This is a genomic window from Pseudomonas sp. Marseille-Q8238 (assembly GCF_965111915.1).
The window spans coordinates 3,071,448-3,128,816 of the sequence record NZ_CBCOPI010000001.1 but is presented as its reverse complement, the minus strand read 5'-3'; the positions used below and the strand labels follow the sequence as shown (position 1 = coordinate 3,128,816).

The following is a 57,369-nucleotide window of genomic DNA, read 5'->3' as shown; positions in this document are numbered from 1 at the left end:
GTCGAGGCGCGGCGGCTGAGCGTGCCGGTGATGCGTTACGACGACAGCCTGCCGATTGCCGCCAAGCGCGACGAGATCAAGGCGGCGTTGGAGAAGCATCAGGTGCTGGTGATCGCCGGCGAGACCGGTTCAGGCAAGACCACCCAGTTGCCGAAAATCTGCCTGGAAATCGGCCGGGGCCAGCACGGCCTGATCGGCCATACCCAGCCACGCCGTCTGGCCGCGCGCAGCGTTGCCACCCGTGTTGCTGAGGAGATCGGCACGCCGCTGGGTGAGTTGGTTGGCTATCAGGTGCGCTTCGAAGACCAGAGCAAGGACAGCACGCTGATCAAGCTGATGACCGACGGCATCCTGCTCGCCGAGACCCAGCACGACCGCTACCTGGAAAAGTACGACACGATCATCGTCGACGAGGCGCACGAACGCAGCCTCAATATCGACTTCCTGCTTGGCTACCTGAAGACCCTGCTGCCGCGCCGCCCAGACCTCAAGGTGATCATCACCTCGGCGACCATCGATCTGGAGCGCTTCAGCAAGCACTTCGGCGGGGCCGGGCTTCCTGATGCGCCTATCGTCGAGGTGTCCGGGCGTACCTACCCGGTGGACACCTGGTATCGCCCGCTGGCCGCAGAAGTCGACGAGGAGGGCGAGAGCCTGCTCGACGACCTCACTGTCGACCAGGCCATTCTCGCCACGCTGGACGAGATCGCCGCCCATGAAAAAGCGGAAGGCAAGCGCCCCGGCGATGTGCTGATCTTCCTGCCGGGCGAGCGTGAGATTCGCGATGCTGCCGAGGTATTGCGCAAGGCCAACCTGCGTTTCACCGAGGTGCTACCGCTGTATGCGCGGCTGACTCCGGCCGAGCAGCAGAAGATCTTCGCGTCCATGGCCGGGCGCAAGATCGTGCTGGCCACCAACGTTGCGGAAACCTCGTTGACCGTGCCGGGCATCCGCTATGTGATCGACAGCGGCACCGCGCGCATCAGCCGCTACAGCTACCGCGCCAAGGTCCAGCGCTTGCCCATCGAGGCGATTTCCCAGGCCAGCGCCAACCAGCGCAAGGGCCGTTGCGGGCGGGTCGAGCCGGGCATCTGCGTGCGCCTGTACAGCGAGGACGATTTCCTCGGCCGGCCGGCGTTCACCGATCCGGAAATCCTGCGTACCAACCTGGCGGCGGTGATCCTGCAGATGCTCCATCTGCGCCTGGGCAGTATCGAGGCTTTCCCCTTTATCGAGCCGCCGGATGGCAAGGCCATCAGCGACGGTTTCACCCTGCTGCAGGAACTCTCGGCGGTCAACCGCGAGGGCCAGCTCACGCCGCTCGGCCGCCAACTGGCGCGCCTGCCCATCGACCCGCGCCTGGGGCGCATGGTGCTGGAAGCGGCCAAGCTCGGCAGCCTGGACGAGATCCTCATTGTTGCCTCGGCGTTGTCCGTACAGGACCCGCGCGAGCGGCCGATGGACCGCCAGCAGGCCGCCGACCAGGCGCACGCGCAATGGAAGGACGTCGACTCCGACTTCGCCGCGCTGATCAACCTGTGGCGCGGCTTCGAGGAGAAACGTCAGGAGCTGGGCAGCAACCCGCTGCGCAACTGGTGCAAGAAGAACTTCCTCAACTACCTGCGTCTGCGCGAATGGCGCGACTCGCACCGCCAGTTGGTGCTGATTGCCCGTGAACTGCAACTGTCGGCGAGCAAGACCGATGGCAGCCGCGAGCGTCCAGGGCCAGCGGCGCAGAGGGCCAGGCCGACCACCGACACCAAGGTCAACGTCATCGCCCGCGAGCAGGCCGAGGCCAGCGAAGCGGCGCAGCGGGCCAAGGGCTACGCCGCCGTGCACAAGGCAATTCTCAGCGGTCTGCTCAGCCAGATCGGCCAGAAGACCGAGGACGGCGACTACCTGGGTGCGCGCCAGCGGCGTTTCTGGATTCATCCGTCATCGGTGATCGGCCGCAAGAAACCGACCTGGGTGATGACGGCCGAACTGGTGGAAACCACCAAATTGTTTGCCCGCCAGGTGGCCAAGATCGAGCCGGACTGGATCGAGCCGCTGGCCGGCCATCTGATCAAGAAGAACCACTTCGAGCCGCACTGGGAGAAGAAGCGCGGCCAGGTGGTGGCCTTCGAGCAGGTCACCCTGTACGGGCTGATCGTGGTGGGCCGCCGCCCGGTGCATTACGGCCCGGTCGACCCGGTGGCTTCGCGCGAGCTGTTCATCCGCGAAGGCCTGGTGCGCGGCGAGATCAACAGCCGCGCCAAGTGCCTCAACGCCAACCGCCTGCTGCTGGAAAAGCTCGACGAGTTGGAAGCCAAGGCGCGGCGTCGCGACATTCTCGCCGACGAGGAAACCCTGTTCGCCTACTACGAGGCGCGCATCCCGGCCGAGATCAACCAGGCCGCCACCTTCGAGCACTGGTACAAGAGCGAAAGCGCGAAGAACCCGCAACTGCTGATCATGCGCGAGGAAGACGTGCTGGCGCGCGACGCCAAGGAAGTTACCGCCGCGCAGTACCCGGACATCCTGCGCATCGGCGAGCTGCAACTGCCGCTGACCTACCACTTCGAGCCCAACCACCCGCGTGACGGCGTGACCCTGCGCGTGCCGGCGCCGTTGTTGCCGCAACTGCCGTCCGAACGCCTGGACTGGCTGGTACCGGGCCTGCTGGAAGCCAAGGCCATCGCCCTGGTGCGCAACCTGCCCAAGGCGCTGCGCAAAAACTTCGTGCCGGTGCCGGACTTCGTCGGCGCTGCCTTGAGCAAGCTCACCTTCGGCCAGGGCAGCCTGCCGGACAACCTCGGCCGCGAATTGACGCGCATGACTGGGGCGCGAGTCTCCGAGGAAGCCTGGGCCGAGGCTGCCGCGCAGCTCGACAGCCACCTGAAGATGAACCTGGAAGTGGTCGACGCCAAGGGCAAGTTCCTCGGCGAAGGCCGCGACCTGGCCGAGCTGACCGCACGCTTCGCCGAAGCCAGCCAGGCCGCGCTGGCCATCCCGCAGACGGACAAGGCGCAGAAACCGGTGGAGGCCAAGGTCTTCGCCGAAGTCGCCGAGAAGACCCAGCAGAAGATCGCCGGGCTCTCCATGACTGTGTTCCCGGCGCTGGTGGAAGAGGGCGGTGTGGTCAAGGAGGGGCGCTTCCCGACCCAGGCCGAAGCCGAGTACCAGCACCGTCGCGCGTTGCAGAAACTGCTGCTGCAACAGCTCAACGAGCCGGCCAAGTTCCTGCGCAGCAAACTGCCGGGGCTGACCGATCTGGGCCTGCTCTATCGCGACATGGGCCGCGTCGATGGGCTGGTCGAGGATATCCTCCTGGCCAGCCTCGACAGTTGCATTCTCGATGGCGAGGCGACCCTGCCGCGCGATGGCGCCGCCCTGGCGGCCCTGGCCGAGAAGAAGCGCGGCGCCTGGGCCGAGCACGCCGAACGCCTGGCCAAACTGACCCTGGACATCCTCAAGCTGTGGCACGACCTGCAGAAGCGCTTCAAGGGCAAGATCGACCTGGCCCAGGCCGTCGCACTCAACGACATCAAGGCGCAATTGGCCAATCTGGTCTACCCCGGCTTCGTGCGTGAAACCCCGGCGGAATGGCTCAAGGAGCTGCCGCGCTACCTGAAGGCCATCGAGCAGCGCTTCGACAAGATCGGCGCGCAATTGCAGCGTGACCGGGTCTGGAGCGGCGAGCTGGCCGGTTACTGGGAACAGTACCGGGCGCGCCTGGCCAAGCACGGCCAGGAAGGCAAGCGTGATCCGCAGTTGCAGCTCTACCGCTGGATGCTGGAGGAATACCGCGTATCGTTGTTCGCCCAGCAGTTGGGAACGAAACAGGCCGTATCCGACAAGCGTCTGTCCAAGCTGTGGAGCGCTGTAGAAGGGTAATGACAGGTGTGCGTTGTCCAGGGTGATGGTGTTCCCATTGCGGAAAATGTGGCTTGAACGGCGTTCGGGTCGACCAATACCCTGACAGCTTTATTTTTTCGGTTGGCCGGCGTGCCGACTGCTTCATCCATTGACGAGGTAAACGCGTTGATCATTCACCCCAAAGTCCGTGGCTTCATCTGCACTACTACTCATCCGCTGGGCTGCGAGCGCAACGTGCTCGAGCAGATCGAGGCGACTCGCAAGCTGGGTGTCCGTAACGATGGGCCGAAGAAGGTGCTGGTGATCGGCGCTTCCAGCGGTTATGGCCTGGCCGCGCGCATCACGGCGGCCTTCGGCTTTGGCGCCGATACCCTGGGCGTGTTCTTCGAGAAGCCCGGCACCGAGACCAAGCCCGGCACCGCCGGCTGGTACAACTCGGCGGCGTTCGACAAGTTCGCCAAGGCCGACGGCCTGTACAGCAAGTCGATCAACGGCGATGCCTTTTCCCATGAAGCACGCGCCAAGGTCATCGAGCTGATCAAGAACGAAATGGGTGGCAAGGTCGACCTGGTGATCTACTCCCTGGCCTCGCCGGTACGCAAGCTGCCGGACACCGGTGAACTGGTGCGCTCGGCGCTCAAGCCGATCGGCCAGCCGTACAAGTCGACGGCCATCGATACCAACAAGGACGTGATCATCGAGGCCAGCATCGAGCCGGCCACCGAGCAGGAAATCGCCGACACCGTCACCGTGATGGGTGGCCAGGACTGGCAACTGTGGATCGACGCTCTCAGCCAGGCCGACGTGCTGGCCGAGAGCGCGCGCACCGTGGCCTTCAGCTACATCGGCACCGAGATCACCTGGCCGATCTACTGGCACGGCGCCCTGGGCCAGGCCAAGCAGGACCTGGACGAAACCGCACTGCGCCTGGACCAGCAACTGGCTGGCAAGGTCAAGGGCGGCGCCAACGTGGCGGTGCTCAAGTCGGTGGTCACCCAGGCCAGCTCGGCCATCCCGGTGATGCCGCTGTACCTGTCCATGGTGTTCAAGATCATGCAGGAGAAGGGCGTTCACGAAGGCACCCAGGACCAACTCGACCGTCTGTTCCGCGACCGTCTGTACCGTGCCGATGGCGCGCCAGCCGCGTTGGACGAGAAGGGCCGCCTGCGCCTGGACGATTGGGAACTGCGTGACGACGTACAGGACGCCTGCAAGGCGCTGTGGCCGCAGGTGACCACCGAGAACCTGTTCCAGCTGACCGACTACGCCGGCTACAAGCACGAGTTCCTCTCGCTGTTCGGCTTCGAGCGCAGCGATGTCGACTACGATGCCGATGTGTCGCCGTACGTCGAGTTCGACTGCATCACCCTGTAAGTGGTGCTTCCCGCGCCTGATCGGGCGCGGGAAACCTCGCGGTGCTGAGCCTGATCAGCACCCGCCTGGCCCTGATGAGTGATAATGCGCGCCTTGCGCCCTATTCACCTCTGGAGCCGACAGCCGCCATGTTCGAAATCAAACCCATCAATCCCGAAACCTACCGTCAGCAGACGCGGCGCATCACGTTTGCCATCGCTGGGTGCTTTATCGTGCTGGCTTTGCTGCTGTCCGCATTGTCCGTGCAGGTGTTCGGTACGCCAGGTGGCGACAACTTTCGCTGGAATCTTGTCGGCGTGGTAGCCGGGCTGCTGCTGACCGTCGCTGTCGTGCGCCTGCAGCTCTGGTCGCGCCCGTGGATGGCGCCGGCGGTCTACGGCTGGCAGCTCAAGCGCAGCCTGATGCGCGTGACCAACGTCATGCACCACGTCAAAAGCGGCGTGGCGACAGGCGATCCCACGGCCATGAAGCTGCTGCGTTTCTACCACCTGGGCGTGACCCAGATGCACCAGCTGGACGGTAACTCCAGCGACCTCAGCCAGATGGTGCGCGAGATCGACGCGCACCGTGAGGCCATGGAAGCGCAGGGGCTGGATACCGAGCAGAGCCGGCTGGAAGCGGAGTGGCTGGACACGGTGAAACGCTTCGCCACTAGCCAGAAGTAAGCACGCTGGCGTGCAGGGTGCGCCGCGCGTACTGGAAGCCCGTGCGCGTTGCAGCGAATGCCTCGCTTTTCCTGGGCAGGTTTGAATGGATTTGAAAAGGGCGCTTACAAGCGCCCTTTTTCATGGATCACAGATCCTGCAGCGGATGTTCACCTTCCCAGGTGGCGCTGAAGTGCGCGTCGATCACCGCCGCTGGAATGGCGGCGACATCGGGCCAGTGCCAATGCGGGGCATGGTCCTTGTCGATCAGGCGCGAACGCACGCCTTCGGGAAATTCCGGGTGACGGCAGCAGTTCAGGCTCATGGCGTATTCCATGCGGAAGACCTCGGCCAGGGACAGGTGCCGGGCACGCTGGATCTGTTCCCACACCAGGTGCGCGCTGAGCGGGCAGCCGTTGGCCAGGGTCTTGGCGGCGCGGGCGAGCAGGGCATCGTCGTCGCCTTGCAAGGCCGTGAGTGCCTGCCAGGCGCTGGGCAGGTCGGCAACATCGAGCAGGCTGTCGATACGCGCACGTCGCGGTAGCCATTGCGCATCGGGCAGGGCGTCGCGCGAGTCCTGTTCCAGTGCACGCAGCAGGCTGTTCAGCTGTCGCTGCGGTTGTTCCTGCCAGTTGAGCTGTTCCAGACCTTGCAGGAGCGCTTCCTGCTGGTCGTCGTGGAGGAAACGGTCTGCCAGGTCGAGGTCCAGCGCATCATGGGCGTTGATCTGCGCGGCGGTAAGGCCGAGAAACATACCGAGCTTGCCCGGCAGGCGGGCGAGGAACCAACTGCCACCGACATCCGGGTACAGACCGATGTTGATCTCCGGCATGCCCAGGCGGCTGGACGGGGTGACGATACGCACGTTGGCGCCTTGCAGCAGGCCCATGCCGCCGCCTAGCACATGGCCGTGCCCCCAGCACAGCAGGGGCTTGGGGAAGCCGTGGATGCGGTGGTCGAGGCGGTATTCATCGGCGAAGAAGCGGCGCGCCAGGGGCGGTACTTCACCGGGGTGTTCACGGCATTGCTGCACCAGTTGTACGACATCGCCGCCGGCGCAGAAGGCCTTGCTGCCGCTGCCGCGCAAGAGCACGCAGGCGATGCTCGGGTCGTCGGCCCAGGCACTCAGCCTGGCATCCAGCGCTTCGATCATCGGCAGGCTGAGGGCGTTGAGGCTCTTCTCGGCATCCAGGGTGGCGATGCCGATGCGGTAGCCCTGCTGGGCGGGGCGTTCTTCGAATTGCACGTTCATGGTCGATCCCATCCGGCGGTCATTTGTTGCGCCAGTGCGCGTCGCGTTTTTCCAGGAAGGCGTTGACGCCTTCGCGGGTGTCGTCGGCGTCGAACAGGTCGACGAAACGCTCGCGCTCTTCGCTCAGCCAGGTATTGGGCGCGCGTTCACGGGCACCCTGGAGCAACGGCTTGATAGTGCGCACCGCCACCGGACTCTGCCGGGCGACCTTGGCGGCCAGGAGCAGGGCATGGCCACGCGCCTCGCCGCTGTCGACCACTTGCTCGACCAGGCCGATGCGCAGGGCGGTCTCGGCGTCGATGCGTTCGCCGCAGAGGATCATGCGTTTGGCCCAGCCCTCACCGATCAGCCAGGGCAGGGCCTGGGTGCCGCCGGCACAGGGCAGCAAGCCGACGGTGGCTTCGGGCAGGGCCATCTGTGCCTGACGCTCGGCGATGCGGATGTCGCAAGCCAGTGCGCACTCCAGGCCGCCGCCCATGGCATAGCCATTGATCGCGGCGATGGATACCCCACGGAAATCGCGCAGGGCTTCGAAGGCTTCGCCAAAGCGGCGGGCCATTTCGCGGGCGCGGGCCTTGTCACCGTCGGCGAACAGGTTGAGGTCGGCACCGGCGCTGAAGAACTTGCCGCCCTGGCCGGTCACCACCAGGGCGTAGATGTTGTCGTCGCGGTTGAGGTGTTCGATCAGTTGCTTGAGGCCGATCAGCGAGTCGCGGTCCCAGGTGTTGGCCGGGGGATGGTTGATGGTGATCAGCGCGGTGTGACCGTGCTTTTCCACGGTCAGCTTGTGGGTCAGGTCGAACAGGCCGGGATGGTAGGCCTCGATGGCATTGCTCATGGCGGTCCTCGTTTCTGCTGAGTGTGGCCCCAGTGTGCCGCAATCGGAGAGAAAGGTGGGAGCGTGGCGAAAGGTTGGCCAGCGCCTGGGCAAGGTGGCCGCCTGCCCACCTTGCCTGCGCGGGGGTTACTGCAAGGCGGCTGGCTGCTTGGCGGCGCTGCGTTCGGCCTGCCATTCGGCAAGGCTGGGAGCGCCTTGTTCGCCGTCGAGCTGATGCACGATCTCGAAATAATCCTGTTTTAGCGGGTCTTTCATCACCTCGGCACGTGGCCTGACCTTGACCGCATAAACGGTCTGCACGTTCTGGTGATCGAATGCGCGCCATTCCTGCGGGCCTTTGAGCAGGCTGTAGCGATGGCCTTCCAGGGCCTTGATCAGCGCTTCGCTGTCCAGGCTCTTGCTGCGCGTGGCTGCATCGGCCCATTGATAGACGATGCTGTAGGCCGATGCTGCGGAGCTGGACGGGTAGACGCCGTAACGCGCGCTGAAGTCGGCGACGAAGGCCTCACCCCGTGCCGAGCCTTCGCGTTTGGGCACCTGCCAGGTCCAGGGCTCGGTACCGAGCACACCGGTCATCAGGCTAGGCCCGGCCTGCTCGACGATGCTCTGGGTCAGGTTGGGGGCGACGATCTGCATGCGTTTGCTGAGACCCAGGGTTTCGCTGATGCGCATCGCGCGGACCAGGTCTTCGCCGAACAGCACCAGAACCAGGACGTCGGCCTTGCTCGCGGCGGCCTGGGTGAGTGCGTTCTGGTAGTCGGACAGGTGCGCGCCGGGGAAGGGCACCTTGAGGCCCGGGTTCTGGCCTGGGTCCTGGGTGCTGGTGGTTTCGCGCAGCGAGCTTTCCGTGGTGTTGCCCCAGGTGTAGTCGGCGGTGACGTAGAAGTAGCGTTTGCCGGGCAGGGTCTTGGCCAGGTACTGGCCGAGTACCCGGGCGCTCATCCAGGCGCTGTTGCACTCGCGGAACAGGTAGCGGTGGCCGTCCTTGCCAGTGGTGTCGTTGGAGTAGGTGAGGGTGCCGAAGTACAGCAGCCCGCGTTCACGCGCGCGTTTTCCCGCCGCGATGGCCACCGCGCTGGAGGCACCGCCGAACAGCATGGCGGCGCCTTCGTCGGCCAGTTTGTCGACATTGCGCACGGCCTTTTCCGGGCGCGATGCGGTGTCGTAGCTGGACAGGCGCAAGGGCCGGCCCAGTACGCCGCCTTTGGCGTTCAGCTCATCGATGGCCAGCAGGGCACCGCGCATCTGCGCCAGCCCTTCCTCCTTGTAGCTGCCGGTGCGCGGGTAGTTGAGGCCGAGGGTGATGGGATCGGCGGCCTGGGCGCAGGCAATCAGCCCGAGCCACAGGGCCATGGCAGTGGTCAATATCTTCACGGGAGTCCTCCTTGTTGTTTTTATGCCAAGGCAGACTGTGGGGCCAAGGCGAGCAGGGAGGCATTGTCTATTGGTCGTAGAGGGTTCCCGTGAGCTGCATCAATGTTTCGTGCTTGTGCCCTGGAAATGCATGGGGCAGGCACTATACCGGGACGATGGTGGCCAGCCCCGTGGCGACCAGTTTTTCCTGGCCATCCTTGACGGCGAACACGTCGGCGCGGCAAACGGCCTGGCGCTGGCCAGCCTTGAGCACCTCGCTGCGGCAGATCAGGCGTTCGCCGAGCGCCGGGGCGAGCAGGTTGAGCTTGTATTCGCTGGTGACCACGTCGCCGATCAGCGACGCGGCAGCCCAGGCACACCCGCTGTCGACCATGAAGCCCACCACCGCCCCATGCAGAAAACCATGGTGCTGGCAGAGGTCCGGACGAGTCTGGATCTGCAGGCTGACCTTGCCGGGCTCGAACTCGAGCAGCTCGGCGCCCAGTAGCTGTGAAAACGCGGATTGTTCCAGGGCCTGTTCCAGGCGCTCACGGCTGATGCCGGCAGGGGATGTCATGTGCTGCGCTCCGATGCGTTCGAACGGGCAGTCTTGGCTGGTGGGCGAGGGTGTCGCAATCAGCATCCGTGGCCGTGATGGCGTTGCATCATCTGCGCGGCGCTGCTAACGGGCGATCAGGTCGTCGACCTTGACTTGCTCAGGTGGCTTCCTTAGCGTGCCGGTTCCGTTTTTGCGCAGGGCAGGTACAGATATGAGCGGCGATGATCGCATCAAACTCGAAGCGGGTTGGAAGCAGGCCCTTCGCGAGGAATTCGACAAGCCATACATGACTGCCCTGAGCGAGTTCCTGCGCGCGGAGAAGGCCGCGGGCAAGGTGATCTTCCCACCGGGGCCGATGATTTTCAGCGCGCTGAATTCGACACCACTGGATGACGTGAAGGTGGTGATCATCGGCCAGGACCCATACCACGGTCCGGGTCAGGCCCATGGTCTGTGCTTTTCGGTGCAGCCGGGCGTACCGGCACCGCCGTCGTTGCAAAACATCTTCAAGGAATTGAAGCGCGACCTGAATATCGACATTCCGGCCCATGGCTATCTGCAGAGCTGGGCCGAGCAGGGCGTGTTGCTGCTCAACACATCGCTGACGGTAGAGCAGGCCAACGCCGGTTCGCACGCCAACAAGGGGTGGCAGCCGTTTACCGACAAGGTGATCGAGGTGGTCAGCGCACGCCCGGGTAACCTGGTGTTCCTGTTATGGGGCGCTCATGCGCAAAGCAAGCAGCGCCTGATCGACGCCAGTCGCCATCTGGTGCTCAAGTCGGTGCATCCGTCGCCGCTGTCGGCCTATCGCGGCTTTCTTGGTAACGGCCATTTCAGCCGAACCAACAAGTACCTGGAACAATGCGGCCTTACGCCGATCGACTGGCGCCTGCCGGCACTCTGATCAGGTTGTTGTGGGGCAGGTCAGGCCTTCGAGGTTCTTGCGCAGGTCGGCCAGGCGGCTTTGCAGGCGTTCGCGTTGGGCTGCGTCCGCGCTGTTGAACAGGTCGGCGAACAGCTCGGCCAGCGCTGTCTGGCTGTGCTCGAATTGCTGTCGGTAGGCCGGTGTCCACAGGTCGTGACGTTGTTGCAGCAGGTGGGAGAAGCGCGCAGCGAATTGCTCATCGTGGCGCTGGCGCAAGGTGTCCATAAGCAGCGCCTGCCAGTGCGCACGGTTGTCCAGCCAGGCCTGATTCTGTTCGCCGAGGTCGGCTGACCACTGCTCAATGCGTTGTTTCTGTCCGGCCGAAAGGCGCCCGAACCACGGCCGCAGGCGTTCTTCCATGCGCTTCACGCGTTCGGCGACCTGTTTCTCCAGGGGCTGCTCTTGGGATTCTTGGCGCAACTTGCTCTGTTGCGCGTCGAGCTTGGATTGCAGGTCGGCGACTTGTTTGTCACTGAGGCTCTGCAGCAGCTCGATGGTGTCCGGAGTGATCTGTGTGGCGATGGCATCGATGGCGTGGCGGAACTCATCGAACTGCCCTTCGAATTCTGCCGGGCGTACCTGGGGCTGGCCGGCCAGTTCCTGGCTGCGTTGTAGCCAGGCGGAATAGGCCGGCAACTGGGTGCTGCAATGCCAGCTCAGGGTTTCCTGCAGGCGTGGTTTGAGCCACTTTTTCTGCTCGCGGCTGAGCTTGATGTAGTCGCTGAGGGACCAGGGAATCAGCCAGTCCAGGTTGCGGTAGCTAAAGTCCAGGCGACTGCATGCGCCCAACAGCAGGGTGAGGCAGAGCAGCGGAATGGCGAAATGGCGTACAGACATGACGTGCTCGCACGGTTTGCGGGTCTATCCCTGGCCGTCACACCGGGTGTGTGGCACTGAGAGCCTGTTCAAAGGCATGTATCTAAGGGTAAGACAGCAAAACGAACGAATGTTCGACCTGACATATTTGCTCAAACATGCTCACGAGTAGCCGAGGTCGTCATGGGACTTCGGCGTACGCGTGAGCACACTGAGCTGACGCCGCTCTAGCTTGTGCTTTTGGCCCAGAGGGTGCGGCCAAAGAAGGTCAGGGTACGGTCCCAGGCCTGCTGTGCCCAGATCGGGTCGTATTGGGTGAAGGCGAGGCGCCCCGGTCCGGTCGCTGTTTCGTTGGCAAAGGCATGCTGGGCGAGGTAGCGGTGGAAGGTGAAATCCACCTTGGCTTCATCCAGCTTCGTTTCCAGTGCGTCGATGGTTTCGATCGGGAACGCGGTGTCCTGCGTGGCCCAGTGCCCGAGCAGCGGTGCGCGAATCTTCGTCGCGTCGATGTATTCCAACGGTGGGCAGCCGTACCAGACCACGCCAGCAGACACTTCCGGAATGTTCGAGAGCGCCAGCAGCGTTAGCGCACCGCCCATGCAGTAACCGGTTACGCCGACGTTTGCGCCTCGTTGCTTCAGGTAAAGCACCGCGCCACGAATGTCCTGGCTGGTGGCATCGCCGAAGTCGAGGTTGTCCATCAGGTGATGGGCTTCTTCCTGTTCGAGTGCAGATTTACCTCGGTAGAGGTCAGGCACGAGGGCCAGGTAGCCGGCGCTTGCCAGCCGATCTGCCACGCCGCGAATCTGGTCGTTCAATCCCCACCATTCCTGGATCACGACTATGGCTGGCGCTCCTTCGCTTTTCTCCGGGGTTGCCAGATAGCCCTGAACGGTCTGGCCGTCAGGGCGCGAGAAGGTAATCATGGAATGGGTCGTGTGTGGCATCGCTTCTTCCTCCGAACACGCTGGACGTCATGAGAACGCACGGCCGTACGTTCTCCCGTTGGCCTTTGACCACTGGTTACAGCAGATCTTGCAGGCCGATGGCGTATTACATTTCACGACGTGTGCGGTTGGCTAGGGCATCGATCCTGCGTGAGCGCTCACGCCAGCCCTCCGTTGGCACGCAACACCTGGCCATTGACCCATGCGCCATCTGGGCCTGCGAGGAAGGCCACTACGCCGGCGATGTCCTCCGGTTGTCCCAGGCGCTCCAGGGGCGGCATTTTTGCGAATGTCTGGATCTGCTCTTCGCTCTTGCCGTTGAGGAACAACTCGGTGGCTACCGGGCCAGGGGCTACGCAGTTGACGGTGATGCGCCGGCCACGCAGCTCTTTGACCAGTACCCGCGAGAACGCTTCGACAGCCGCCTTGGTGGCGTTGTAAATCGCATAGCCCGGCAGGTTCAGCGCCAGTGTGGTGCTCGACAGGTTGATGATCCGACCGCCGTCGTTCAGGCGTGTGCTGGCTTCGCGCAAGGTGTTGAACACGCCGTTAACGTTGATATTGAAGGACTGGGCGAACACCTCATCACTGGTCTGGGCCAGTGGCATGGTCTTCAGGATGCCGGCATTGTTGACCAACACATCGATACTGCCGAGTTTCTGCTCGACTTCGTCGAACAGGCGCTGCACGTGGTCGGCCTTGGCTACATCCGCCTGTACGGCAATCGCCTTGCCACCAGCTTGAACCAGCTCGGCCACCAGTTTCTCGGCTTCTCCAGGGTTGGACATGTAGTTCACCGCGACGGCAAAGCCGTCTTTGGCCAGGCGACGGGCGATGGTGGCACCGATACCGCGCGAGGCCCCGGTCACCAGGGCGATTGGGTTTTGCTTGTCAGTCGACATGACGCACTTCCTCGATTGGGTTGACGATGGGTACAGATTATTGGGATTAAATAAGAAAATAATTACCCTTAATTGAGTATTAGAATTTCATATGCATTAATAATTTACTGAGGCGTACCTGTGGATCGGTTTCAAGAAATGCAGGCATTCGTACGGATTGCCGAGCGCGGCAGCTTTTCCCTGGCCGCGGATGACCTCGGTATCCCTCGTCCGACGGTTACCAATCTCATCAAGCGCCTGGAAAAGCGCCTAGGCGCACGCCTGCTTGAGCGCACCACGCGTCAGGTGCGTTTGACCCACGACGGCGAGGCTTATTACACGCGTTGTGTGCGCTTGTTGGCTGATCTGGAGGAGGCCGACGGCGCGTTTCGCAACGCCACGCCCAAGGGGCTGTTGTCGGTGAACATGCAGGGCACGTTGGCGCGGCACTTCGTGATGCCTCTGCTCCCGGAGTTTCTCGCGCGTTACCCGGAACTGCGTTTGCACGTCAGCGAGGCGGATCGTTTGGTGGATCTGGTGCGTGAGGGTGTGGATTGTGTGCTGCGTGCCGGTGTGCTGCGCGATTCATCGCTGATTGGTCGGCAGATCGCTCTGATGGAGCAGGTCACCGTTGCCAGTGCAGGGTACGTGGCGACTCATGGTGAACCAGGCAGCATGGCGGACCTGGAACAGCACTACGCGGTCGACTACATCTCCAGTGCCACGGGCAAGGCGATGCCGATGGAATTCGAGGTGGGCGGAAGCACTACGGAGCTGTTAATGCGCTCGGTGATGTCGGTGACCGGAACCGAACTCTACACCGGGGCTGCGGTGGCTGGGGCGGGGCTGATTCAGGTGCCGCGCTACCGTATTGTCGATGAGCTGGCCGATGGACGATTGCAGGTGGTGCTGCCCGATTTTCCACCCCCACCGATGCCGGTGTCGGTGCTCTATTCACACAGCCGACAGTTATCGCCGCGGGTGCGTTTGTTCGCCCAGTGGCTGACCGAGCTGTTCAGCGACGTGCCGTTTCAGGTAAAGGAACGCGGGCGGGGCTTGGTGGAATAGAAACAGGGCAATGATGATGAGCGGAGATGCGATGGTGCGCCTCTGACTGATGGGACAAGGCATCAGTCAGAGGGTGTTTGCCGTTACTGCAGCATGCTGGTGGCGGCTTCCATGGCGCTGGAGAGGTCTTCATCGGCTTGCATGTCGACATTCGGGTCGAGGCCAAGCTTGGCGAAGGCGGGAATCTGGCTCCAGTCCAGCTGGGTGTACGGATGATCGCTGCCGAGGTAGCTCTGCAGAGTGGCGACCTGAACGATATCGACGTAATCGACGGTGGGCGAATTACGGGTGAAGTCCAGGTGCTGGCCTGGTACGACGGCGATAGCCTCGTGGAAGTCCCATGTGCGCAGAATCTTTTCGCCTACGATGGGGTGAATCTTCTCGATCACATGATTGAGGCTGATAGCGTCGGCCAACAGCTCATTGTGTTCTTCGGCGTAGGTGAGGATCGGCAGGATACCGATCTGGTGCACCAGGCCGGCGAGGGTCGCCTGGTCGGGCTGCAGGCGGCTGTAGTGCTTGCACAGCACATGGCAGATACCGGCGATTTCGGTGCTCTTTTTCCAGACTTCGCGCATCTTGCGGTCGACCACGTCGGTGGTGGCCTGGAACATCTGCTCCATGGCCAGGCCGGTGGCCAGGTTGCAGGTGTAGTTGACGCCAAGACGGCCGACTGCTGTCTGCAGATCGGTAATTTCCTTGCTGGTGCGCAACAGGGGGCTGTTTACGACCTTGATGATGCGGGCGCTAAGGGCTGCATCGTTACCGATCACCTTGCTCAGCTCCGGGATACCGATGTTGGGATCTTCCGCTGCTTCACGAACGCGTAGTGCCACCTCAGGGAGGGTCGGCAGTACCAGGTCATCGTTTTCGATGGCTTGTATCAGGTCCTGTTGGACTTTTTCGGCAAGCTTGCTCATCTCGGCTCTCGGTGTGCTCATGTGCATCACTCGCTGGTGATGCACGCGTTGGTCGGTGATGTGCTGGGTTGTACCTTGTTTGCCCCGAAGTGCGCATCTGTTTTATAGCTCAATACTGAATCTCACGATCAGCATCCAATTGGTAAGGCAGGTCGAGCAACTGCAGGGCGGGGCCTTCATTGCCAAGGCTGATGCGGCCATCTTTGACGGCATCTTCCTGCAGCACGGCCAGCAGTTCGACGTGTGCCTGTGCCTGTGCCTGTGCCGCCAGCACCACTTCGCCCACGCTGGAGCCATGCACCGGGGAAAACAGTTCACTGCCAGCCGCCGGTACGTCATTGCCGTCCAGGCGCAAGCGATACAGTCGGCGCTTGAGCTTGCCCAGGTATTGCATGCGGGCGACGATTTCCTGGCCGGTGTAGCAGCCCTTCTTGAAACTGACGCCACCCACGGCTTGCAGGTTGATCATCTGCGGAATGAACTGCTCACGTGTTGCCCCGACTACCTGGCCGATGCCAGCGCGTATCTGTGCCAGCAGCCAGTCGTTCAGCGGAGCCTGAGGCAATTGGGAGCAGAGGCGTGCTTCTAGGGTGTCGGCCTCACTGGCGGGAGCCCAGAGTTCTGCACGGCCATCGCTCAGGCGCAGGGCGATCAGTCCATGGCCGTGGACAACGCTATTGGCGTCCTGGGGCAGGTCCAGGCCGAGGGTAACCAGCACCCCATCACCGCCGCTCAGGCCAAAGCGAACCCATTCACGGGTTTCGTCACTGAGTGTGGATTTGGAGAACACGGCGTACTTCTTCAGCTCGGTGAGTTGCGCCTCGAGCAGTTCGCTGGCCATGGCCAGCAGGTAGCCATCGCTGACCGGCAGGATGCGGAAGCTCGAGAGCATGCGGCCTTTCGGTGTGCAACGGGCACCCAGGCTGCTGCTCTGTTGGCTGAGGTAATTGAGGTTGCAGGTGACCTGGCCCTGAAGGAATTTGGCAGCGTCGGTGCCACGTACGGCGAGGAGGCCTTCATGGGTCAGGGTGCAGAAAAAAGCGGAGTCAGCCATGGGTTATCGCAGGTTCACAGTTCCGGGCTGCCATCATAGAGCTGCCCGCCCGGCTTGTCAGCGGGTGCCGAGTGTGGCGCTGCCCGCTATACTGCGCGCCTTATTAAAGGAGCCGCTGTATGGCCGATGATATCGAACTGAACCGTCTTTACTGGCACAGCCGCCGTGGCATGCTGGAACTGGACGTACTGCTGGTGCCTTTTGTCCGCGAAGTCTATGCGACGCTGGACGCCGAGGATCAGGCGCGTTACCGCAAGCTGCTGGAATGCGAAGACCAGGACATGTTTGGCTGGTTCATGCAGCGCGATGAGTCTGACGATCCCGATCTGCAGCGTATGGTTCGCATGATCCTGGACCGTGTCCAACCCAAGTAATCATTTCGAATGTCACTGGCAGGCGTCGCGTCTGCTGGTGATTCTCTATGCGCTGGCGCAGCTTCTGGCCATGCTGGCGTTGCTGCTGGCCGATCTCCCTGTGTGGGCTGCATGTCTGGGCCTATCAGGTTGCCTGTTGCATGCCTGGTGGGTGTTGCCGCGTCAGGTGCTGCTGACGCACCCGCAGGCATTCATGGGGTTGCGCCGTAGCGACGACAGCGGCTGGCAGTTGTACAGTGCCGCAGAAGGCTGGCAGCCGGTGCAGCTGCGCCCTGACAGCCTGGCGTTGCCGATGATGATCGTGTTGCGCTTCCGTGTACCAGGTCGCTGGGGCACGCAGTCGCTGTGCATCCCCCGTGACGCCCTGGCGCGTGATGCGCACCGCCGGCTACGCGTGCGCCTGAAGTTCAGTCGGCGTAGGTGGGCGGCTGTAGAATAGTGTCCTTGGCTTCGGGCAGCAGGTCGGGATAGTCGAGGGTGTAGTGCAGTCCGCGACTTTCACGGCGCTGCATGGCCGAATTGATCATCAGCTCGGCAACCTGCGCCAGGTTGCGCAGCTCGATCAAATCGCGGCTGACCTTGTAGTTGCTGTAGAACTCATCGATCTCATCCAGCAGCAGGCGTACCCGGTGCTGGGCGCGTTGCAGGCGCTTGTTGGTGCGCACGATGCCCACGTAGTCCCACATGAAACGCCGCAGCTCGTCCCAGTTGTGCGCGATGATCACGTCTTCGTCGGAGTCCGTGACCTGGCTGGCATCCCAGGTCGGCAGGTCGTCGGGCATGGCGACATCATCCAGTTGGGCGACGATATCCGCAGCCGCCGACTGGGCATAAACGAAGCACTCCAACAGCGAGTTGCTGGCCATGCGGTTGGCGCCGTGCAGGCCGGTGAAGCTGGTTTCGCCAATGGCATACAGGCCGGGCACATCCGTACAGCCACGCTGGTCCACCACGACGCCGCCACAGGTGTAGTGCGCCGCGGGGACAACGGGCATGGGTTCCTTGGTAATGTCGATGCCAAAGCTCAGGCAGCGCTCGTATACGGTGGGGAAGTGGCTTTTGACGAATTCGGCAGGCTTGTGGCTGATGTCGAGGTAGACGCAGTCCACGCCGAGGCGTTTCATCTCGTGGTCGATGGCGCGGGCCACGATATCACGGGGAGCCAGCTCGGCCCGTGAGTCGAAGCGCGGCATGAAGCGTTCACCGTTGGGCAACTTGAGAGTGGCGCCTTCGCCACGCAGGGCTTCGGTGACCAGGAAGCTTTTCGCCTGAGGGTGGTACAGGCAGGTCGGGTGGAACTGGTTGAACTCCAGGTTGCCAACCCGACAACCCGCACGCCAGGCCATGGCGATGCCATCACCGCAGGCGCCATCCGGATTACTGGTGTAGAGATAGACCTTGGCGGCGCCACCGGTGGCGAGAATGACGAAGCGCGCCTGGAAGGTGTCGACCTCGCCTGTGGCACGGTTCAGGACATACGCGCCTAAGCAGCGCTGGCCAGGTCGTCCCAGTTTGCGTTCGGTGATCAGGTCGACCGCCACGCGCTGCTCCAGCAACTCGACATTCGGACGACGGCGGGTCTGTTCTAGCAGGGTATTGAAAATGGCCGCTCCGGTCGCATCGGCGGCATGGATGATGCGCCGGTGGCTGTGGCCGCCCTCGCGAGTGAGGTGGAATTCGAAGCCACCGTCTTCCCGGTCATGTTCATCATCGCGGGTGAAGGGGACGCCTTGCTCGATCAGCCACTGAATGGCTTCGCGGCTGTGCTCGACGGTGAAGCGTACGGCGTCTTCGCGGCATAGGCCGCCACCCGCATCGAGTGTGTCGGCGACATGCGACTCTACGGTGTCGGTATCATCCAGGACGGCAGCAACGCCGCCTTGCGCCCAGTAGGTCGAGCCATTGGCCAGGTCGCCTTTGCTCAGCACGGCGACGCTCAGAGACGGAGGAAGAGTCAGAGCCAGTGTCAGTCCGGCAGCACCGCTGCCGATGATCAGAACATCGTGTTGGACGTGTTGGCTCATGAACTACATATTCCGCAGGAAGGCGGCGCCTAGTATATAGAGGGGCAACGCGCCACAATAGCGTGCGTGTCAGTCTTAAATGACTGTGAACTTTCTTGGAGGCGGGTGCTCAATAGCCAGTCAACGTTTTCAGGAAACTGCCGATTGAATATTCAGTTCGACAGGTGTCCGGTTAGTCAATAAAGATATCGAGCAGCAGGGCTGTCAGCCCTGTTGCGTTGTTTCGTGCGGGCCTGTTATGTGCTGCAGGAAGCTTGTTCGGAGGGGAGAACTTTTGCGAAACGCCCGGGTCTATCTTGGCAGACGGATTCACTGGCCTACGCAGAATAGCTCCGAACCTAAAGAGGAGTATTCATGCTAACCCAGGAAGACGATCAGGCGCTGGTCGAGCGGGTCCAGCGCGGCGACAAGCGGGCTTTTGATCTTTTGGTGCTCAAGTATCAGCACAAGATTCTCGGGTTGATCGTGCGTTTCGTGCACGACAACCATGAGGCCCAGGATGTCGCTCAGGAGGCGTTTATCAAAGCCTACCGTGCGCTTGGAAATTTTCGCGGAGACAGTGCCTTTTATACATGGCTGTACCGTATCGCCATCAATACGGCGAAGAATTATTTGGTCTCGCGTGGCCGTCGCCCGCCAGACAGTGATGTAAGCGCCGAAGATGCAGAATTCTACGATGGCGATCATGCCCTAAAGGATATCGAATCACCGGAGCGTGCCATGTTGCGGGATGAGATCGAGGCCACCGTGCATCGGACCATTCAGCATCTACCGGAAGACCTGCGCTCGGCATTGACCTTGCGCGAGTTCGACGGGTTGAGTTACGAGGACATTGCGAGCGTCATGCAGTGTCCGGTTGGTACCGTTCGGTCCCGGATCTTCCGGGCGCGCGAGGCCATCGATAAAGCCCTGCACCCTTTGTTGCAGGAATCCTGAGTGAGACAGCGGCCATAGCCAAGAGAGGAACCACCATGACTAGTGAAACCCTGCAGGAATCGCTGTCCGCGGTGATGGATAACGAAGCGGACGAACTGGAACTGCGCCGGGTGCTGGCAAGCAGCGAGAGCCCGGAGTTGCGTGCCAAGTGGTCGCGCTATCAGCTCGCTCGTGCAGTGATGCACAAAGAGCTGATCGTCGAGCCCCGTCTCGATATCGCTTCGGCTGTCTCGGCTGCTCTGGCCGAGGAGGCTACACCGGTGCCAGCCAAGGCCGCTTCGCGTAGCTGGCGCGGGCTGGGTCGCTTGGCGGTTGCGGCCTCGGTGACGGTTGCCGTTCTCGCTGGCGTGCGCTTCTACAATCAGGATGAACTGGCTGCGGGTGCGCAGTTGGCCCAGGCTACTCAGCCGAGCATGCCAGCGCCTCAGGTCCAGGGGCCGGCTATTCTGGCAGGCTATACCCCGGGCAATGACATCGGTTCGCAGGTGCCGCAGTTGGATGCAAGTGCCAGCGCCCAGCAGCCGGCTTCGATCTGGCATGAGCAGCGCTTACCTATCTACCTGCGTCAGCATGCCCAGCAGGCTGCTGCCAGTGGCACCGATGCAGTTCTACCTTATGCACGTGCAGCCAGCCTGGAAAACCGCTGAGGAGGATCATGCGCGTCTTTTCACTGATGATCTTGCTGGGTGGTGGACTGGTTTCCACTGCCCATGCTGACGAAGCCAGGGATTGGTTGAATCGTTCGGCTAAAGCAGAAGCGCAAAGCTTTCAAGGTACTTTCGTCTACGAGCGCAATGGTAATTTCTCCACCCATGGCATCTGGCATCAGGCTGATGCCGATGGCAGCGTACGTGAGCGGTTGCTGCAACTTGATGGGCCTGCGCAAGAGGTCCTGAGAGTCAATGGCCAGCCGCAGTGTGTGAGTAGCGGCCTGGTTGATCAGATGGGGGATGCGCAGCTCCCTGCCTCTGTGCTCGATCCTCTGCGCCTGGCCGATGAATATGATCTGCAGGTGATTGGCCGCTCACGCATTGCTGGTCGAGATGCGGTGGTATTGGCCGTGGTGCCGCACGATCAGCATCGATATGCCGTCGAGCTGTATCTGGACGAGCAGACGTCCTTGCCTTTGAAATCACTCCTCATTAGCGAGAAAGGCCAGCTCCTTGAGCGTTTCCAGTACGTAAGCCTGGATACCCTTTCTGCGCTCCCCGATGAATCATTGAGGCCCGGTGAGGCTTGTAAACCTGTCACCTTGACCAAGGTCAGTGAGCCAGTGAAGCCTTCGTGGCAGGCTGGTTGGGTCCCGCCTGGCTTTGCCCTGAATCAGAGTTTGCAGCGAAAAAGTCCTGCGTCCGCAGATACGGTGGCCTGCTTGGTCTATGGCGACGGATTGGCGCGTTTCTCTGTATTTATCGAGCCGCTTCATGGCGTGTCTGTCGAAGACGCTCGCAGCCAATTGGGGCCTACTGCCGTGATATCCCGGCGTATGAGTACGGCAGATGGCGATGCCATGATTACAGTAGTGGGGGAGATTCCGCTTGGGACTGCTGAGCGCGTAGCGTTATCCATGCAGGAAGTTCAGGTTTCCGCGGCAGAGTGAGTGTCTGTCCAGTGGCCAGCGCGTGCTCTATTGGCTCAAGCGTTGTTACGAGGTGCAGTTGTTTTTCGCGTGATTTATCCGTTTATTCTTCTGTGTGCGATGTGCCGGTGGCGCAGCGCCTAGAGCAATGCGCCTGACAGGGCGGCCTGTAAATCTGTTTCCGGTGTGGATGGGAGCTGTAGCCGATGCTTAATCTGAAAACCTCGTTGTCCGGCTTGTTTGCTCTGTTGTTGATGAGCCAGGTCGCCGTTGCAAGGGCTGAATTGCCCGATTTCACGGATCTGGTCGAGGCCGCCTCGCCGGCTGTGGTCAACATCAGTACACGACAGAACCTACCGCCGCGAGCGGTTGCCAGCCAGGGGCAGATTCCTGACCTGGAAGGTCTGCCGCCGATGTTTCGCGAGTTTTTCGAGCGCAATCTACCCCAGGCCCCGCGCAATCCAGGTCGGCAGCGCGAAGCGCAATCGCTGGGTTCCGGGTTCATCATTTCAGACGATGGCTATGTGTTGACCAACAACCATGTGGTCGCCGATGCCGATGAAATCATCGTGCGCCTGTCGGACCGTAGCGAGCTGAAGGCCAAATTGATCGGTGCCGATGCACGCACCGACGTGGCCTTGTTGAAGGTTGAGGGTAAGAACCTGCCGACCGTCAAGCTGGGCAAGTCCGAGGCGCTCAAGGTGGGTGCCTGGGTGCTGGCAATCGGCTCGCCATTCGGCTTCGACCACTCGGTAACAGCCGGCATCGTCAGTGCCAAGGGGCGCAGTCTGCCGAACGAGAATTATGTGCCGTTCATTCAGACCGATGTGGCCATCAACCCGGGTAACTCCGGTGGGCCGCTGTTCAATCTGGATGGAGAGGTGATTGGTATCAACTCGCAGATATTCACCCGCTCGGGCGGTTTCATGGGCTTGTCTTTCGCCATTCCGATCGATGTTGCAATGGATGTCGCCAATCAGCTAAAAACCGCTGGCAAGGTCAGTCGTGGCTGGCTGGGTGTGGTGATTCAGGAAGTGAACAAAGACCTGGCTGAGTCGTTTGGCCTGGATAAGCCGGCCGGTGCCTTGGTTGCCCAGGTGTTGGAAGAAGGGCCTGCCGCCAAGGGCGGGCTGCAAGTAGGCGACGTTATTCTGAATATGAATGGCCAGCCGATTGTCATGTCTGCCGATCTGCCGCATTTGGTTGGTGGGCTCAAACCCGGCACTCAGGTCACGCTGGATGTGGTACGTGAAGGTGAGCGTAAACGCTTGCAGCTGACCATCGGTGCGCTTCCGGAAGATGGCGAGGAAGTGGCGGCCGGTGCCGATACCGCGACCGAACGTAGCAGTAATCGTCTGGGTGTAGCCGTTGCAGACCTGACCGGCGAGCAGAAAAAAGCGCTGGATCTGCGGGGCGGTGTAGTGATCAAAGAGGTTCAGGATGGGCCGGCTGCGTTGATTGGTCTGCGTCCGGGGGATGTCATCACCCACCTGAATAATCAGGCTATCGACTCCAGCAAGACATTTGCCACTGTTGCCCAGAAACTGCCGAAGGATCGTTCGGTCTCCATGCGCGTGTTGCGTCAGGGGCGTGCCAGCTTCATTACCTTCAAACTGGCTGAGTAACAGGCATTGAGCGGGGAAAAGGGCGGCCTTGACCGCCCTTTTTTCTGGGTGGCAATCGGCAGCTCCGCGTGACTGCAAGCCTGGCGTTCGGGTAGAATGCCCGGCTATTTTCGGCGGGCAGCCTGCCTGCGGCTTTTTTGAGTGTCGACCTGTGAGTGACCTGAGTCATATCCGCAATTTCTCCATCATCGCCCATATCGACCACGGCAAGTCGACCCTGGCTGACCGCTTCATTCAGATGTGTGGCGGCCTGTCCGAGCGCGAAATGGAGGCCCAGGTTCTGGATTCCATGGATCTGGAGCGCGAGCGCGGCATTACCATCAAGGCCCACAGCGTTACCCTGCACTACAAGGCACGGGACGGTAAGACCTACCAACTGAACTTCATCGATACCCCCGGGCACGTCGACTTCACCTACGAGGTCAGCCGTTCCCTGGCGGCCTGTGAGGGCGCGTTGCTGGTGGTCGATGCGGGGCAGGGTGTCGAGGCGCAGTCCGTTGCCAACTGCTACACCGCCATCGAGCAGGGCCTTGAGGTCATGCCGGTGCTGAACAAGATGGATCTGCCTCAGGCCGAGCCGGAGCGGGTGAAAGAAGAGATCGAGCACATCATCGGTATCGATGCCACGGATGCCGTCGCCTGCAGTGCCAAGAGCGGCATGGGCGTAGATGAAGTGCTGGAGCGCTTGGTAGCGGTGATTCCGCCACCTACGGGCGATATCGATGCACCGTTGCAGGCGCTGATCATCGATTCCTGGTTCGATAACTACCTTGGTGTCGTGTCGCTGGTGCGTGTGCGTCAGGGCCGCATCAAGAAGGGTGACAAGGTGCTGGTCAAGTCGACCGGCAAGATTCATCAGGTCGACAGCGTGGGTGTGTTTACACCTAAGCACACCGCTACCGAAGACCTGAAGGCCGGGGAAGTGGGTTTCATCATTGCCGGCATCAAGGACATTCACGGGGCGCCAGTGGGCGATACCCTGACGCTGTCCAGCACTCCTGACGTCGACATGCTGCCAGGCTTCAAGCGCGTCAAGCCGCAGGTCTATGCCGGCTTGTTCCCGGTCAGCTCCGACGATTTCGAGGATTTTCGCGAGGCCTTGCAGAAGCTGACGCTCAATGATGCGGCGCTGCAATACGAGCCGGAAAGCTCCGAGGCCCTGGGTTTTGGTTTCCGCATTGGTTTCCTTGGCATGCTGCACATGGAAATCATCCAGGAACGCCTGGAGCGCGAGTACGACCTGGACCTGATCACCACCGCGCCGACCGTAGTGTTCGAAGTGGTGATGAAAAATGGTGAAACGCTTTACGTCGATAACCCGTCCAAGCTTCCGGACCTGGCATCGATCGAAGACATGCGTGAGCCCATCGTGCGCGCCAATATCCTGGTGCCGCAGGAGCATCTGGGTAACGTCATCACCCTGTGCATCGAAAAGCGTGGCGTACAGCGCGACATGCAATTCCTCAGCAGCCAGGTTCAGGTTTGCTATGACTTGCCGATGAATGAAGTGGTGTTGGATTTCTTCGATCGCCTGAAATCGGTTAGCCGTGGCTATGCCTCGCTGGATTACAGTTTCGACCGTTTCCAGAGCGCCAATCTGGTCAAGCTGGATGTGTTGATCAACGGCGAGAAAGTTGATGCATTGGCACTTATCGTTCACCGCGACAGGGCACACTACAAAGGCCGTGCGCTGACCGAGAAGATGAAAGAACTGATTCCGCGCCAGATGTTCGATGTGGCAATTCAGGCGGCTATCGGTGGGCAGATTGTGGCGCGTACCACCGTGAAGGCGCTTAGGAAGAACGTGCTGGCCAAGTGTTACGGCGGCGATGTAAGCCGTAAACGCAAGCTGCTGGAAAAGCAGAAGGCTGGTAAGAAGAGGATGAAGCAGGTAGGCAGTGTGGAGATTCCTCAGGAAGCCTTCCTGGCCGTGCTCAAAGTGGATAGCTGATAACCATGTCGTTCAATTTTCCCCTGATTCTGGTCATCGCCGTTGCGGTATGCGGCTTTCTAGCCCTGGTTGATCTGCTTCTGCTGGCGCCGCGTCGGCGTGCGGCGATGGCTGCCTATGAGGGGCAGGTGACTGAGCCGGATCAGCAGGTGCTGCAGAAGTTGAACAAGGAGCCGTTGCTGGTCGAGTACGGCAAATCGTTCTTTCCCGTCCTGGCGATCGTGCTGGTTCTGCGCTCCTTTCTGCTCGAGCCCTTCCAGATTCCGTCAGGGTCGATGAAGCCCACGCTGGATATCGGTGACTTCATCCTGGTCAACAAGTTCGCCTATGGCATCCGCTTGCCGGTGATCGACACCAAGGTCATCGAGGTCGGTAATCCGCAGCGTGGCGATGTGATGGTATTCCGTTATCCGAGTGATCCGGACATCAACTACATCAAGCGGGTCATCGGCTTGCCGGGTGATCGCATTCGCTACACCAGCGATAAGCACCTGTTGGTCAATGACCAGCTCGTTGCCGAGCAACTGGTTGGCGAAGAGCCCGGCAGCCTGGGCAGTGCGGTGCTGTACAAAGAGAAGCTTGGCGAGGTGGAGCACCTGATTCGCAAGGAGCTGCAGCGCAATCGCCGTGAGCCCGGCGATGAGTGGCAGGTGCCGGAAGGTCACTACTTCATGATGGGTGACAACCGCGATAACTCCAATGACAGCCGCTACTGGAATGACAAGCGCATTCCGAAAGAGCTGCTGGGCATGGTCCCGGACCGTAACATCGTCGGGAAGGCATTCGCTGTGTGGATGAGCTGGCCTGAGCCGAAGCTGGGCCACCTGCCGAATTTCTCCCGAGTCGGTCTGATTCACTGATAACTCGGCCTGCTACGCCGACACTGTTCAAGTTGTCGGCGTCGGCCTATATATAAGGCCATACCCCACGATCTGCGGGTATTACAAAATAATAGGGATGGGGATCACCATGACATTTGCACGTTCGCAAAAGGGTTTGTCGTTGCTGGGTTGGCTGGTCGTACTGGCTGTTGTCGCCTTCTTCGCTAGCATGACCTTCAAGATGTTGCCGCATTACCTCGATTTCATGTCTCTGGAGAAAAGCATCGTTTCCGTGGAAAAGGATCGGGCTTCAGAGGTGCGTACGGTTCGTGATTTCTACAACCACATCAGCAAATCGATGCAGGTCAACAGCATCCGTGATCTGGTGCTGGAAGACGCAGTAACCATCACGCTCGAAAATGGCGTATTTCTCGTACACCTGAATTACGAGCGCCGTGAACCACTGATCGAAAATCTCGATCTGGTGGCCCGATTCGACAAAGAATTTCGTGTGCGGACTCAGTGACAGTATCTTTAGCTCGTCTCGAGCGTAAGCTCGGTTACACCTTCAAAGACCAGGACCTCATGCTCCTGGCACTGACCCATCGCAGTTTTGCCGGGCGCAATAACGAGCGGATGGAGTTCCTCGGTGACGCGATCCTCAATTTTGTGGCCGGGGAGGCGTTGTTCGAGCGTTTCCCTCAGGCCCGTGAGGGGCAGTTGTCCCGTTTGCGTGCCAGGCTGGTCAAGGGTGAGACCCTGGCCATTCTGGCGCGTGGTTTCGATCTGGGTGAGTACTTGCGCCTGGGCTCCGGTGAGTTGAAGAGCGGTGGTTTTCGCCGAGAGTCGATTCTCGCCGATGCGCTCGAAGCCCTGATCGGGGCCATCTATCTGGATGCGGGCATGGATGTGGCGCGTGAGCGCGTACTGGCCTGGCTCGATAATGAATTGGAAGGCCTGACCCTGGTCGATACCAACAAGGACCCGAAAACTCGCTTGCAGGAGTTCCTGCAGTCGCGCGCTGTCGATCTGCCCCGCTATGAGGTGGTGGATATTCAGGGCGAACCGCATTGCCGGACCTTTTTTGTGCAATGCGAAGTCGCCTTGCTGAATGACAAGTCCCAGGGGCACGGCGCTAGCCGGCGCATTGCCGAGCAGGTGGCTGCCGCCGCCGCATTGGTGGCCTTGGGCGTGGAGAATGGCCATGACTGATTCACCGGTAGCCCGTTGCGGTTACGTCGCCATCGTTGGCCGGCCCAATGTGGGCAAGTCGACCCTGCTCAATCACATCCTCGGGCAGAAGCTGGCGATCACCTCGCGCAAGCCGCAGACCACCCGGCACAACATGCTGGGCATCAAGACCGAGGGTGAGGTTCAGGCCATCTACGTCGACACGCCCGGTTTGCACAAGAACAGTGACAAGGCGCTCAACCGTTACATGAACAAGACCGCTTCGGCGGCATTGAAAGATGTCGACGTGGTGATCTTCGTGGTTGATCGCACGCGCTGGACCGATGAGGATCAGATGGTCCTCGAGCGTATCCAGTACGTGCAGGGCCCGGTAATTCTGGCGATCAACAAGACCGATCGGGTCGAAGACAAGACCGAGCTGATGCCGCACCTGGCCTGGCTGCAGGAGCAACTGCCCAAGGCGGAGATCGTGCCGATTTCTGCACAACAGGGACACAACCTCGAGGCGCTGGAGCAGCTCGTTGCATCGTTCCTTCCAGAGGGCGAGCATTTCTTCCCGGAAGACCAGATTACAGACCGCTCCAGTCGTTTCCTTGCTGCGGAACTGGTGCGCGAGAAAATCATGCGTCAGCTCGGTGCCGAACTGCCTTACCAGATCACCGTGGAAATCGAAGAGTTCAAGCAGGAAGGCCGTATCCTGCATATCCACGCTCTGATTCTGGTCGAGCGTGATGGGCAGAAGAAAATCATCATTGGCGACAAGGGCGAGCGCATCAAGCGCATTGGTCAGGAGGCGCGCAAGGACATGGAGGTGTTGTTCGACTCCAAGGTCATGCTCAACCTCTGGGTCAAGGTGAAGGGCGGTTGGTCCGATGACGAACGGGCCCTGCGTTCCTTGGGCTACAACGACATCTGATTGATGCAGGCCAGCGCGCAACCGGCCTATGTCCTGCACAGTCGTGCCTACCGCGAGAGCAGTGCGTTGCTCGATATCCTCACCCCCACCGGCCGCATGCGCGCCGTTCTGCGTGGGGCGCGGGGTAAGGCAGGCACGCTGGCGCGGCCGTTCATTCCGCTGGAAATCGAATTCCGCGGGCGCGGCGAGCTGAAGAATGTCGCGCGCCTGGAGGCGGCCGGCATTCCCAATCTGCTTTCTGGTTCGGCATTATTCAGTGGGCTCTATCTCAATGAGTTGCTGATTCGCCTGTTGCCGGCCGAAGATCCCCATCCCATCTTGTTCGAGCACTACGCCCTGACGCTGCAGGCGTTGGCTCGTAATCCGCCATTGGAGCCCTTGCTGCGCGCATTCGAGTGGCGCCTGCTGGATGAGCTCGGCTATGGTTTCGCCCTGGCAACCGATATGCACGGTCAACCTGTCAGTGCGCAAGGGTTGTATCGTCTGCAACCGGATGCCGGCCTGGAAGCGGTTGCGCACCTGCAGCCAGGTCTGTTTCAAGGCGCTGATTTGCTGGCCATGGCTGATGCCGACTGGTCATCGGCAGGCGCTCTGGCGGCGGCCAAGCGCCTGATGCGTCAGGCGCTTGCCCCTCATCTTGGCGGCCGACCGTTGGTCAGCCGTGAATTGTTCATGAACCTCAAGGAACCTAGTCGTGACTGAAGCCAATCGCATTCTGCTCGGGGTGAATATCGATCACGTGGCCACGCTGCGTCAGGCGCGCGGTACGCGCTATCCCGATCCGGTCAAGGCGGCACTGGATGCCGAGGAGGCGGGTGCGGATGGCATCACCGTGCACCTGCGCGAAGACCGTCGGCATATTCAGGAGCGCGATGTGATCCTGCTCAAGGATGTGCTGCAGACGCGGATGAACTTCGAGATGGGGGTGACCGAATCGATGCTGGCGTTCGCCGAAAGCATTCGCCCGGCTCATGTTTGCCTGGTGCCGGAGACGCGTCAGGAACTGACCACCGAGGGAGGGTTGGAAGTAGCTGGGCAGGAGGGGCGCATTCGTGCGGCAGTCGAGCGTCTGAGTCGTATTGGTTGCGAGGTGTCGTTGTTCATCGATGCCGACGAGAAGCAGATCGAAGCCTCCCGCCGTGTTGGTGCGCCTGCCATCGAATTGCATACCGGGCGTTATGCCGACGCGCAGACGCCGGCGGAAACCGCCATCGAACTGGCACGCATTCGTGACGGCATCGCTTGCGGCCTGGCCCATGGTCTTATCGTCAATGCCGGCCACGGGCTGCACTATCACAACGTCGAGCCGGTGGCGGCGATTGCGGGTGTACATGAGTTGAATATCGGCCATGCCATCGTGGCCCATGCGTTGTTCGTGGGCTTCAAGGCCGCTGTGGCGGAAATGAAACAGTTGATCGTTGCGGCGGCTGCGCGCGGCTGAGTCAGGCGCCATGTGATGCCGGGCCTTCGGTAGTCGGCGGGGCGGGCGGTTCATCGATGATGCTCCTGTCCCGGCCCGCGCTCTTGGCCTGGTACAGGCATTGGTCTGCACGTTGTAGCCAGCTTGCCCAAGTTTCACCGGGGCGCAGTATGGCGCCGCCCATCGAGGTCGTGACAGGGCCTGCAGGGCCTTTCAGGGCGTTGCGGACCTGCTTCTGCAGGTTGGCAGCTGCTGCCTCCAGGCCGGCTGCGTCGGTATCGGGCAGCAACAACAGGAATTCCTCACCGCCGAAGCGGAATAAGCGATCCTCCTTGCGGGCGCTATTCCTGATCAGCTCGACGAAGTCGATCAGAACCTGGTCTCCAGCCGGATGGCCGAATTCGTCGTTGATCCGCTTGAAGTGGTCGAGGTCCATGACCAGCACGCCATAGCTGGTGCCACGACGTCTTTTGCTGGACACCGCGATCTTCAGTTCATCGTTCATGGCCCTGCGATTGCGGGCGCCGGTGAGCGGGTCGTGGATGGCGAGAATCTGCAACTGATCGCGTTGATGGCGAGTGCGGTAAGCGAAGATGAAGGTCAGCACCCCGGCCATCAGGTTGGTGACCAGGAAAGACACCATTTGGTAGTGACTGTCGAAGACGCTGCCGGGCACCCAGAACGCGTAGCCAACCAGGCTGCCCAGGACGAGCAGGGTGGCGATGATGGCCTTGCCGGGGGAAACCATGAAGAAGTTGAACAGGATCAGCGGGTAGATCCAGAACAGGCCATTGACGCCCAGGTTGATGACGATGAGCGTGGCGGCTATGGAGAATACGCTGGCCAGGTAGATGCCGGGTTTCACCGTATCTCCTGTGCGCCAGGCATACAGCACGGCAAAGATCGTTGAAGAGACAATGACGGTGTCGGAGATGCCGACAAGGATGTTGCCGTTCAGTAAGCGGTAGATGGCATAGGGGGTAATGCCGAGGACACCGAACAGTCCCATCAGGGTGATGATGGAGAGCTGAAAGTCTTTTCTGAGTCGCTTGAGCATCAGCGCGAATCCCTGACCCATGGCATTTCTTATCGTTCTGGTGACAAGAATGCAGAGCTTTGTCAGGGCGGGCAAGGGGAAACAGGAGCAAAGTGCTCAACGTGGCCGAAAGCCGCCGAGGCGGCTTTTATTTCTGGCCCGGGAATTACTTCTTGCTGATGGTGATGTGCCGGCTCGGGGTGAGCGATTGTCCGCTGACGCCTTTGGCAATCTGCTGGATTTCGCCGCCGGACTTCAGGAAGGCTGCGACCTGGGCTTCTAGGGATTCGTGGGTTTCCATCGCCGGTTGTGGCTTGGGTTTCTGGCTGGATCCTTTGACGCGCATGGTGGCCCCCTTGAGGAGTCTGTGCCGCATGTGCGGCGGGTAAAAATAGCAGGGATAAAAAAACCGGCCCGTGGGCCGGTTCTTTTTACGAGCCCGTGATTAGATCACTTGGACGTCGTCAGCCTGCATGCCTTTCTGGCCTTTTACAGCCACGAAAGAGACCTTTTGGCCTTCTTGCAGGCTTTTGAAGCCAGCGCTCTGGATCGAGCGGTAGTGTACAAACAGATCAGCGCCGCTTTCTGGAGTGATGAAGCCGAAGCCTTTCTCATCGTTGAACCACTTGACGGTGCCAGTTTGACGTTCGGACATGGGATGTCTCCTTGAACAAAGTGAACACGGCGCTGGAACAGCCCAGGCCATGACTGAGTGCAAAGAGTAAAGAAACCGATGGAAGGTTGGATCGAGATCTAAACAGGTCGATTTGCGGTGACACATGCAGCACAGTCCGACCACCTTACAGGGGAACCGCCGGTTCGCCTAGTGATTTCTTCTGTAAATACCAGAGTGTAACCACCGTGCAGGCGCTTCAGCGCGAGCTCTTGGGGCAACTGCCCAGGTCAATCTTGCCTACGTAGGGGTTGCTCCATCCCATCACGCAGCCGATGAGCTGGTTACGCTGGCGCTCCCAACGGTCTACCGGGTACTGCTTGTGCCAGACCTCGAACAGGCGCAGGTCCTGTTTGGAAAGGCGCAGGCCGTAGCGATCACGCATGTAGAAGTAGGTTCTGGCGATCATGCCGCGCACTTGCGCGCGGGGCATTACCTTGCGTGCCTTGAAGTCCACGACCGTCTTGCAGGCGCCGTATTGGTCCGCTTTCTGTGGCAGCCAGGCGTAGCTGTAGTTGCTGCGATCACCATTGATCTCGCCAATGCTGGGAACCAGGTTGAACAGGTCCGCCTCGGCGCGTTGGTAGACCTTGTCGTTGCTGCTGCAGTTGCGGCGGCCGCCCTGTTGCCAGCAGCGGCGCTGATGACCGATCACCCAGGCTGGCACGATGTGAAATGTGCCCTTTAAATAGTTACAAATTTCCTTGTCGTAGGAGTCTGGGGCGTCTACCGTGACTCATATTGCAAGCTTTATGGGGCGGGTGAGATGGAGTTGGTCTTCGCAGATGAGGGGTTCAAAATAAACGGGGTTAGCTACCCTGGATTTCCTATCATCCTAACAGCAGAACTACGGTCAATTCCCGAGGTAAGCGCCTTCTTGATTTACCGCTGCCTTCACAGGGGGCGAGTTGAAAGTAAACATACATGGGCCTCATACGGGCAAGCCCTTTACGACTATTTAGGTTTTCTAAATGCTGCCAATCGAGACTGGAGAAATGTTGGTTTTTTTGAGCTGGGCTCGAGCCCACTGGCTGCATACCGTGACTGGTCGATGCGTAGTTGCGGGCTTAGCGAAAACACCATAAATCTTAGACTGCGAGTTGTTTGCTCTTTCTATAACTATGCAAGGCGCCAAGGTTGGATAGAGAGGGTTCCATATGATGTTGAAACAGTAAGGGTCGCAGTCCATTCTGTATTTTTGGCTCATGTGGATGTAACTGGAGGATATGTCGCTTCTCCCGATATACTAGTGAAGGGGAAGAGAACAGCAATAAAAGTTTTAACTAAAGAGCAGGTTAGAATTTTTTTAAATTCCATAAGTTGTTCTACTCAAAAGCTTATTGCACGACTAGCCCTAAGCAGTGGGTTGAGGAAGGAAGAGCTCCTTACATTTCCAAGCTCCTATATATTTGATCCCGCTCAAATATCTAAAGGCAGTTCTCACTTTAGAGTTTTCTGTAGTCCAAAGGATATGGAGCTCAAGGGGAATAAGGCGCGGGAGATTGACATCCCTCGCTCGCTTATGGCCGCGCTCTGGCAGTACAAAATTCATGAGCGTAATCGGAGTATGCAGACCTCATGTGTAGAGTCAATTCCGTTGTTTCTATCTAGGTATGGTGTGCCTTACAGTCCTAAAGGCCAGAGTCTAAACCATATGTGGAAAGATCTGGGGCTTCCTTTCACAGTCACTCCTCATATGCTCCGCCATACCTATGCGACGCATACACTCCATGACATGCGCAGGCGTAAGAGTGTTATAGATCCGTTGCTATATGTGCGGGATAGGCTCGGCCACTCCAGTGTGGCTACTACGCAGAGGTACTTGCACTTAATTTCTATGATCGAAGATGATGTTATGGGAGATTATCAAGAATTTATTGATTCTGTCTGCGTTGGAAGAATATGAATATGGCGCGCAAAGATTTTTCTTCTGCTGCTCTGGTGATAGATAAAGGCTCATCTAACCACATCATCGCGGATCATCTGTCAAAGACCATTAATTTTGTTCCGGAGAGTTATGTTATTAATTTTCCGGAAAGTCCGTTGACAGTGCGGAAATTGGATTTCGGACGATATTATGGTGTAGGGTGTGATGAGGTTACCTATTATTGCCATAAAGTCATCGAAGTGCTGCTCGGGTCTGCTATAGCTTCGCAAGGTAAGACTAAGTCCGTGGCGAGTATTATTACTTATGCAAAGCGCGTTTCGAGAAGCTTTTTATGCTATTGCTCATTTATGTCAATGGCTATGAAGGGTGAGATAGGTTTGCGACATATTGATAGGGGGTTTGTTGCATCTTTTATTAGATATCTCGAGGCCTCTGGTGCTGGATATACAACTCAGAAAAATATTTACACCTGTTGTAAGTCAGTGCTTGGCGAGTTGGTAAGGTGTGGGTTACTTTCAAGTGATATATTTCCTCCTAATCCTTACCCGCACTCCAATAGGAGGAAAAGTAGTGAAAAAGCTTTTTCAAAGAAAGAGTTTACACAAGTTATTAATGCTTTGAAAAGAGAGGTGATTGCAGTAAAGGAGGCGTCTGGTCCTATTTTGGCGGAGGGCTTGGCCTTTTGTGCGGTTGCAATAGTAGCTCGTACTGGATTGAATCTTACGCCTTTAATCGAACTTTCCATGGGGTGTTTGCTTCCTCATCCGCTTAGGCGTGATCGTAGTATTTTGATTACTTATAAGCGCCGCGCTCATAAAGTGAACTATCAGTCAGTTAGTAGTGGCGCTGTGTCAACGCTGGATGATGAAGTAGATACCCTGAGTGTGGTGCTGCCCGATATTTCCGCTATTATAAAAATGGTCGCAGAAAGGAATGACTCTATAAGGAGTAGGGGGGAGTGGAAAGATAGGCTATTCGTTCGTGAGCGCCCCTTAAAGAATCCTGATGAAAGAACTCCTGCACCTATAACTATTAATACTATTAATCGAGCTTTGGAGGCGCTGGTAGTTCGTCATGAGTTGATTTCTGATAATGGTGATAGACTGGTTGTTAATGTGTCTAGATTAAGGAAGACCTTTGCCAATAAAATATGGGAGCTCTCAGGTAATGATCCTTTTTTAACTGCAATGTTGGCTGGAAATACTCCAAAAGTCCTCTTGGATAGTTATTTGGAAGCGCCGGCTGATGCTGAGAAAAATTGGGCGTTGATGGGGGAGGTTCGTAATAAAGAACTTCTCGAAAATGATCATGCCGATCTTGGTATTATTCCGGTAAAAGAGGTAAATACTGCTGTGGCCCGTTGCAAGGATACCGTTAACGGGCACAGGGCTCCCAAGAATGGGAGTCATTGTGTGGAGTTCTTAAACTGCTTTCGCTGCAGCTCTTTCGTAGTGACTGCGGATGACCTGCATAGATTATTAAGCTTCTATTGGTTGTTGGTTCGTGAGCGCGGGCGAATCGGTGCAAAAAATTGGGTGAGGTTATATAGGCATATAATTAAAATTATTGACGAAAAAATCTTGCCTAAATTTGATAAGTCCACTGTCGTGGCTGCTAGGGAAAAAGCTAGGCAGAATCCTCATCCATTTTGGAAAGATCCTGAAATTTTGGGGTTGGCATAATGATTTTGGCTAAGGGTGTTAGCTATTATCAACAAGAAGCACTGAGAAAGGCTCGTGAAGGTCACACGCACCTGCCTATAGCAGTCACCGCTACACGGCTAGGGGACGGGACATACAAAGTCTTAAGTTACCTCGCGGATGACGTTTGGCGATTCCCAAACGCGATTTTTCCACCTGGGACTGCTGACCACGATAAATGCATTCGGTTCGGTAAGATTCCAGAGCGTTGGCGCTCAGTTCTGAAAATAGTTATGCTTGAATACTATTTAAACGGCATAGAGGGCCGGGTGCGACCAGTCGGATCTTCGTTAATTTCTTTTTTCAAAAACGTATCATTATTTTTGAAGTTTGCTGGTGCTTATGTCGAGTGCTTGTCTGAAATTTCAGAATTTCTGTGTATGCAGTATGTTAATTATTTAAAAAATAGTAGCAGTAGATCTGGTAATAAGTTTTCTAAGTCCTATCTTTGTACGCGATTGAGCTCGGTGCACACACTGCATCTGCTCAGTAAAGTTACTACTACTCCCATGGTGCACCCTTGGCCTGAAAGTAGCGCGACTGAGTTGTCAGGCGCAAATCGTGCTCACTGGGCCCAATCAAAGACCTTGCCAATTCCAGATAACAAGCTCGCGGAAATTTTTCGTGCGGCTGTATCACGTCTAGAGCGCGCAGACGAGACATTAGCGCTTGCGGAAATGGTTTCCGAATGGCAAGCCCAATATTCCTATTCTGGCACTGTAAACGCAAAACTTGCGGCTACGGGATACCGGGGTGGCATTTTAGGGTTGAGACTTGAGAAAAATCTCCTGCTAGATGCCTGCAGTATCGTCATTCTTCTAACGAGCGGTATAAGAGTTTCAGAGCTCATGAGCTTAAAAGTAGGCGCTCACTACGTACGTGATGGGGAAGATGGTACTAAGTTTTACTGGATGTCTGGAGTATCCACAAAGACCAAAGAGGGTAAGGTAGATTGGCTAGTCACAAAGCTTACCCATGAAGCGCTAGACGTTGCGGGGAAGGTCACCGCAGAGATTCGTGCCGAGCTAAATGATAGATACAGTTTGGCTAAGTCGGCAAGTAATCTGATAGAGATGCATGATTATGAAGCGCATCTCGATTCTTTGTTCCTTGGGTGGGGAGGGCATGCACATAAACTCCAAGTTTTTGCTGCACAAACCATTAGGGCAAGATTAAAGCGGTTTATGCTGGCTCATAATATTGACTGGGAGGTCGCACCACACCAATTTAGAAGGACGTTCGCTCGATATGTGGCTCGCAGTCAACTCGGTGATGTTCGTTATCTTCGTGATCATTTCAAACATTGGACGCTGGATATGACTGCGATATATGCAGAGGATCAAGTTAGAGATAAAGAGCTGTTTGATGAAATCTATGTTGCAATGCGTCACGAAAAGATGCTGGTGCTTGAAAGTGTTTTTGAAGAAGATGCATTGGTTTCTGGTGGTTTGGCAGAGACCATTCGTATTTTTCGATCCTCTGATGAGGCGATTCGGACGTACAAAAGCCGCCGTGAAATGGTTCAGTTTGTATCGGAGGTTGTGCATCTGAGAAGTACTGGTATTGCATGGTGTACTGCAGATAGTACGGGCTGCTCCGGTGGCAGTGTATTGGATAAAACTCGATGCGGTGATTGCTCGAAAAGTCTTATCGATGAATCGCGGCTGCCACATTGGGTAGGCATATATGCTCAAATGTTGGAGCTTAAAGCTATCGCTAATGACTGTGGTCCAGGTGCGGGTGCACGAATTGACAGCGATATTCGACGGTGTGAAGTCGTCCTTCAAGAGCTTGGAGCTGATATTGAGGAGCTTAAGCTCGGTGTTTTACTTGAAGGGGGGCTTCGTCATGCATAAAGAAGATCGAATATCGGGAACCGAAAAAAAGTTGCTAGATGCTTTAAAGCGAATCCAGCACGGACGTACGAGGATAGTAGAATCTAGTAGAAAGTTGTCTATTGCCTCGGTTGCCGAAGAGGCAGGTATGAGTCGTGCAACAATCCATAATCGCTATCCCCGTGTTGCCGAAGAAATTCGTACTGCTCTCGGTCAGGGGCATCGAGAAAAGATTGTCAAAGGACTGGAGGCTCAGCGAGAGATGCGCGATATAATCAAGGCGCTCCGTATAGAAATTAATGGATTGAAAGCTATGAAGGTTAAACTCGTGTCTATCAACGAAAGTCTCGAAGCAGAACTGAGGATGCTTCGAGCTATTGTCGACTCAAAAAATGTCAAAGCGTTGAAGTCCAGAGGTTGAGTGTGACTATTTCAGGGCGAGCTATGGCAGTGGCTTAGTCCGGTTATGCCAGAGTTCTAGCATCAAAATTCCCTAGTCAAAATCATAATGAAGTGCTCCTTCGTAAGCAGCTGTTAGAGATTTTGTTTGGCATGGATGCAGTTGTTTGCGAAGAACCTCTTCCGCCGATTCTGTTGGAAAAGTTGGTTTTTGAGATGGCAGCTTTGGACGGTTAAAAAAATACATTAGATTTCGGTGCCTCTACGAAAAAATAAGTTTTGAGCGAACCAGATTTCAACGTCGCTCATGCTCTTTCATGGGGCAGAATCATGACGGTTTTTTTCAACAAAATCGGCCGGTAGCTGAAAATTCAATTACGTTTGATGCCCAAACAAAAGGAGTAAACGGGTGAAAGGGTTTTTCAATGGCGCATTGCTTTTGGGCACTGTTCTGGTCAGTTCTCTGAGCTCGGCAGCGGATCTGACTCTGATGTCTTGGAACGCCATGAGGTTGGGACAGGGTGGGGAGAAGAGCTTTCCAGCACTCGCCGAGGTGGCAGGGAAAGCAGATCTGGTAGCCATTCAGGAAGTGATGAATGAGGAAGGACTGACAAAGTTGGAGGCGGAGCTTGAGAAACGGACCGGGGAGCAATGGTCGACGTTGGTCAGCCATGCGGTGGGCTCCCGCTCCTACAAAGAACTCTATGCTTTCCTCATGCGTGAGAGCGTTGTCGTATACGAAGACGGGGCAGTCGTGTACATGGATCGAGGCGATCGCTTTATTAGGGAGCCCTTATCGGCCCGATTTAAATCGAAACGAGATGGTACGTTATTTGCTGTGGCCAGCATTCACGTGTTGTACGGGAAAGGTCCCCAAGACCGTGAGCCGGAGGTCAGGGAATTGGAGAGCTACTGGGCGTGGCTGGAAAGCATCTACCCAGAAACCCCGGTCATGCTGGTAGGTGACTTCAATATGTCTCCCTCTCACCCCGCATTTTCCGGCCTCTCACAGCACGCAACGCCCCTCATTACAAAGGGCGCAACCACGCTTTCCGCACGCGAAGGGCTCTACGCCAATCTTTACGACAACATCTGGGTATCCAGGACGCATCGTCTGAAGCTGGATAACGCGGGCATCATGGACTACCCCCGGATGATCGGCTGGAGCCATGAGAAAAGCCGGAAGCACGTGAGTGATCACGCTCCCGTATTCGTCACCCTGGGAAATGCGAAGCTGCGCCAGGGGGTTGTAACGGTCCGACCGGAGGCAGAAAGGAGTCGAGTTGCGGGGGGCGGAATGAAGCAGATTTTCCCGTCTCAAGCTCAGAAGAGCACTGCAGCCATCGCCTCCAACATAGACGATGCCGACCATATCCGCGGAAATGCTAACTCCCGCATTTTCCACTGGCCGGGCTGCCCGAGCTACGACAAAGTATCACCAAAGAACCGAGTGGAGTTCAGCAGTGTCCAGGAGGCAGAAGCCGCAGGGTACCGGTTGGCCGGCAATTGTCGCTGATAGATCTAATGCACCGACCAAAGGTTGGTGTCACAGCCTCATCGCAGTGAGGCAGTCGCACGCATCAATGTGACCTAGGGCAGCTTCGGCTGCCCATTATCCGATTAGGAGTTGGACCGTGCCTGTGCGAGCGCCTTGTAGTGACCACCAGCAACCGGATGGGTGCATTCAAGTTCCCTTTAGTAACCAATACCGTTTCTCTTTCAACTGGGTCCAGGAACGAGTCCGTTGAGAGTTGCGATCAGGCTCTGTTTCTCCGATAACTTCAGCACTCTACTGAACACCAAACCTTGCGTGCACGAGGTTCTGAAAGACGCTCAAGATGCGGCCAGAGTGATATTTAGATCTTGGCGATACACTCCAGTAGAATGCTGGATGCCGGTTGATACACGCCGAGCCCCCGTTATCGCCCCTTCCACCATAAACATGGCTGATCGCCTTTTTTGCCCGGCCGCAGCCACCCTGAGGATGCATATCTTGATTTGGTTTCTTGAGGGACAGTCCAGCCAGCGGGACATCATTCTGGGAGCGCGTGAAGCCCTCCCGCCGGAAGTGAGGATTTTTGCTTCACATCGCCAAGACAGGCCCGAAATCACCGGAAGCGCCGATGTAAGTTTCCTTGAGCCGAAGGACAACCAGGAACGAATCGACTGGGTGATCGAGACCGCCCTAAGGCATGGGATCAAAGTCATCCTAGTCGGCCGCGTGGGGAGTGTCTTTGAGGCTCAGCGCCACCGATTCGAGGCCGCTGGCCTGGTTTTGGTTACCGGCGGCGCGAGCATGGGTACGTTCGAGTTGGTAGACGACAAGAGTAAATTCACGGCGGAAGCAGAACGTGCAGGCCTTGCCTGTGTCCCGGCGATCACGGCACGTAATGCGAAGGAACTCATCGATGCCTACGAGTCCCTTCGTGTTCTCGGCGACGTCTGTGTCAAACCAGCGGTAGGTATATATGGCCAGGGGTTCTGGCGCTTCAAGTCTGAAGCGGATTCGTTTCGTTGCTTCGCCAACCCCGATTCTCGGGAAGTCCAGTTTGAGACATACCTTAATGCCTACCGGGCTGGAGCGGATCGTTCCGCCATGCTGGTCATGCCGTACATGACAGGAAGCGAGTGCTCGATCGACATGGTTTGCGAATCCGGCCGCCCCGTGGCATTCGTTGGTCGCCGGAAAGAAGGGCTGCACCAGACCTTCGAGAATGACTCGCCAGCGGTAGAGCTCGCTCTGAAGGCTGCCGCTCACTTCCAGTGCGATGGCCTGGTCAATGTCCAAACGCGGGATGATTTAGACGGTGTCCCACATCTACTCGAGATCAATCCGCGGTACTCCGGTGGCATCGGCTACACCCGACATACGGGAGTGAACCTGCCAGGCATCTTCGCCACTAGAAGGCTTGGTCTGGCTGAGCCGGTGAGTGATTGGATACCGAACATCAGGGTGAAAGCCATAACCGTTGCGGTGCCAGTGACAACTTGATATGTAGTCAGACTTCAAGTTTGATATCATTTCGCCGCATTTAGTAAGGTTCGGGGCTCAAGGAGCAAAGCAGGGATGATGGTGATGGCGCCTGGCGCAAACACAGCTTTGGGAGCGGCGCAATGTTCCTGGACGCTGGAGTGCGGCAATCCCTCTGCATTCGGGGACTATGCCGCTGTCGCTCTGCTTCCGCTGGACGATAAGCGTCACCCAAAAGGGGAAGCAGCACTTTTCCAGGTTTCCCAGGCCTGGATGCAGTGGAGTGGTGGGCAAGAGAAAATCTGCTGCAACTTGAATCTCGGCCAACTTCCGACCGGTGCCGACAGGGTGCTCTTGGTCGTGTACACCTTCTCGGCAATGGGGCCAGTAAGCGACCTGCGATTACTCCGCTTGCAGATCGACTCTCAGATCGAGTTCAACTTGAACCTGTCCGACAATGGTGAATCAGCGATCATTGTCGGTGAGTTCTATTGCCGCAATCACCAGTGGAAATTCCGTGCTCTGGCCGAGGGGTCGGCCTATGGCCTAGCAGCACTTGGACGTCGCATCGGCCTGAAGATCGACGATGCTCACCCGCACCGCCGCTCCAGTTCCTCAGAACAGAGCCGACCGGCATCCGGAGCGACAGGCACCGGCTTTGCTGTGACTTCCACCCATATTCTCACCTGTGCGCATGTCATTGAGGACATGAAAGAGATCCACATCGCTTCGTTCGAAGGACGCCATCGTGCCGAGGCAGTGGTTGTAGATCAGCGCAATGATTTGGCACTACTTAGAGTGCAAGGAGCGCCAGCCTTTAAGCCGGTGGCTTTCCGGGATGGAGTTGGGTGTGACCTTGGCGAGCCTGTGGTGGCCCTCGGGTTCCCACTTGCTGGTCTGGCCGGTGGGGGGGTGCACGTCACCCAAGGTGGCGTTTCAGCACTCTTTGGCCTGCACAATGACTCCAGTCTGCTCCAATTCACTGCACCAATTCAGCCGGGATCAAGTGGTAGCCCCCTCTTTGACGCAGCTGGATCAGTTGTAGGGATGGTGACTTCCACGATCCCTGACGCACAGAACATGAACTTCGCGGTCAAGGCCGGGCTTGCCCTGGCGTTTCTTGACGCCTGTGGTGTCGAGCCAACTCGTACACCAACAGGAAGGACTTTCTCGACATCTCAAATGGCCCGTGAAGCCCAGCAATCGCTATGGAAAATCGAGGCGCGTAATCCATAGGGAAACAATTGCTTGAATCTCGGGACTAGGCGTTAGGGGCAGCCCTCGTGCCAAACAAGGAAGCATTCATGGAAAAAATCATAGTACCAACGTCCGTACGCGCCCAACTCAAGCGAGGGCTCCTCGAGGTCAAAGTCGAAGACACCGTTCTCCCTCCAGCTGACCTGTTCGGCTTCGCAGAGCGCCGGAACCCCAAGCGAGCATTCCTTTTCGTGTCGAAAGTGCTGGGCCGCCATATACCCGTGCGCCCCTCGGTTATGGCTGCCAGCTTCGAGAGTCTAGCCGCCGAAATCCCGCCTGATCTCCCTGGCCCGGTGCTGGTCATTGGCATGGCCGAAACTGCGGTTGGCCTCGGTGCCGGTGTGCACCGCGCCTTCAGTACCACTCGCTCTGACAGTGTGTACCTCATCAGCACTCGCCACCCCCTTGGTACCGACCTCTTCGCTCGATTCGAGGAAGAGCATAGCCATGCGAGTGCGCACCTGATCCACATGCCCGTCGATCCCGAAATCAGGGAAGCGATGCTTCAGGCGCGGTCGCTGGTGCTGGTGGACGATGAGGCTTCTACTGGGAAGACCTTCGTCAATCTGCACCGCGCCTTGGTAGAGGCCGGACTGAGCAAGATCGAACGTATCGTCACCTGCGTCCTCACGGACTGGTCTGCTGGCGCTGTGCGCAAAACCATCGGGGAATCAGCCACTGCAGTTTCGCTGATGCAGGGTTCCTACCAGTTCCATGAAAACCCAGCTGCCCCGCCACCCGAAATGCCCGATGTGGGAGCAGTTTCCATCGGCGAGTGGCCTCTTTCGGCTGACAAGGACTGGGGGCGTTTGGGCGTTCGTCGTGTGGACGACACGCTTGCCCCCGACATCCGGGTTCACCCTAACGAGAAAGTCATCGTGGTGGGTACAAGTGAGTTCGTTTGGCGTCCCTTCCTGCTGGCTGAGCGACTGGAACGTGCTGGTGTGGACGTGCACTTCAGTTCTACCACCCGCTCTCCAATCGCCCTGGGCCACGCCATCGAGCACGCCCTGTCGTTCTCAGATAACTACGGTCTTGGCATCCCGAACTTCCTCTACAACGTGAAGCCGGGGCAGTTTGACCGAGTCCTGATCTGCTCCGAGACTCCCGAGCAGGCTGCTCCTGCAGAGCTGGTTGCTGCCCTGAATGCCGAGGTGATTTTCGATGGGCACTAATCGTCCCCTGGTATTCGTCGACCTCGACGACACCCTGTTCCAGACCTCTCGCAAGATGGTCGAAGGTACGCCGCGTACTACCGCGACGCTGGACGTACACGGCCAACCCAATGGGTACATGAACCCGATCCAGCACTCCTTCATCAGTTGGCTGCTGGCTTCTGCCGATGTAGTGCCTGTCACTGCGCGTGACGTTGAGGCCTACAGCCGCGTCAAGCTCCCCTTCACCGAGGGGGCTATCTGCTCGCATGGTGGTGTGATGCTCCACTCTGACGGCTCACTGGATCAGGACTGGCATGGCCAGATGGCAGAATCCCTTTGGGCCTTCCAGGATCGACTGCCAGCGTTGAGCGAAGCAACCTTGCGGATCGGGAAGGACATGGGCTATTCGCTCCGCGGTTGGGTTGTGGAAGAAGAAGGTCTGCGCCACTACGTGGTGACCAAACAGAACGAATCTGATGACGCTGTCCTCTCCAAGGTTCTGGCCGAGGTTCAAGCCCGAGGCATGCTGGAAGGCATGCACATTCACGCCAACGGCAACAACCTCGCTTTCCTGCCCAAGGGGCTGGCCAAGCGATTGGCAGTTCAAGAATGGCTGCGCCGTGACGCCAAGATCAATGGAGATCGCCCAGTCCTTGGCTTCGGCGACAGCATTACTGACCTAGGATTCATGGGCCTTTGCCACATGTGGGCTACACCCGCTCGCAGCCAATTGGCCAAGGCCGTGGAGGAGATGATCATTGAGTAATCTCCTTGCCACCCTGAATACCGTCGGCAGCGGAAGCTACGCGCCGGAAGACGTCCATTTCCTTCTGCGGTCGGTGCAAATGAATGTCACCGATGTCGAGGAGAAGGAGCGCCTGATTCAGACCAATCAGAAGCACTATTCGGAGATGATCAGCCAAGAACACGCGCCTACCGACGTTCACAAGTCCTTGTACGCTCGCGCGCTAGTGCTGAACGGTGCTCGCATGGCTGAAGATGTTCAATCTCTGGCTTTGGCGTTGAGTGCCGTCTGCACCGGCTCCAGCATCGCACTGGTTTCCTTCGTGCGCGCCGGCCTTCCCCTTGGCGTCCTGCTCCGTCGGGCACTGGTCGAGATGGGCCGTGACGCCCACCACTATGGCGTAAGCATTATCCGTGATCGTGGGATCGATACAGTGGCCCTCGAAGCGATCATCCAGTTGCACGGTGCTGAGAACATTGTCTTCGTGGATGGCTGGACCGGCAAGGGAGCAATCTCTGGCGAGCTCAAGCGGACGCTAGGTGCCGACAAGCGTTTCCCGGAAGAGCCCCGACTCGTTGTGCTAGCCGACCCCTGCGGCCGCGCATGGCTCGCCGCCTCCGCAGAGGACTGGGTTATCCCGTCCGGAATCTTGGGCGCAACCGTTTCCGGCTTGGTGTCTCGCTCCATCTGGCCGACTCAAGGTGGGCTTCATGGTTGCGTGGTCTACGACCACTTGAGTGAACACGACGTTACTCGTGAATTCATCGACAAGATCGAGGCTGAGCGCCAAGCGCTGAGTAGCGTCCAAACCGCATCGCCCTGGACGCACGAGCAGAGCCTGAAGCTCCAGGCCGCGGCCGAAAACGTGGTTACCTCCCTGGCTACCCGCTTTGGCATCAGCAACCTGAATCGCGTGAAACCAGGTATTGCCGAGGCCACCCGAGCAGTCCTGCGCCGAGTGCCCGATCACGTGCTGGTGCGAGATCGTAATGACGGCGACGTGCAACTCCTACTGCATCTCACCGAGCGCGCAGGGGTAACGGTGGAGGAGACCGGCGAGGCTCTTGGACCTTATCGTGCGGTAACCATCATCCGGAGTACGAACTGATGAAGGCGATTTCTCCATTCGCCCTCGGGGCGACTCTGTACATGCCGGCAACCCGCGATGACATCCTGGATGTGGTGTTCGGGATGAAGATCCCTGAGCTTCGCTCACTCGTTGTGTGCCTGGAAGATGCAGTGGCGGCGATCGACGTCGAAAGTGCACTCGCAAATCTGCAGGCCCTACTCATGGGCATTCAGGCCCGTGGCGGCCGCCCGGAACAAGGGCCGTTGCTCTTCCTCCGTCCTCGCGATGCAGAGATGGCAGCAGTGCTGAACGGATGGCCGCTGATGAAGCACGTCAACGGGTTCGTCGTTCCCAAGCTGACGCTGAAGTCTCTTCCTTTTTGGGAAGCCGCTGTTAGCAACCCTGACCTCTATCTCATGCCAACCCTGGAAACGAGCGATGTTTACGACCCGGGTGCCATGGTGGAGCTCGGCCAGGCTCTGAAGGCCAACCTGAACCAACGCATCATCGCACTCCGGATTGGCGGGAACGACCTCATGGGTTGCCTCGGCCTGCGCCGCAACCCTGCCACCACGCTCTACAACACACCGATGGGCTACGTGATTCCCATGCTCGCCGGCGTGATGGGAGCACAGGGATTTGCCCTGACGGCCCCTGTATTCGAGCAGTTGGCCACGCCTCATCTTCTTCAGGAGGAGTTGAAGCTCGACATCGCACATGGCCTGGTAGGCAAGACGGCAATTCATCCAAGTCAGATCCGCATCATTCAGGACAATCTCCGCGTGAGCCTGGAGGACCTCAACTGTGCCAAGCTGATCGTCAACGATGTAGCCCCCGCCGTCTTCAAGCACAACGATGCAATGTGCGAACCGGCTACTCATTACAAGTGGGCAGTGAACATCCTTGAGCGCGCCAAGTGGCATGGTGTGAAAACCGCCGATATGGGCAATGGCGAGCACAGTGTCCGCCTGGCCGAGGCTTACTAATGAGCATCGAAATGCTGGAGGCTGGGCCGAAAGGAGCGAAGGTGCTCTCGGTGTTTGACTTCGATGGCACTCTCACCCGGCACGACAGCTTCGTGCCGTTCCTTCGGTTTGCCTTCGGCACTCGCGAGTTCACCCAACGCATTCTCAGGTTGGCGCTGCCCACCCTGAGGTATCTCTCCAGGGGCATGTCCCGGGATGAGCTTAAGGCCCAGTTGATAGGCACATTTCTCGCTGGCGTGGAAGCCAAATGGGTATGTCAGAAAGCTGAAGATTTTTGCCAGTTGGTTTGGCCCAAGCTCATGCGCCCATCAGGGGTAAGATCAGTTGCGGCCGAAATTGCGTCCGGAGCGGAGGTTACACTCTGCTCGGCTTCTCCGGCGCTAGTTCTGCGGCCCTTCGCCGAACGTCTCGGCATCAAGCTCATCGGTACAGAACTGGAAGTGGTCGATGGTCACTTGACCGGCAGGATCAGCGGAAACAACTGTCGCTGCGAGAACAAGGTACGCCGATTGGAAGCCATATATGGCCCTCTGACACAGTATCGGTTGAGGGCCTGGGGGGATACCCATGGCGATCATGAATTATTGGATGCAGCGCAAGATGCGCATTGGCGTCATTTTCACCCCGCGTGGCGGCGTTCCCGCTCGCGGTATAGCAAGGCCGGGAGCCCGGAGAGTGTTTCTCCGCGTGAGTCCCACTCGAACTCTGAAGATCAACAAGGAGCGTAAGCATGGCAATCACCCTGAGCAAAAATCAGAGCATTTCGCTGGAAAAAACTGCCGGCAGCGGCCTGACCTCGGTCAGCCTCGGACTGGGTTGGGATCCGGTAAAGTCTGGAGGTTTCCTCTCCAAGCTCCTCGGCGGTGGCAACGACGAGATCGACCTCGACGCCTCCTGCATTCTGCTGGACGGGAACATGAAGCCGGTGGATCTAGTTTGGTTCCGTCAGCTCAGCTCGAAGGACGGCTCCATCAAGCACTCCGGCGACAATCTCACCGGTGAAGGCGATGGCGACGATGAAACCATCAACGTCGACCTGCAGCGTCTGCCAGCCTCCGTCCAGCACCTGGTGTTCACCGTCAACAGCTTCCGCGGTCAGAAGTTCGACCAGGTGGAAAATGCTTATTGCCGAATCGTGAACAACTCGAAGAGCCAGGAGCTGGCGCGCTTCAACCTCGCTGAGAAGGGCCAGCACACCGGCGTAGTAATGGCTAGCCTCAGCCGCAAGGGTAACGATTGGGACTTCAAGGCGATCGGCCAGTCCACTAACGGCCGCACTGCGGACGACCTCGTCAACTTGGCTATTCAGGCGGTACGCGCATGACAACCCTGGTACCTGGCGGTAATGCGCCGGTTGCCACCGGCCAACTGCGTGTGGACATCAGTTATACGCCGGCTCCAGGCGCAGACATCGATATCTCTGCATTCGCCCTAACCACCTCGGGGAAGGTTCGCGGCGATGGCGACATGTGCTTCTACGGTCAAACCAGTATTCTGGGTGGAGCTGTTCAGCTAACAGCCAATTCGGCCGGTCGTGCTGAGTTCACAGTCGACCTCAGCCGTGTTGATCCTGCCGTGGAGAAAGTTGCCCTCACCGCAACCATCTACGAAAACAAGGCAACCTTCGATCGCGTGTCGACGCTATCGCTAGCGCTCACTGGAGGGATCGAAGCTCAGATCCCAACACACGGGATGAATGAAACCGCCCTCATCCTCGGTGAGTTCTACCTTCGGCAGGGAGCGTGGAAGTTTCGTTGTGTCGCCCAGGGCTTCGCGGGAGGCTTGGGACCGCTGGCAAAGCACTTCGGCGTCGAAATCGCTGCACCTCCTTCCGCGCCGGCACCGACTCCCGCTGCGCCGCCTCAAGTACCTCCAGCCCCGCCGAAGCCGACCATCAGCCTCAGCAAGGTAACGCTCGACAAGTCTCGCTCGAGCATCAGCCTGGACAAGCCTGCTGCAGGGTTTGGTGAGATCAAGGTGAACTTGAACTGGAACCAAGGTGGAAGTGGCGGTGTACTCGGCGGCATCTTTGGCAAGAGCAAGTCCGTCGACCTCGACGTTGGGTGTCTCTTCGAACTGCAAGATGGCTACAAGGGAGTTGTTCAGGCCCTGGGGGAGGCCTTCGGTGATCTGAACGATGAGCCCTACATTCAGTTGATGGGCGACGACCGAACTGGTTCTGTTGCTGGCGGCGAGTGGATGCACATCAACGGCCGGCAGTGGAGCGAGATCAAACGCATCCTGGTCTTCGCGTTCATCTACGAAGGTGCTCCGAACTGGAAAGCTACCGACGGCGTCGTGACGATCTTCATCCCGGGCCAGCCAGAAATCGAAGTTCGCCTGAACGAAGAAGGTGGACGCTATGGGATGTGCGCCATCGCCTTGCTTGAAAACGTAAACGGGGCCGTTAAGGTCTCCCGCAGAGTCGACTTCCACCGTGGGCACCAAGATATGGACAAAGCCTACGGCTGGGGGATGCGCTGGACGGCGGGCTCCAAGTAAAAACTGATCCGGCGGGGCCGAAGGGCCCCGCTCACTGAGAGGAACACATGCTCGAATGGCTGAAAACCAACGCGACGAAAGCTCGCGAGACTCTGACGACTGAGGTCGCCAAGTTCAAAAATCGCACCTTCATGGAGGCAGTAGCAAATGCGTGCGCGCTGATCTCCGCGGCGGATGGTGAAATCAAATCCGAGGAGAAGATGAAGATGACCGGCTTCATCAATAACTCCCCGGAACTGAAGGTCTTCAACCTGAACGACGTGATCAAAGTCTTCAGCGACGCCTGCGGCAAGTTCGAGTTCGACTTCCAGATTGGTCAAGCTGAAGCCCTGAAGGCGATCAGCAAGGTCAAGGGCAAGGACGGCGAAGCACGGCTACTGGTACGTGTGGCCAGCGCCATCGGCGCCTCCGACGGTGACTTCGATGATAAAGAGAAAGCGGCATGCCGCCTGATTTGCCTAGAGCTGGGTCTGAACCCGGCAGACTTCGAACTGTAAGGAAACTTAAACGTGGAAACGACTCACATTGGCTTCCCACCGCTGACCATGGCGGTATTCGTCGGCCTTGCACTTGCCGCCCTGCTGCTGGACATGGTTACCCATCGCGATGACAAGCCGATCACCCTAGCGCGCGCCTCTATCTGGTCCGTGTTCTGGGTGGCGATTTCTCTGGCGTTCGCAGGTTTCCTCTACGTGCAGCACGGCGCTGAAGTCGCCAGCCTGTTCGTCACCGGCTACGCCTTGGAGAAAGTGCTGTCGGTCGACAACCTGTTCGTCTTCATGGCCATCTTCGCCTGGTTCAAGGTACCGGATGGCCTCCGTCACCGAGTTCTCTATTGGGGCATCATCGGCGCTATCGTCTTCCGTGGCGTATTCGTGGTCATCGGTACCGGCCTGCTCGCATTTGGCCCCTGGGTCGAGATCGTCTTCGCGCTGATCGTTGCCTGGACCGCTGTGATGATGCTCAAGGGCGGTGACGATGATGATGAAGAGGAGGACTACTCCCAACATCTTGCCTACCGCTTCGCGAAAAAGCTCTTCCCGGTATGGCCGAAGTTATACGGTCATAACTTCTTTGTGAGCCGCAAGAAGCTAGAAGTCGAAGTGCAGAAACCCGAGAACAAAGACATAAGCCTGGCGGCGAAAGGTGGTCTTTTCGCCACTCCGCTTTTCTTATGCTTGGTGGTAGTTGAGGTGTCCGATGTTCTGTTCGCCTTCGACTCGGTTCCGGCCGTAATCGCGGTGAGCCGTGAACCCCTGATCGTCTACTCGGCAATGTTGTTTGCCATCCTGGGTCTGCGTACCCTCTACTTCGTTCTTGAAGCACTGAAGCGCTATTTGGTGCACCTCGAGAAGGCGGTCATCGTGCTGCTGTTCTTCATCGCTGCCAAGCTCGGCCTGAACGCCACCAACCACCTGTTCCATCACGGCATCAGTATCGACCCGAATACCAGTCTGCTTATCGTCCTGGCAGTTCTGGCAGTCGGCATCCTCGCAAGCGTGATCTTCCCGGAAAAGGAAGAAGCGCAAGTCGAAAACCAGTAATCAGTAGCAACCACAAGGAGCTGTATACATGGCACTGTCTCTGCAAAAAGGTGGCAACCTCTCCCTGTCTAAAGAGGCGCCTGGCCTAACCAAAATTCTGGTAGGTCTGGGTTGGGACCCTCGCTCCACCGATGGCACCCAGTTCGACCTCGACGCCAGCGCTTTCCTGCTAAACGCCTCCGGTAAAGTCCGCGGCGATGCAGACTTCATCTTCTACAACCAACTCAAGAGTCCGGACGGTTCCGTTGAGCATACCGGCGACAACCGTGATGGCGCCGGCGACGGTGACGACGAGGCTATCAAGGTCGATCTGAGCCGCGTGCCGGTCGACGTCGACAAGATCGCCTTCACCGTGACGATCCATGACGCTGAAAATCGTCGCCAGAACTTCGGTCAGGTCGGCAACTCCTTCATCCGTATCGTTAACGAGACCAACGGCTCCGAGATTGTTCGTTACGATCTGGCCGAAGACGCCTCGACTGAAACCGCGATGATCTTCGCCGAGTTGTACCGCCACAACAGCGAATGGAAGTTCCGCGCTGTTGGTCAAGGCTACGCTGGTGGCCTGAAGGCCCTGGCCAACGGTTACGGTCTGACCGTCAACTGACCTCCATCTAATAAACTGAATCAAGGAATCACTTTATGGCAGTTTCTCTCCAAAAGGGCGGCAACGTCAGCCTGTCCAAAGAAGCACCAGGTCTGACCGAGGTCATCGTGGGCCTGGGCTGGGATCCGCGCGTAACTGACGGCACCGAGTTCGATCTCGATGCCTCCGTTTTCGTCACTGGCGAAAACGGTAAAGTTCTCAACGACGCCAGCTTCATTTTCTACAACAACAAGACGAGCGCTGACGGCTCCATCGAGCACCTGGGCGACAACCGCTCCGGTCAGGGCGATGGCGACGACGAGCAAGTCAACGTCAAGCTGAACGGCCTGGGCGCAGACGTGAAGAAGCTAGTCTTCGCCGTCACCATCCATGACGCCGAAGCTCGTAAGCAGTCCTTCGGCCAGGTGGGCAATGCCTACATCCGTGTCCTGAACAAAGCCGACGGCAAAGAGATTGCTCGCTTCGACCTGTCCGAAGACGCCTCCACCGAGACCGCCATGATCTTCGGCGAACTGTACCGTCACAACGACGAGTTCAAGTTCAAGGCTATCGGCCAAGGTTTTGCTGGCGGCCTGAAGCCTCTGGCTGAAGCTCACGGCGTGAGCATCGGCTAAGCCGAAAGGCGGAAAAAGCCCCGGAATTTCCGGGGCTTTTTCACATCTGCAGGAAGAGAACGAGTGTCGTGGTCGGTAAGATAATGCGTTAGATAGCCGGATGATCGCAACTCGGTTGATCTCGTTAAGATCTATAACAGCAAAGACTGCAGCATGCGCGATTTAGATCGCCCAATGCATGTCATAGCATGTAAGTGACCAGTTCCTGTCGGCTCTGGTTGGTTGGATTTTAAGCCTGTGAAATTACCGTGATGGGGAATGGAATGAAGTTAAAATCACTGGCAATGGCAGTGCCTTTAGCACTGGCTGGCTGCGGCTTCGTTAACGACCAGAAGCTCAATTTTGCTCATCAGGAGTATATGCAGGAGTGCTTTGCCACTTTTTCAAATAGTTGTAACGACAAGGCGATCGACTACAACATCATGCTTCTGGAAACAATTAAGGACAAAATGATTGAGGCAGGGCCTGAGCGTCTAGATCTCAAAGGGGAAAGTGCCGAGAGATTTGAAGAGCATGTAGAAAAATCCATCGGAAAAATGGTCGAGCATTTTGAAGTCATGAGGCCGGGCTTTTTCACTCGTGTATTTATGGGTAGGTTCGAGCCATTTGATGGGAAGTCTGTAAGAATTCTTGAAGCATCAGATGCAGACGAACTTTTTAGTGTAATCCTTGAAGAGTATACGAAGCGGCTCCTAGAAAACAGAAAGAAACTACAGGAAATTTGGGAAAAAACGCCGGATATGGTTTCCGAAGCGTCAGAGCCGGTCGGGCCTCTCAAAGAGGAGCCTGTTCAATCTACCTCGCAAAATGTTGAGGCTAATGGGCTTAAGGTCGCGGTTGACGCGGCGATTATTGAGCATGCACAGCAGAATGCCGCCAGTGAATACGGCGAAGCTCGCCGTTACCTGCAGGTGGATTTCGACGGGAATGGCAGCACTGATGCAGTTGTGATGTACACTCTTGAGCCAACTAGTGGCGGTAATTACAGCAACCAATATCTTGTTCCCCTCATCCATAACGGTGATGCGTGGGAAGCTAAGACACGCCTCGATATCATGAACTCCGCCTCTGATTTGGCTGACGAAGGCAATGGCGTTCTGAGCTATGTCGAGCTCTCGCACGGCCCAGATGATGCAGATTGCTGCCCGTCCATGGAGACAAAGCGTCTGTATAAGTGGAATGGTTCTGTCTTGCAGGAGTACAAAAATGATGGTGCAGTGCCAACACAGGCATCATCCAAATCTCTTGCTGAACCGCCTTTCTACTCAGTGCTCACGCTGAATGATTCATCGGACGAAAAAGAAGTGACGACCAAGCGAGTTTTAGAGTGCAGCATGGCCTCAAAGCTTGTTGGGCAGTTAGAGTCGATAGACATCATCGCAGATAAGATTAATCGGACCGGCTTGGCCAATACTATTAACCCTAATCCAGAAATTATGGCCGATTACCATCTGATGATTAAAAAGGATTGGTCGCTAAAAGATATGAATCGAGCAAGCCAAGATGAGTATTTAGTGGGGATCTATAATTCTGAATTCTGCCATAAGCTCCACGAGCAGCCGGCAATTCAGGTTTCCGATGTCCCAGCCGATTAGTCTCAGTCTAGTATCCAGCTTCACTGAACTCGCACGTATAGGCCTTAGATTGGCCAAGATCTCTGCCTGTCAGTGAGCAGCCCGGCATTTCCAGAGGACCTCGGAGGAAGAAATGGGATTTCGCTTCAGCAAACGAATTACGATCGTGCCTGGTGTTCGGCTCAACATCAGCGGGTCGGGTATCAGCACCTCTGTTGGGCCACGTGGACTAAGCTTAACGATGGGCAAGCGTGGTACCTACCTCAACGCTGGCCTGCCCGGGACCGGCCTCGCGTATCGTGAACGGCTGGACCGATCGGGGACAAGGAACGCGCCAAACCCTGCTGCAGACTCGGCAGGCTATTCCGGGCCGATCAAGGTCAAAGTCGACGATGATGGTTCGTTGATTATCACCGACTTGGAAGACGCTCCCCTTCCGCCGGCAATCGTGAAGAGGGTGAAGGTAGAGAAGAGTGACGAGATCCAGGCGCTTCTGGAAAAAGCTGCAGCCAAGATCAACCAGGCGCTCAATGAGTGCCTATCGGCTCATATGATGACCCCTCGGCCGGGTTCTCTGCCGGCGCTACCACCGGCATTCGATCTGGACGAACCGCGGCGACCTTCAACGGACGCTCCAGGGCTGCTCGACAAGATGCTCCTGCGGAGTTCTAGGATGGAAAAGGAGGCTCAGGAACTAGAAGCACAGTACCAGCAAGATCTTGTCGAGTGGAACGCTGCACGTGATGCTCACGAGAAGGCGCGATCCGACATTGATAAGGCCATTCGACTTGCCGCAAAGGGATACAGCGCTCAGATGGAGCGTGCCCTCGACTATGTCCTATCCGGCATTGCCTGGCCGAAAGAAACGCTCCTCGAGTACGAGTTCTCGCATGACGTTTCGGGCATTGCTCTGGACATAGATTTGCCTGATGAAGGGGATGTGCCCAACCGAACGGCTGAAGCCAGGGGCAATGGCAAGCTCACCTTTAAAACCCGGTCCGAAGCTCAGACTCGTAAGGACTTCGTCTCACTTTGCTACGGCACCGTTTTCCGCGTGGTTGGGGAGGTTTTTGCCTTGCTCCCAGGCATCCAAAAGTGCCTTGCTTCCGGGTACATTCAGCGCACAGATTTGGCAACGGGGAGTATCGGGGATCAGTATGTAATCTCGGCGCTGATCTCTCGTGATCAATGGGAAACCTTGGACTTCAGCCGGCTGGAGGCGATAGATCCAGGTGCGACGTTGAAGGCATTCGGGGCCGTGGTGAGCGTCGATAGAACATCGCGGTTCCGAGAAATCACCCCAATGGACTTAGCCACCCTTGGCTGAACCAGGTAATCAAGGTCACGGCTCCTAAAAAATAAAACCCGCCATCAAGGCGGGTCATCTGTTTTGAAGGACATTCTAGTAAAGACCTCCTTGGGTTTCTGGCGCTCCGCTAGCCGATGATCCCCTTCGCCGAAGCTTCCCTGATCCAGCTCGGGAATTCCTCCATGAGCTGGTCGTAGAGCCTTTCCTCAGTGACCTGGTGTAGGTCATCCAGCGCGAACAGCCATTGCTCAAGGAGTGCGGGATTCGGCTCCAGACGCTCAAATCGTGTGCATGCCCATGGCAGACGGCGGTGAGGGCACCGTCGACGCCGTCCTGGCTGCCACCGGTGGAGAGCGGCGGGTCAGTACCGTCCAAGGACCACTTGGGGCGGAAGTCCAAGCAGCTCGGGGCTGGCTTAACGAGTCTCGCACCGCTGTGATTGAAATGGCGGCAGCCAGTGGCATTCACTTGGTTCTGGCCGCGGAACGCGACGCTACGCGCGCTTCCACCTTCGGAACCGGTCAACTGGTCCAGCAAGCCCTGAGTGCTGGCGCGCAACGAATAATCATGGGGTTTGGGGGGAGCGCGACCAATGATGGCGGTACCGGAATGCTGCGAGCGCTTGGTGCCAGGTTTCTCGACTCTGCCGGCGATGAGATCGAGGAGGGTGGCCTGGCGCTCAAAGCTCTTCGCCAGATCGACTTGAACAGACTCGATGAGAGGCTACATAAAGTCCGGATTGAAGTTGCCTGTGATGTCAACAATCCATTGACCGGGCTGCACGGAGCCTCACACGTTTTCGGCCCGCAGAAAGGTGCAACGCCTGATCAGGTCTTGGCTTTGGATGAGGCTCTGAATACGTATGCCGATATTGTGGCCGCGCTTCTTCAGAAAGACGTACGTGACTTTCCTGGGGCTGGCGCGGCGGGGGGAATCGGGTTCGCCGCCAAAGCATTTCTACATGCGGAATTCCGGCCTGGTGTTCAACTGATCGCGGATTTGTCTGGACTGAGTCAGGCTGTTCAAGGAGCAGACCTTGTGATCACCGGCGAAGGGAGGTTGGATGAACAGACGCTGTACGGAAAGACCCCTGCCGGGGTGGCTGTCATCGCTTCTGCTGCGGGAGTGCCTGTCGTGGCAATCGCTGGCACGCTGGGAGTCGGATATCAGCGGCTGCGCGACATTGGAATCGTTGCAGCCTTCTCCATCACCTCTGGGCCCATGACGGGGCGAATAGAGAAAACGGAAAAAATCGTACGCTAAGGTTTTCCGGGCAGCCTTAGCGGCCGAAACTTCCCGTCCTCCAGCCTGCGGCTCTGCCGCCAGACATAATCGCCGGTCAGATTGATGTGCTCCCACCCCAGCGGCGACAGGTATTGCAGCAGCTCACCATCCACCGACTTCCCCGCATCGCCCATCGCCTGGGTGGCGCGCTCCAAGTACACCGTGTTCCACAACACGATGGCGGCCGTCACCAGGTTGAGGCCACTGGCCCGGTAGCGCTGCTGCTCGAAGCTCCGATCCCTGATCTCGCCGAGGCGGTTGAAGAACACCGCCCTGGCCAGGGAGTTGCGGGCTTCGCCCTTGTTCAGTCCAGCATGCACGCGCCGGCGCAGCTCGACGCTTTGCAACCAATCGAGGATGAAAAGCGTGCGCTCGATCCGGCCCAGCTCGCGCAGGGCCACGGCCAGGCCGTTCTGGCGCGGATAGCTGCCGAGCTTGCGCAGCATCAGCGAGGCGGTGACCGTGCCCTGCTTGATCGAGCTGGCCAGGCGCAGGATGTCGTCCCAATGGGCGCGGACGTGCTTGATGTTCAGGGTGCCGCCAACCATTGGGCGCAATGTCGGGTAGTCCTGGACGCTATTCGGAACATACAGCTTGGTTTCTCCGAGGTCGCGGATGCGCGGTGCGAAGCGGAAGCCCAGCAGGTGCATCAGGGCGAAGACATGATCGGTGAAGCCAGCCGTGTCAGTGTAGTGCTCCTCGATCCGCAAGTCGGACTCGTGGTACAGCAGACCGTCGAGCACATAGGTAGAGTCGCGCACGCCGACATTCACCACGCGGGTGCTGAACGGTGCGTACTGGTCGGAGATGTGGGTGTAGAACAGCCGCCCCGGCTCGCTGCCGTACTTCGGGTTGACGTGGCCGGTGCTTTCGCCTCGACCACCCGCCCGGAAGCGCTGGCCATCGGAAGAAGAGGTCGTGCCGTCGCCCCAGTGAGCGGCGAAGGTATGACGGTACTGGTGGTTGACCAGCTCGGCCAGGGCCGCCGAGTAGGTTTCGTCTCGGATGTGCCAGGCTTGCAGCCAGGACAGCTTGGCGTAGGTCAGGCCGGGGCTCGACTCGGCCATCTTGGTCAGCCCGAGGTTGATTGCATCGCCCAGGATCGCTGACAGCAGCAATGTCCGGTCTTTGGCCTCGGCACCGTCCTTCAGGTGTGTGAAGTGGCGGCTGAAGCCCGTCCAGTCGTCCACGTCCATCAGCAGTTCGGTGATCTTGATGCGCGGCAGCAAATGGCTGGTCTGGTCGATCAGCGCCTGCGCGGTATTGGGCACCGCGGAATCCAGCGGGGTGATCTTCAGCCCGGACTCGGTGAGGATGGCATCGGGCAGCTCGTTGTCCTTGGCCAGGCGGGTGACGGTGGCCAGCTGCTCGTCCAGCAGCTGCAAGCGCTCTTCCAGGTACTGGTTGCTGTTCGGGTTGATCGCCAGGGGCAGAGCCTGCGCATGCTTGAGCGCGGCGAACCTCTCTGCCGGCAGCAGGTAGTCGTCGAAGTCGCGGAACTGCCGCGAACCCTTGACCCAGATGTCACCGGAGCGCAGCGCGTTCTTCAGCTCGGACAGGGCGCAGATTTCGTAGAAGCGCCGGTCGAGGCCTTCCGGGGTTATCACTAGCGGCTTCCAGCGCGGCTTGATGAAGGCGGTGGGCGCATCGGCCGGCACCTTGCGCAGGTTGTAGGCGTTCATCTCGCTCAGGGTCTGCACGGCTGCCAGCACGCCTTGCGCAGCCGGGGCAGCGCGCAGTTCCAGCACCTCCAGCAAGGCCGGCGTGTAACGGCGCAGAGTGGCGAAGTTCTCGCCGACCAGGTGCAGATGGTCGAAGCCTTCCGGCCGGGCCAGCAGCTCGGCCTCGCTGACGCTCTCGGTGAACTCGTCCCAGGGAATCACCGCCTCAATGGCGGCATAGGGATCGCTACCGCTTTCCTTGGCTTCCAGCAGAGCCTGGCCGATCTTCGAGTACAGGCGCACCTTGTCGTTGATCGCCTTGCCCTGCTTCTGGAACTGCTGCTGATGCTTGTGCTTCGCGCTGCTGAACAGCTTGACCAGGATACGGTCGTGCAGATCGACCAACTCATCAATCACCGTCGCGGTGCTCTCCAGCACCACGGCGGCCAGGGTCGCGTAGCGTCGCTGCGGCTCGAACTTGCCGAGGTCTTTGGGCGTCATCTGCCCACCCTCGCGGGCCAGCTTGAGCAGGCGGTTCTGGTGGATGTGTCGGCCCAGGCCTTCGGGCAAGTCCACCAGCTGAAATGTCTTCAGCCGCTCGATGTGTTCGAGCATGTGGCGGGAGTTCGGTTTCAGCGGTGCCTGTCGCAGCCAGGTCAACCAGGTGATGCTGCTGCCGGCCTTGAGCTTCAACAGCTCGTCCAGCTTGGCCCGATGCGAGTCCGTGAGTGGTTCGACCAGGGCGCGGTAGACTCGGCGATTGGCCCGCGCAATGGCCTCCGAACAAGCTCGATCAATTACGCTCAACGCCGGCAGAATGCGCCGCTTCTGTCGCAGGCTCTCCAGGGCCTGACCGGCCAGCAGTAAGCCCTTGTCGGTCTGCTGGGCCAACTCGGTCAGCTCGCGCACCAGGGCGCGGAAGTCGGACAGGCCGAACGGGGCCAGTTGTAGGTAGGTGCGCAGTTCCTGGGCGTGCTCGCGGCGAGTCACGTCGCGTTCGCCGTACTTCAACCAACTCGCCGGGTCGGCCTGAACTTGCTTGGCCACCCACTGGATGACCGGCTCGGGCGGCTCGCTGTCGGTGCCCAACGCATAGCCGGGGTAGCGCAGCAGGCTGAGCTGCACCGCGAAGCCCAGGCGGTTGGCGTCGCCGCGCCGCTGGCGGATCAGCGACAGGTCGGAGTCGTTGAAGGTGTAGTAGCGGATCAGGTCATCCTGGCTTTCCGGCAACG

53 protein-coding genes and 2 pseudogenes (2 of these 55 running past the window's edge) are annotated in these 57,369 nt (G+C 58.3%); 39 read left to right on the top strand and 16 right to left on the bottom strand.

Translation table 11 applies throughout. From position 1 onward, the window contains the following. The 3 genes from hrpA to ACWPW0_RS14565 form a co-directional block, all read left to right on the top strand. A protein-coding gene (gene hrpA, locus ACWPW0_RS14575) for an ATP-dependent RNA helicase HrpA (RefSeq protein WP_454255664.1) crosses the window boundary here: on the top strand, positions 1 to 3,876 show its 3' portion. It extends 159 nt beyond the left edge of the window; the window shows 3,876 of its 4,035 coding nt (coding positions 160-4,035); the start codon falls outside the window, past its left edge; the stop codon is at positions 3,874 to 3,876. A 147-nt stretch (positions 3,877 to 4,023) separates the two neighbouring features. Beyond that, positions 4,024 to 5,232, top strand: coding sequence for an enoyl-ACP reductase FabV (gene fabV / locus ACWPW0_RS14570; RefSeq protein WP_454255663.1), 1,209 nt, complete (start codon positions 4,024 to 4,026; stop codon positions 5,230 to 5,232). Between the two features lie 128 nt (positions 5,233 to 5,360). Continuing rightward, the gene (locus ACWPW0_RS14565) at positions 5,361 to 5,897 is read left to right on the top strand and encodes a DUF3087 domain-containing protein (RefSeq protein WP_454256745.1); all 537 of its coding nucleotides are present in this window, start codon (positions 5,361 to 5,363) and stop codon (positions 5,895 to 5,897) included. A 127-nt stretch (positions 5,898 to 6,024) separates the two neighbouring features. Here ACWPW0_RS14565 and ACWPW0_RS14560 read toward each other — a convergent pair whose 3' ends face one another. The 4 genes from ACWPW0_RS14560 to ACWPW0_RS14545 all read right to left on the bottom strand — a co-directional run bounded on the left by ACWPW0_RS14560 (position 6,025) and on the right by ACWPW0_RS14545 (position 9,896). Next, the gene (locus ACWPW0_RS14560) at positions 6,025 to 7,128 is read right to left on the bottom strand and encodes an enoyl-CoA hydratase/isomerase family protein (RefSeq protein ID WP_454255662.1); all 1,104 of its coding nucleotides are present in this window, start codon (positions 7,126 to 7,128) and stop codon (positions 6,025 to 6,027) included. 19 nt (positions 7,129 to 7,147) lie between these two features. Beyond that, a complete protein-coding gene (locus tag ACWPW0_RS14555) occupies positions 7,148 to 7,966 on the bottom strand; it encodes an enoyl-CoA hydratase (RefSeq protein ID WP_447592522.1) in 819 nt (272 codons plus the stop codon). A 126-nt stretch (positions 7,967 to 8,092) separates the two neighbouring features. Then, entirely contained in the window at positions 8,093 to 9,319 is a 1,227-nt protein-coding gene (locus ACWPW0_RS14550) for an ABC transporter substrate-binding protein (protein ID WP_454256744.1), read from the bottom strand. A gap of 163 nt (positions 9,320 to 9,482) precedes the next feature. Next, the gene (locus tag ACWPW0_RS14545) at positions 9,483 to 9,896 is read right to left on the bottom strand and encodes a PaaI family thioesterase (protein ID WP_447592520.1); all 414 of its coding nucleotides are present in this window, start codon (positions 9,894 to 9,896) and stop codon (positions 9,483 to 9,485) included. 193 nt (positions 9,897 to 10,089) lie between these two features. Here ACWPW0_RS14545 and ung point away from each other — a divergent pair, with 193 nt between their 5' ends. Then, entirely contained in the window at positions 10,090 to 10,782 is a 693-nt protein-coding gene (gene ung / locus ACWPW0_RS14540) for a uracil-DNA glycosylase (RefSeq protein WP_447592519.1), read from the top strand. Here ung and ACWPW0_RS14535 read toward each other — a convergent pair whose 3' ends face one another. From ACWPW0_RS14535 to ACWPW0_RS14525, 3 genes are all read right to left on the bottom strand, one after another. Then, complete coding sequence (locus ACWPW0_RS14535; protein WP_454255661.1) at positions 10,783 to 11,640, bottom strand: DUF6279 family lipoprotein; 858 nt, start codon at positions 11,638 to 11,640, stop codon at positions 10,783 to 10,785. A gap of 206 nt (positions 11,641 to 11,846) precedes the next feature. After that, positions 11,847 to 12,566, bottom strand: coding sequence for a dienelactone hydrolase family protein (locus ACWPW0_RS14530; protein ID WP_454255660.1), 720 nt, complete (start codon positions 12,564 to 12,566; stop codon positions 11,847 to 11,849). Between the two features lie 158 nt (positions 12,567 to 12,724). Then, complete coding sequence (locus ACWPW0_RS14525) at positions 12,725 to 13,468, bottom strand: SDR family oxidoreductase (RefSeq protein ID WP_454255659.1); 744 nt, start codon at positions 13,466 to 13,468, stop codon at positions 12,725 to 12,727. Between the two features lie 120 nt (positions 13,469 to 13,588). Here ACWPW0_RS14525 and ACWPW0_RS14520 point away from each other — a divergent pair, with 120 nt between their 5' ends. Then, the gene (locus tag ACWPW0_RS14520) at positions 13,589 to 14,515 is read left to right on the top strand and encodes a LysR family transcriptional regulator (RefSeq protein WP_454255658.1); all 927 of its coding nucleotides are present in this window, start codon (positions 13,589 to 13,591) and stop codon (positions 14,513 to 14,515) included. A gap of 83 nt (positions 14,516 to 14,598) precedes the next feature. Here the strand turns inward: ACWPW0_RS14520 and ACWPW0_RS14515 are convergent, their stop codons facing one another. Together ACWPW0_RS14515 and ygfZ are read right to left on the bottom strand one after the other, a co-directional pair. Then, entirely contained in the window at positions 14,599 to 15,435 is an 837-nt protein-coding gene (locus tag ACWPW0_RS14515) for an HDOD domain-containing protein (protein WP_447595672.1), read from the bottom strand. A gap of 109 nt (positions 15,436 to 15,544) precedes the next feature. Beyond that, entirely contained in the window at positions 15,545 to 16,489 is a 945-nt protein-coding gene (ygfZ, locus tag ACWPW0_RS14510) for a CAF17-like 4Fe-4S cluster assembly/insertion protein YgfZ (protein WP_454255657.1), read from the bottom strand. A gap of 119 nt (positions 16,490 to 16,608) precedes the next feature. On the opposite strand from ygfZ, the gene ACWPW0_RS14505 reads away from it, so the two are divergent. Next, the gene (locus tag ACWPW0_RS14505) at positions 16,609 to 16,863 is read left to right on the top strand and encodes an FAD assembly factor SdhE (RefSeq protein ID WP_447592507.1); all 255 of its coding nucleotides are present in this window, start codon (positions 16,609 to 16,611) and stop codon (positions 16,861 to 16,863) included. Beyond that, positions 16,847 to 17,302 (top strand): protein YgfX, encoded by a 456-nt coding sequence (locus ACWPW0_RS14500; RefSeq protein ID WP_454255656.1) that lies wholly within the window; start codon positions 16,847 to 16,849, stop codon positions 17,300 to 17,302. Before ACWPW0_RS14505 ends, ACWPW0_RS14500 begins: the two co-directional genes overlap by 17 nt. Here the strand turns inward: ACWPW0_RS14500 and nadB are convergent. Continuing rightward, positions 17,271 to 18,887 (bottom strand): L-aspartate oxidase, encoded by a 1,617-nt coding sequence (gene nadB, locus ACWPW0_RS14495; protein ID WP_454255655.1) that lies wholly within the window; start codon positions 18,885 to 18,887, stop codon positions 17,271 to 17,273. The two genes, ACWPW0_RS14500 and nadB, sit on opposite strands and share 32 nt — an antisense overlap. 354 nt (positions 18,888 to 19,241) lie before the next feature. On the opposite strand from nadB, the gene rpoE reads away from it, so the two are divergent. The 11 genes from rpoE (at position 19,242) to pdxJ (ending at position 29,347) form a co-directional block, all read left to right on the top strand. After that, entirely contained in the window at positions 19,242 to 19,823 is a 582-nt protein-coding gene (rpoE, locus tag ACWPW0_RS14490; protein ID WP_447592501.1) for an RNA polymerase sigma factor RpoE, read from the top strand. Positions 19,824 to 19,858: 35 nt separating this feature from the next. Continuing rightward, complete coding sequence (locus ACWPW0_RS14485) at positions 19,859 to 20,470, top strand: sigma-E factor negative regulatory protein (RefSeq protein ID WP_447592499.1); 612 nt, start codon at positions 19,859 to 19,861, stop codon at positions 20,468 to 20,470. Between the two features lie 8 nt (positions 20,471 to 20,478). Further along, positions 20,479 to 21,423, top strand: a complete 945-nt coding sequence (locus tag ACWPW0_RS14480; protein WP_454255654.1) for a MucB/RseB C-terminal domain-containing protein — start codon at positions 20,479 to 20,481, stop codon at positions 21,421 to 21,423. Between the two features lie 185 nt (positions 21,424 to 21,608). Continuing rightward, the gene (locus tag ACWPW0_RS14475) at positions 21,609 to 23,027 is read left to right on the top strand and encodes a DegQ family serine endoprotease (RefSeq protein WP_447592496.1); all 1,419 of its coding nucleotides are present in this window, start codon (positions 21,609 to 21,611) and stop codon (positions 23,025 to 23,027) included. 151 nt (positions 23,028 to 23,178) lie between these two features. Beyond that, the gene (gene lepA / locus ACWPW0_RS14470; protein ID WP_447592495.1) at positions 23,179 to 24,978 is read left to right on the top strand and encodes a translation elongation factor 4; all 1,800 of its coding nucleotides are present in this window, start codon (positions 23,179 to 23,181) and stop codon (positions 24,976 to 24,978) included. 5 nt (positions 24,979 to 24,983) lie between these two features. Further along, the gene (lepB, locus tag ACWPW0_RS14465) at positions 24,984 to 25,838 is read left to right on the top strand and encodes a signal peptidase I (protein WP_454255653.1); all 855 of its coding nucleotides are present in this window, start codon (positions 24,984 to 24,986) and stop codon (positions 25,836 to 25,838) included. A 109-nt stretch (positions 25,839 to 25,947) separates the two neighbouring features. Then, positions 25,948 to 26,325: a DUF4845 domain-containing protein gene (locus ACWPW0_RS14460; protein ID WP_447592492.1), complete on the top strand. Its 378-nt coding sequence runs from the start codon at positions 25,948 to 25,950 to the stop codon at positions 26,323 to 26,325. Next, entirely contained in the window at positions 26,322 to 27,011 is a 690-nt protein-coding gene (rnc, locus tag ACWPW0_RS14455; protein WP_447592490.1) for a ribonuclease III, read from the top strand. Before ACWPW0_RS14460 ends, rnc begins: the two co-directional genes overlap by 4 nt. After that, positions 27,004 to 27,906 carry a GTPase Era gene (gene era / locus ACWPW0_RS14450; protein WP_447592488.1) on the top strand — a complete coding sequence of 301 codons (903 nt, stop codon included), beginning with the start codon at positions 27,004 to 27,006 and terminating at the stop codon, positions 27,904 to 27,906. Before rnc ends, era begins: the two co-directional genes overlap by 8 nt. After that, positions 27,907 to 28,608 carry a DNA repair protein RecO gene (recO, locus tag ACWPW0_RS14445; protein ID WP_454255652.1) on the top strand — a complete coding sequence of 234 codons (702 nt, stop codon included), beginning with the start codon at positions 27,907 to 27,909 and terminating at the stop codon, positions 28,606 to 28,608. It begins immediately after the preceding gene. Beyond that, positions 28,601 to 29,347, top strand: coding sequence for a pyridoxine 5'-phosphate synthase (pdxJ, locus tag ACWPW0_RS14440; protein WP_447592484.1), 747 nt, complete (start codon positions 28,601 to 28,603; stop codon positions 29,345 to 29,347). The genes recO and pdxJ overlap by 8 nt, the downstream gene beginning before the upstream one ends. Before the next feature lies 1 nt (position 29,348). On the opposite strand, the gene ACWPW0_RS14435 is transcribed toward pdxJ, so the two are convergent. From ACWPW0_RS14435 to ACWPW0_RS14420, 4 genes and pseudogenes are all read right to left on the bottom strand, one after another. Continuing rightward, positions 29,349 to 30,458 (bottom strand): GGDEF domain-containing protein, encoded by a 1,110-nt coding sequence (locus ACWPW0_RS14435; protein WP_454255651.1) that lies wholly within the window; start codon positions 30,456 to 30,458, stop codon positions 29,349 to 29,351. Positions 30,459 to 30,528: 70 nt separating this feature from the next. Continuing rightward, positions 30,529 to 30,708: a hypothetical protein gene (locus ACWPW0_RS14430; RefSeq protein ID WP_447592480.1), complete on the bottom strand. Its 180-nt coding sequence runs from the start codon at positions 30,706 to 30,708 to the stop codon at positions 30,529 to 30,531. A gap of 99 nt (positions 30,709 to 30,807) precedes the next feature. Continuing rightward, a complete protein-coding gene (locus ACWPW0_RS14425; protein WP_160490324.1) occupies positions 30,808 to 31,017 on the bottom strand; it encodes a cold-shock protein in 210 nt (69 codons plus the stop codon). Between the two features lie 217 nt (positions 31,018 to 31,234). Further along, positions 31,235 to 31,708 (bottom strand): annotated as a pseudogene (locus ACWPW0_RS14420) (endonuclease); the annotation flags it as partial. Positions 31,709 to 31,801: 93 nt separating this feature from the next. On the opposite strand from ACWPW0_RS14420, the gene ACWPW0_RS14415 reads away from it, so the two are divergent. The 20 genes from ACWPW0_RS14415 (at position 31,802) to ACWPW0_RS14320 (ending at position 53,210) form a co-directional block, all read left to right on the top strand. Then, a complete protein-coding gene (locus ACWPW0_RS14415; protein ID WP_003154870.1) occupies positions 31,802 to 32,941 on the top strand; it encodes a tyrosine-type recombinase/integrase in 1,140 nt (379 codons plus the stop codon). Between the two features lie 2 nt (positions 32,942 to 32,943). Beyond that, complete coding sequence (locus ACWPW0_RS14410; protein WP_071534604.1) at positions 32,944 to 34,605, top strand: hypothetical protein; 1,662 nt, start codon at positions 32,944 to 32,946, stop codon at positions 34,603 to 34,605. A gap of 251 nt (positions 34,606 to 34,856) precedes the next feature. Continuing rightward, on the top strand, positions 34,857 to 36,479 hold the full coding sequence (locus ACWPW0_RS14405; protein WP_169309832.1) for a tyrosine-type recombinase/integrase: 1,623 nt from the start codon (positions 34,857 to 34,859) through the stop codon (positions 36,477 to 36,479). Further along, positions 36,472 to 36,879, top strand: a complete 408-nt coding sequence (locus ACWPW0_RS14400; protein WP_034082648.1) for a hypothetical protein — start codon at positions 36,472 to 36,474, stop codon at positions 36,877 to 36,879. Before ACWPW0_RS14405 ends, ACWPW0_RS14400 begins: the two co-directional genes overlap by 8 nt. Positions 36,880 to 37,266: 387 nt before the next feature. Continuing rightward, positions 37,267 to 38,373 carry an endonuclease/exonuclease/phosphatase family protein gene (locus ACWPW0_RS14395; protein WP_023098552.1) on the top strand — a complete coding sequence of 369 codons (1,107 nt, stop codon included), beginning with the start codon at positions 37,267 to 37,269 and terminating at the stop codon, positions 38,371 to 38,373. 477 nt (positions 38,374 to 38,850) lie between these two features. Further along, entirely contained in the window at positions 38,851 to 39,849 is a 999-nt protein-coding gene (locus tag ACWPW0_RS14390; RefSeq protein WP_031629774.1) for an ATP-grasp domain-containing protein, read from the top strand. 75 nt (positions 39,850 to 39,924) lie between these two features. Next, positions 39,925 to 41,064 (top strand): trypsin-like peptidase domain-containing protein, encoded by a 1,140-nt coding sequence (locus ACWPW0_RS14385; RefSeq protein WP_003154856.1) that lies wholly within the window; start codon positions 39,925 to 39,927, stop codon positions 41,062 to 41,064. 68 nt (positions 41,065 to 41,132) lie between these two features. Beyond that, complete coding sequence (locus ACWPW0_RS14380; protein ID WP_003154854.1) at positions 41,133 to 42,260, top strand: phosphoribosyltransferase domain-containing protein; 1,128 nt, start codon at positions 41,133 to 41,135, stop codon at positions 42,258 to 42,260. After that, entirely contained in the window at positions 42,250 to 43,008 is a 759-nt protein-coding gene (locus tag ACWPW0_RS14375; protein WP_003090785.1) for an HAD family hydrolase, read from the top strand. Before ACWPW0_RS14380 ends, ACWPW0_RS14375 begins: the two co-directional genes overlap by 11 nt. Continuing rightward, positions 43,001 to 44,095, top strand: coding sequence for a cysteine protease StiP family protein (locus tag ACWPW0_RS14370; protein ID WP_003090784.1), 1,095 nt, complete (start codon positions 43,001 to 43,003; stop codon positions 44,093 to 44,095). The genes ACWPW0_RS14375 and ACWPW0_RS14370 overlap by 8 nt, the downstream gene beginning before the upstream one ends. Further along, positions 44,095 to 45,042: an HpcH/HpaI aldolase/citrate lyase family protein gene (locus ACWPW0_RS14365; RefSeq protein WP_003090783.1), complete on the top strand. Its 948-nt coding sequence runs from the start codon at positions 44,095 to 44,097 to the stop codon at positions 45,040 to 45,042. Before ACWPW0_RS14370 ends, ACWPW0_RS14365 begins: the two co-directional genes overlap by 1 nt. After that, entirely contained in the window at positions 45,042 to 45,770 is a 729-nt protein-coding gene (locus tag ACWPW0_RS14360; RefSeq protein WP_023098554.1) for an HAD family hydrolase, read from the top strand. Before ACWPW0_RS14365 ends, ACWPW0_RS14360 begins: the two co-directional genes overlap by 1 nt. A 2-nt stretch (positions 45,771 to 45,772) precedes the next feature. Further along, positions 45,773 to 46,366 (top strand): TerD family protein, encoded by a 594-nt coding sequence (locus ACWPW0_RS14355; protein WP_003090782.1) that lies wholly within the window; start codon positions 45,773 to 45,775, stop codon positions 46,364 to 46,366. Then, the gene (locus ACWPW0_RS14350; protein WP_003154850.1) at positions 46,363 to 47,544 is read left to right on the top strand and encodes a TerD family protein; all 1,182 of its coding nucleotides are present in this window, start codon (positions 46,363 to 46,365) and stop codon (positions 47,542 to 47,544) included. The genes ACWPW0_RS14355 and ACWPW0_RS14350 overlap by 4 nt, the downstream gene beginning before the upstream one ends. 47 nt (positions 47,545 to 47,591) lie before the next feature. Beyond that, positions 47,592 to 48,041, top strand: a complete 450-nt coding sequence (locus ACWPW0_RS14345; protein WP_003090780.1) for a tellurite resistance TerB family protein — start codon at positions 47,592 to 47,594, stop codon at positions 48,039 to 48,041. Positions 48,042 to 48,053: 12 nt separating this feature from the next. Then, positions 48,054 to 49,088, top strand: coding sequence for a TerC/Alx family metal homeostasis membrane protein (locus ACWPW0_RS14340; protein ID WP_003090778.1), 1,035 nt, complete (start codon positions 48,054 to 48,056; stop codon positions 49,086 to 49,088). Positions 49,089 to 49,116: 28 nt separating this feature from the next. Further along, positions 49,117 to 49,695, top strand: coding sequence for a TerD family protein (locus ACWPW0_RS14335; RefSeq protein ID WP_003090777.1), 579 nt, complete (start codon positions 49,117 to 49,119; stop codon positions 49,693 to 49,695). A 35-nt stretch (positions 49,696 to 49,730) separates the two neighbouring features. Beyond that, positions 49,731 to 50,309 (top strand): TerD family protein, encoded by a 579-nt coding sequence (locus ACWPW0_RS14330; protein WP_003090776.1) that lies wholly within the window; start codon positions 49,731 to 49,733, stop codon positions 50,307 to 50,309. A 263-nt stretch (positions 50,310 to 50,572) separates the two neighbouring features. Beyond that, a complete protein-coding gene (locus ACWPW0_RS14325) occupies positions 50,573 to 51,904 on the top strand; it encodes a hypothetical protein (RefSeq protein ID WP_003090774.1) in 1,332 nt (443 codons plus the stop codon). A 112-nt stretch (positions 51,905 to 52,016) separates the two neighbouring features. Beyond that, positions 52,017 to 53,210 carry a DUF4236 domain-containing protein gene (locus ACWPW0_RS14320; RefSeq protein ID WP_023104035.1) on the top strand — a complete coding sequence of 398 codons (1,194 nt, stop codon included), beginning with the start codon at positions 52,017 to 52,019 and terminating at the stop codon, positions 53,208 to 53,210. A 109-nt stretch (positions 53,211 to 53,319) separates the two neighbouring features. Here the strand turns inward: ACWPW0_RS14320 and ACWPW0_RS14315 are convergent, their stop codons facing one another. After that, the gene (locus ACWPW0_RS14315) at positions 53,320 to 53,424 is read right to left on the bottom strand and encodes a VWA domain-containing protein (protein WP_223865684.1); all 105 of its coding nucleotides are present in this window, start codon (positions 53,422 to 53,424) and stop codon (positions 53,320 to 53,322) included. A gap of 8 nt (positions 53,425 to 53,432) precedes the next feature. Here ACWPW0_RS14315 and ACWPW0_RS14310 point away from each other — a divergent pair. Beyond that, positions 53,433 to 54,419 (top strand): annotated as a pseudogene (locus ACWPW0_RS14310) (glycerate kinase family protein); the annotation flags it as partial. 32 nt (positions 54,420 to 54,451) lie between these two features. Here the strand turns inward: ACWPW0_RS14310 and ACWPW0_RS14305 are convergent. Then, positions 54,452 to 57,369 carry the 3' portion of a Tn3 family transposase gene (locus tag ACWPW0_RS14305; RefSeq protein WP_003090772.1) on the bottom strand. 49 nt of this gene lie beyond the right edge of the window, so the window shows 2,918 of its 2,967 coding nt (coding positions 50-2,967); its start codon lies beyond the right edge, outside the window; its stop codon occupies positions 54,452 to 54,454.

Bases quoted from the DNA above. Each gene is read 5' to 3' on its own strand.
- ung (WP_447592519.1), top strand. From the start codon at position 10,090: ATGAGCGGCGATGATCGCATCAAACTCGAAGCGGGTTGGAAGCAGGCC.
- ACWPW0_RS14325 (WP_003090774.1), top strand. From the start codon at position 50,573: ATGAAGTTAAAATCACTGGCAATGGCAGTGCCTTTAGCACTGGCTGGC.
- ACWPW0_RS14555 (WP_447592522.1), bottom strand. From the start codon at position 7,966: ATGAGCAATGCCATCGAGGCCTACCATCCCGGCCTGTTCGACCTGACC.
- ACWPW0_RS14320 (WP_023104035.1), top strand. From the start codon at position 52,017: ATGGGATTTCGCTTCAGCAAACGAATTACGATCGTGCCTGGTGTTCGG.
- ACWPW0_RS14350 (WP_003154850.1), top strand. From the start codon at position 46,363: ATGACAACCCTGGTACCTGGCGGTAATGCGCCGGTTGCCACCGGCCAA.
- ACWPW0_RS14480 (WP_454255654.1), top strand. From the start codon at position 20,479: ATGCGCGTCTTTTCACTGATGATCTTGCTGGGTGGTGGACTGGTTTCC.
- ACWPW0_RS14560 (WP_454255662.1), bottom strand. From the start codon at position 7,128: ATGAACGTGCAATTCGAAGAACGCCCCGCCCAGCAGGGCTACCGCATC.
- ACWPW0_RS14525 (WP_454255659.1), bottom strand. From the start codon at position 13,468: ATGTCGACTGACAAGCAAAACCCAATCGCCCTGGTGACCGGGGCCTCG.
- ACWPW0_RS14380 (WP_003154854.1), top strand. From the start codon at position 41,133: ATGGAAAAAATCATAGTACCAACGTCCGTACGCGCCCAACTCAAGCGA.
- ACWPW0_RS14360 (WP_023098554.1), top strand. From the start codon at position 45,042: ATGAGCATCGAAATGCTGGAGGCTGGGCCGAAAGGAGCGAAGGTGCTC.
- ACWPW0_RS14460 (WP_447592492.1), top strand. From the start codon at position 25,948: ATGACATTTGCACGTTCGCAAAAGGGTTTGTCGTTGCTGGGTTGGCTG.
- ACWPW0_RS14355 (WP_003090782.1), top strand. From the start codon at position 45,773: ATGGCAATCACCCTGAGCAAAAATCAGAGCATTTCGCTGGAAAAAACT.
- ygfZ (WP_454255657.1), bottom strand. From the start codon at position 16,489: ATGGCTGACTCCGCTTTTTTCTGCACCCTGACCCATGAAGGCCTCCTC.
- ACWPW0_RS14365 (WP_003090783.1), top strand. From the start codon at position 44,095: ATGAAGGCGATTTCTCCATTCGCCCTCGGGGCGACTCTGTACATGCCG.
- nadB (WP_454255655.1), bottom strand. From the start codon at position 18,887: ATGAGCCAACACGTCCAACACGATGTTCTGATCATCGGCAGCGGTGCT.
- ACWPW0_RS14550 (WP_454256744.1), bottom strand. From the start codon at position 9,319: ATGGCCCTGTGGCTCGGGCTGATTGCCTGCGCCCAGGCCGCCGATCCC.
- ACWPW0_RS14545 (WP_447592520.1), bottom strand. From the start codon at position 9,896: ATGACATCCCCTGCCGGCATCAGCCGTGAGCGCCTGGAACAGGCCCTG.
- ACWPW0_RS14385 (WP_003154856.1), top strand. From the start codon at position 39,925: ATGATGGTGATGGCGCCTGGCGCAAACACAGCTTTGGGAGCGGCGCAA.
- ACWPW0_RS14485 (WP_447592499.1), top strand. From the start codon at position 19,859: ATGACTAGTGAAACCCTGCAGGAATCGCTGTCCGCGGTGATGGATAAC.
- era (WP_447592488.1), top strand. From the start codon at position 27,004: ATGACTGATTCACCGGTAGCCCGTTGCGGTTACGTCGCCATCGTTGGC.
- ACWPW0_RS14425 (WP_160490324.1), bottom strand. From the start codon at position 31,017: ATGTCCGAACGTCAAACTGGCACCGTCAAGTGGTTCAACGATGAGAAA.
- ACWPW0_RS14335 (WP_003090777.1), top strand. From the start codon at position 49,117: ATGGCACTGTCTCTGCAAAAAGGTGGCAACCTCTCCCTGTCTAAAGAG.
- ACWPW0_RS14475 (WP_447592496.1), top strand. From the start codon at position 21,609: ATGCTTAATCTGAAAACCTCGTTGTCCGGCTTGTTTGCTCTGTTGTTG.
- ACWPW0_RS14405 (WP_169309832.1), top strand. From the start codon at position 34,857: ATGCTTGAATACTATTTAAACGGCATAGAGGGCCGGGTGCGACCAGTC.
- ACWPW0_RS14375 (WP_003090785.1), top strand. From the start codon at position 42,250: ATGGGCACTAATCGTCCCCTGGTATTCGTCGACCTCGACGACACCCTG.
- lepB (WP_454255653.1), top strand. From the start codon at position 24,984: ATGTCGTTCAATTTTCCCCTGATTCTGGTCATCGCCGTTGCGGTATGC.
- ACWPW0_RS14330 (WP_003090776.1), top strand. From the start codon at position 49,731: ATGGCAGTTTCTCTCCAAAAGGGCGGCAACGTCAGCCTGTCCAAAGAA.
- ACWPW0_RS14400 (WP_034082648.1), top strand. From the start codon at position 36,472: ATGCATAAAGAAGATCGAATATCGGGAACCGAAAAAAAGTTGCTAGAT.
- ACWPW0_RS14415 (WP_003154870.1), top strand. From the start codon at position 31,802: ATGGAGTTGGTCTTCGCAGATGAGGGGTTCAAAATAAACGGGGTTAGC.
- ACWPW0_RS14535 (WP_454255661.1), bottom strand. From the start codon at position 11,640: ATGTCTGTACGCCATTTCGCCATTCCGCTGCTCTGCCTCACCCTGCTG.
- ACWPW0_RS14515 (WP_447595672.1), bottom strand. From the start codon at position 15,435: ATGAGCAAGCTTGCCGAAAAAGTCCAACAGGACCTGATACAAGCCATC.
- ACWPW0_RS14430 (WP_447592480.1), bottom strand. From the start codon at position 30,708: ATGCGCGTCAAAGGATCCAGCCAGAAACCCAAGCCACAACCGGCGATG.
- ACWPW0_RS14345 (WP_003090780.1), top strand. From the start codon at position 47,592: ATGCTCGAATGGCTGAAAACCAACGCGACGAAAGCTCGCGAGACTCTG.
- rpoE (WP_447592501.1), top strand. From the start codon at position 19,242: ATGCTAACCCAGGAAGACGATCAGGCGCTGGTCGAGCGGGTCCAGCGC.
- ACWPW0_RS14505 (WP_447592507.1), top strand. From the start codon at position 16,609: ATGGCCGATGATATCGAACTGAACCGTCTTTACTGGCACAGCCGCCGT.
- ACWPW0_RS14410 (WP_071534604.1), top strand. From the start codon at position 32,944: ATGGCGCGCAAAGATTTTTCTTCTGCTGCTCTGGTGATAGATAAAGGC.
- ACWPW0_RS14565 (WP_454256745.1), top strand. From the start codon at position 5,361: ATGTTCGAAATCAAACCCATCAATCCCGAAACCTACCGTCAGCAGACG.
- ACWPW0_RS14530 (WP_454255660.1), bottom strand. From the start codon at position 12,566: ATGCCACACACGACCCATTCCATGATTACCTTCTCGCGCCCTGACGGC.